General features: G+C 72.3%; 50 protein-coding genes (1 of these 50 cut by a window edge). 16 read left to right on the forward strand and 34 right to left on the reverse strand.

Features of this window, described 5'->3' with window-relative positions; all coding sequences use genetic code 11:
• On the forward strand, window positions 1–211 hold the 3' portion of the coding sequence (locus VF289_RS14490; RefSeq protein WP_330884614.1) for an ornithine cyclodeaminase. 818 nt of this gene lie to the left of the window's left edge; 211 of the gene's 1,029 nt are visible here — the last part of the coding sequence; its start codon lies off the left edge, out of view; its stop codon occupies window positions 209–211.
• Between the two features lie 27 nt (window positions 212–238).
• Here the strand turns inward: VF289_RS14490 and VF289_RS14495 are convergent, their stop codons facing one another.
• The 10 genes from VF289_RS14495 to VF289_RS14540 all read right to left on the reverse strand — a co-directional run bounded on the left by VF289_RS14495 (window position 239) and on the right by VF289_RS14540 (window position 12,067).
• Entirely contained in the window at window positions 239–2,329 is a 2,091-nt protein-coding gene (locus tag VF289_RS14495; RefSeq protein WP_330884615.1) for an iron ABC transporter permease, read from the reverse strand.
• A complete protein-coding gene (locus VF289_RS14500) occupies window positions 2,326–3,369 on the reverse strand; it encodes an iron-siderophore ABC transporter substrate-binding protein (RefSeq protein WP_330884616.1) in 1,044 nt (347 codons plus the stop codon). Before VF289_RS14500 ends, VF289_RS14495 begins: the two co-directional genes overlap by 4 nt.
• A 120-nt stretch (window positions 3,370–3,489) precedes the next feature.
• The gene (locus tag VF289_RS14505) at window positions 3,490–4,332 is read right to left on the reverse strand and encodes an ABC transporter ATP-binding protein (protein WP_330884617.1); all 843 of its coding nucleotides are present in this window, start codon (window positions 4,330–4,332) and stop codon (window positions 3,490–3,492) included.
• 108 nt (window positions 4,333–4,440) lie between these two features.
• Window positions 4,441–5,781: a uracil-xanthine permease family protein gene (locus VF289_RS14510; RefSeq protein WP_330884618.1), complete on the reverse strand. Its 1,341-nt coding sequence runs from the start codon at window positions 5,779–5,781 to the stop codon at window positions 4,441–4,443.
• 55 nt (window positions 5,782–5,836) lie between these two features.
• Window positions 5,837–7,648, reverse strand: coding sequence for a hypothetical protein (locus VF289_RS14515; protein WP_330884619.1), 1,812 nt, complete (start codon window positions 7,646–7,648; stop codon window positions 5,837–5,839).
• Window positions 7,649–7,883: 235 nt separating this feature from the next.
• Window positions 7,884–8,600: a DUF6320 domain-containing protein gene (locus VF289_RS14520; RefSeq protein ID WP_330884620.1), complete on the reverse strand. Its 717-nt coding sequence runs from the start codon at window positions 8,598–8,600 to the stop codon at window positions 7,884–7,886.
• A gap of 8 nt (window positions 8,601–8,608) precedes the next feature.
• Complete coding sequence (locus VF289_RS14525; RefSeq protein ID WP_330884621.1) at window positions 8,609–10,075, reverse strand: alcohol acetyltransferase; 1,467 nt, start codon at window positions 10,073–10,075, stop codon at window positions 8,609–8,611.
• On the reverse strand, window positions 10,072–11,022 hold the full coding sequence (locus tag VF289_RS14530) for an alpha/beta hydrolase (RefSeq protein ID WP_330884622.1): 951 nt from the start codon (window positions 11,020–11,022) through the stop codon (window positions 10,072–10,074). The genes VF289_RS14525 and VF289_RS14530 overlap by 4 nt, the downstream gene beginning before the upstream one ends.
• 73 nt (window positions 11,023–11,095) lie before the next feature.
• Window positions 11,096–11,644 carry a flavin reductase family protein gene (locus tag VF289_RS14535; RefSeq protein WP_330884623.1) on the reverse strand — a complete coding sequence of 183 codons (549 nt, stop codon included), beginning with the start codon at window positions 11,642–11,644 and terminating at the stop codon, window positions 11,096–11,098.
• A gap of 3 nt (window positions 11,645–11,647) precedes the next feature.
• Complete coding sequence (locus VF289_RS14540; RefSeq protein ID WP_330884624.1) at window positions 11,648–12,067, reverse strand: YccF domain-containing protein; 420 nt, start codon at window positions 12,065–12,067, stop codon at window positions 11,648–11,650.
• Between the two features lie 141 nt (window positions 12,068–12,208).
• Here VF289_RS14540 and argS point away from each other — a divergent pair, with 141 nt between their 5' ends.
• Window positions 12,209–13,984, forward strand: coding sequence for an arginine--tRNA ligase (gene argS, locus VF289_RS14545; protein WP_330884625.1), 1,776 nt, complete (start codon window positions 12,209–12,211; stop codon window positions 13,982–13,984).
• Between the two features lie 143 nt (window positions 13,985–14,127).
• Window positions 14,128–14,835, forward strand: a complete 708-nt coding sequence (locus VF289_RS14550; RefSeq protein ID WP_330884626.1) for a lysoplasmalogenase family protein — start codon at window positions 14,128–14,130, stop codon at window positions 14,833–14,835.
• Between the two features lie 53 nt (window positions 14,836–14,888).
• On the opposite strand, the gene VF289_RS14555 is transcribed toward VF289_RS14550, so the two are convergent.
• Window positions 14,889–15,791, reverse strand: coding sequence for an alpha/beta hydrolase fold domain-containing protein (locus tag VF289_RS14555; protein ID WP_330884627.1), 903 nt, complete (start codon window positions 15,789–15,791; stop codon window positions 14,889–14,891).
• A 116-nt stretch (window positions 15,792–15,907) separates the two neighbouring features.
• Here VF289_RS14555 and mtnN point away from each other — a divergent pair, with 116 nt between their 5' ends.
• Window positions 15,908–16,702: a 5'-methylthioadenosine/S-adenosylhomocysteine nucleosidase gene (gene mtnN / locus VF289_RS14560; protein WP_330884628.1), complete on the forward strand. Its 795-nt coding sequence runs from the start codon at window positions 15,908–15,910 to the stop codon at window positions 16,700–16,702.
• A 213-nt stretch (window positions 16,703–16,915) separates the two neighbouring features.
• A complete protein-coding gene (locus VF289_RS14565) occupies window positions 16,916–18,769 on the forward strand; it encodes a BCCT family transporter (RefSeq protein WP_330884629.1) in 1,854 nt (617 codons plus the stop codon).
• 118 nt (window positions 18,770–18,887) lie between these two features.
• Here VF289_RS14565 and VF289_RS14570 read toward each other — a convergent pair whose 3' ends face one another.
• Window positions 18,888–19,829, reverse strand: coding sequence for an NAD(P)-dependent oxidoreductase (locus VF289_RS14570; protein ID WP_330884630.1), 942 nt, complete (start codon window positions 19,827–19,829; stop codon window positions 18,888–18,890).
• A gap of 63 nt (window positions 19,830–19,892) precedes the next feature.
• On the opposite strand from VF289_RS14570, the gene VF289_RS14575 reads away from it, so the two are divergent.
• Complete coding sequence (locus VF289_RS14575) at window positions 19,893–21,686, forward strand: alpha/beta hydrolase (protein ID WP_330884631.1); 1,794 nt, start codon at window positions 19,893–19,895, stop codon at window positions 21,684–21,686.
• Window positions 21,687–21,716: 30 nt separating this feature from the next.
• Here VF289_RS14575 and VF289_RS14580 read toward each other — a convergent pair whose 3' ends face one another.
• Both VF289_RS14580 and VF289_RS14585 read right to left on the reverse strand, forming a co-directional pair.
• Window positions 21,717–22,565 carry a sulfurtransferase gene (locus VF289_RS14580; protein WP_330884632.1) on the reverse strand — a complete coding sequence of 283 codons (849 nt, stop codon included), beginning with the start codon at window positions 22,563–22,565 and terminating at the stop codon, window positions 21,717–21,719.
• A gap of 52 nt (window positions 22,566–22,617) precedes the next feature.
• Window positions 22,618–23,838: an endonuclease/exonuclease/phosphatase family protein gene (locus VF289_RS14585; RefSeq protein WP_330884633.1), complete on the reverse strand. Its 1,221-nt coding sequence runs from the start codon at window positions 23,836–23,838 to the stop codon at window positions 22,618–22,620.
• 190 nt (window positions 23,839–24,028) lie between these two features.
• Here VF289_RS14585 and VF289_RS14590 point away from each other — a divergent pair, with 190 nt between their 5' ends.
• Complete coding sequence (locus VF289_RS14590; RefSeq protein WP_330884634.1) at window positions 24,029–24,895, forward strand: NAD(P)-dependent oxidoreductase; 867 nt, start codon at window positions 24,029–24,031, stop codon at window positions 24,893–24,895.
• Window positions 24,896–24,906: 11 nt separating this feature from the next.
• On the opposite strand, the gene VF289_RS14595 is transcribed toward VF289_RS14590, so the two are convergent.
• From VF289_RS14595 to VF289_RS14615, 5 genes are all read right to left on the reverse strand, one after another.
• Window positions 24,907–25,773 (reverse strand): AAA family ATPase, encoded by an 867-nt coding sequence (locus VF289_RS14595; protein ID WP_330884635.1) that lies wholly within the window; start codon window positions 25,771–25,773, stop codon window positions 24,907–24,909.
• Entirely contained in the window at window positions 25,770–27,467 is a 1,698-nt protein-coding gene (locus VF289_RS14600; protein WP_330884636.1) for an FAD-binding dehydrogenase, read from the reverse strand. Before VF289_RS14600 ends, VF289_RS14595 begins: the two co-directional genes overlap by 4 nt.
• Window position 27,468: 1 nt before the next feature.
• Window positions 27,469–27,789 carry a hypothetical protein gene (locus VF289_RS14605; RefSeq protein WP_330884637.1) on the reverse strand — a complete coding sequence of 107 codons (321 nt, stop codon included), beginning with the start codon at window positions 27,787–27,789 and terminating at the stop codon, window positions 27,469–27,471.
• 66 nt (window positions 27,790–27,855) lie between these two features.
• Window positions 27,856–29,346, reverse strand: coding sequence for a proline-rich domain-containing protein (locus tag VF289_RS14610; protein WP_330884638.1), 1,491 nt, complete (start codon window positions 29,344–29,346; stop codon window positions 27,856–27,858).
• A 19-nt stretch (window positions 29,347–29,365) separates the two neighbouring features.
• Window positions 29,366–30,571 (reverse strand): SPFH domain-containing protein, encoded by a 1,206-nt coding sequence (locus tag VF289_RS14615; RefSeq protein ID WP_330884639.1) that lies wholly within the window; start codon window positions 30,569–30,571, stop codon window positions 29,366–29,368.
• A 149-nt stretch (window positions 30,572–30,720) separates the two neighbouring features.
• On the opposite strand from VF289_RS14615, the gene VF289_RS14620 reads away from it, so the two are divergent.
• Entirely contained in the window at window positions 30,721–31,680 is a 960-nt protein-coding gene (locus tag VF289_RS14620) for an arsenic resistance protein (protein ID WP_330884640.1), read from the forward strand.
• Window positions 31,681–31,714: 34 nt separating this feature from the next.
• Here the strand turns inward: VF289_RS14620 and VF289_RS14625 are convergent, their stop codons facing one another.
• Window positions 31,715–32,287 (reverse strand): helix-turn-helix domain-containing protein, encoded by a 573-nt coding sequence (locus tag VF289_RS14625; RefSeq protein WP_330884641.1) that lies wholly within the window; start codon window positions 32,285–32,287, stop codon window positions 31,715–31,717.
• A 50-nt stretch (window positions 32,288–32,337) separates the two neighbouring features.
• Here VF289_RS14625 and VF289_RS14630 point away from each other — a divergent pair, with 50 nt between their 5' ends.
• From VF289_RS14630 to VF289_RS14640, 3 genes are read left to right on the forward strand one after another with little or no spacing between them, the layout of a single operon-like run.
• Window positions 32,338–32,697, forward strand: a complete 360-nt coding sequence (locus VF289_RS14630; RefSeq protein ID WP_330884642.1) for a hypothetical protein — start codon at window positions 32,338–32,340, stop codon at window positions 32,695–32,697.
• Window positions 32,694–33,413, forward strand: coding sequence for an ABC transporter ATP-binding protein (locus VF289_RS14635; RefSeq protein WP_330884643.1), 720 nt, complete (start codon window positions 32,694–32,696; stop codon window positions 33,411–33,413). Before VF289_RS14630 ends, VF289_RS14635 begins: the two co-directional genes overlap by 4 nt.
• Window positions 33,410–34,201, forward strand: a complete 792-nt coding sequence (locus VF289_RS14640; protein WP_330884644.1) for an ABC transporter permease — start codon at window positions 33,410–33,412, stop codon at window positions 34,199–34,201. Before VF289_RS14635 ends, VF289_RS14640 begins: the two co-directional genes overlap by 4 nt.
• Window positions 34,202–34,204: 3 nt before the next feature.
• Here VF289_RS14640 and VF289_RS14645 read toward each other — a convergent pair whose 3' ends face one another.
• From VF289_RS14645 to VF289_RS14670, 6 genes are all read right to left on the reverse strand, one after another.
• Entirely contained in the window at window positions 34,205–36,136 is a 1,932-nt protein-coding gene (locus tag VF289_RS14645; protein WP_330884645.1) for an ABC transporter ATP-binding protein, read from the reverse strand.
• 166 nt (window positions 36,137–36,302) lie between these two features.
• Window positions 36,303–37,238: a Na+-dependent transporter gene (locus VF289_RS14650; RefSeq protein ID WP_330884646.1), complete on the reverse strand. Its 936-nt coding sequence runs from the start codon at window positions 37,236–37,238 to the stop codon at window positions 36,303–36,305.
• A 47-nt stretch (window positions 37,239–37,285) separates the two neighbouring features.
• Window positions 37,286–37,921, reverse strand: a complete 636-nt coding sequence (locus VF289_RS14655; protein WP_330884647.1) for a response regulator transcription factor — start codon at window positions 37,919–37,921, stop codon at window positions 37,286–37,288.
• Window positions 37,918–39,069, reverse strand: a complete 1,152-nt coding sequence (locus VF289_RS14660) for a sensor histidine kinase (protein WP_330884648.1) — start codon at window positions 39,067–39,069, stop codon at window positions 37,918–37,920. Before VF289_RS14660 ends, VF289_RS14655 begins: the two co-directional genes overlap by 4 nt.
• Window positions 39,070–39,082: 13 nt before the next feature.
• Window positions 39,083–39,949, reverse strand: a complete 867-nt coding sequence (locus VF289_RS14665; RefSeq protein ID WP_330884649.1) for an ABC transporter permease — start codon at window positions 39,947–39,949, stop codon at window positions 39,083–39,085.
• Entirely contained in the window at window positions 39,946–40,890 is a 945-nt protein-coding gene (locus VF289_RS14670) for an ABC transporter ATP-binding protein (protein WP_330884650.1), read from the reverse strand. Before VF289_RS14670 ends, VF289_RS14665 begins: the two co-directional genes overlap by 4 nt.
• Window positions 40,891–40,992: 102 nt before the next feature.
• Here VF289_RS14670 and VF289_RS14675 point away from each other — a divergent pair, with 102 nt between their 5' ends.
• Window positions 40,993–42,504, forward strand: a complete 1,512-nt coding sequence (locus tag VF289_RS14675; RefSeq protein ID WP_330884651.1) for an amidohydrolase — start codon at window positions 40,993–40,995, stop codon at window positions 42,502–42,504.
• A gap of 10 nt (window positions 42,505–42,514) precedes the next feature.
• Here the strand turns inward: VF289_RS14675 and VF289_RS14680 are convergent, their stop codons facing one another.
• Genes VF289_RS14680 through VF289_RS14690 form a run of 3 tightly spaced genes read right to left on the reverse strand, consistent with a single transcriptional unit; the run spans window position 42,515 to window position 44,852 of the window.
• Window positions 42,515–43,765 (reverse strand): MFS transporter, encoded by a 1,251-nt coding sequence (locus VF289_RS14680; protein WP_330884652.1) that lies wholly within the window; start codon window positions 43,763–43,765, stop codon window positions 42,515–42,517.
• Window positions 43,762–44,124 carry a DoxX family protein gene (locus VF289_RS14685; RefSeq protein WP_330884653.1) on the reverse strand — a complete coding sequence of 121 codons (363 nt, stop codon included), beginning with the start codon at window positions 44,122–44,124 and terminating at the stop codon, window positions 43,762–43,764. Before VF289_RS14685 ends, VF289_RS14680 begins: the two co-directional genes overlap by 4 nt.
• On the reverse strand, window positions 44,121–44,852 hold the full coding sequence (locus VF289_RS14690; RefSeq protein ID WP_330884654.1) for a VOC family protein: 732 nt from the start codon (window positions 44,850–44,852) through the stop codon (window positions 44,121–44,123). The genes VF289_RS14685 and VF289_RS14690 overlap by 4 nt, the downstream gene beginning before the upstream one ends.
• Before the next feature lie 267 nt (window positions 44,853–45,119).
• On the opposite strand from VF289_RS14690, the gene VF289_RS14695 reads away from it, so the two are divergent.
• Window positions 45,120–46,019 (forward strand): serine protein kinase RIO, encoded by a 900-nt coding sequence (locus VF289_RS14695; RefSeq protein WP_330884655.1) that lies wholly within the window; start codon window positions 45,120–45,122, stop codon window positions 46,017–46,019.
• Between the two features lie 23 nt (window positions 46,020–46,042).
• Here the strand turns inward: VF289_RS14695 and VF289_RS14700 are convergent, their stop codons facing one another.
• The 4 genes from VF289_RS14700 to VF289_RS14715 all read right to left on the reverse strand — a co-directional run bounded on the left by VF289_RS14700 (window position 46,043) and on the right by VF289_RS14715 (window position 49,396).
• Window positions 46,043–46,528 carry a DUF1992 domain-containing protein gene (locus tag VF289_RS14700; protein WP_330884656.1) on the reverse strand — a complete coding sequence of 162 codons (486 nt, stop codon included), beginning with the start codon at window positions 46,526–46,528 and terminating at the stop codon, window positions 46,043–46,045.
• Between the two features lie 47 nt (window positions 46,529–46,575).
• Entirely contained in the window at window positions 46,576–47,049 is a 474-nt protein-coding gene (locus VF289_RS14705) for an SRPBCC family protein (protein ID WP_330884657.1), read from the reverse strand.
• A gap of 16 nt (window positions 47,050–47,065) precedes the next feature.
• Window positions 47,066–48,208 carry a YncE family protein gene (locus VF289_RS14710; RefSeq protein ID WP_330884658.1) on the reverse strand — a complete coding sequence of 381 codons (1,143 nt, stop codon included), beginning with the start codon at window positions 48,206–48,208 and terminating at the stop codon, window positions 47,066–47,068.
• A 147-nt stretch (window positions 48,209–48,355) separates the two neighbouring features.
• Window positions 48,356–49,396, reverse strand: a complete 1,041-nt coding sequence (locus VF289_RS14715) for a GNAT family N-acetyltransferase (protein WP_330884659.1) — start codon at window positions 49,394–49,396, stop codon at window positions 48,356–48,358.
• Window positions 49,397–49,543: 147 nt separating this feature from the next.
• On the opposite strand from VF289_RS14715, the gene VF289_RS14720 reads away from it, so the two are divergent.
• Window positions 49,544–50,617 carry a MerR family transcriptional regulator gene (locus VF289_RS14720; protein ID WP_330884660.1) on the forward strand — a complete coding sequence of 358 codons (1,074 nt, stop codon included), beginning with the start codon at window positions 49,544–49,546 and terminating at the stop codon, window positions 50,615–50,617.
• Between the two features lie 37 nt (window positions 50,618–50,654).
• On the opposite strand, the gene VF289_RS14725 is transcribed toward VF289_RS14720, so the two are convergent.
• Window positions 50,655–51,854: an ATP-binding protein gene (locus VF289_RS14725; RefSeq protein ID WP_330884661.1), complete on the reverse strand. Its 1,200-nt coding sequence runs from the start codon at window positions 51,852–51,854 to the stop codon at window positions 50,655–50,657.
• Window positions 51,855–52,373: 519 nt separating this feature from the next.
• On the opposite strand from VF289_RS14725, the gene VF289_RS14730 reads away from it, so the two are divergent.
• Window positions 52,374–54,032: an HNH endonuclease signature motif containing protein gene (locus VF289_RS14730; RefSeq protein ID WP_330884662.1), complete on the forward strand. Its 1,659-nt coding sequence runs from the start codon at window positions 52,374–52,376 to the stop codon at window positions 54,030–54,032.
• Between the two features lie 68 nt (window positions 54,033–54,100).
• The gene (locus VF289_RS14735; RefSeq protein WP_330884663.1) at window positions 54,101–56,164 is read left to right on the forward strand and encodes an NADPH-dependent 2,4-dienoyl-CoA reductase; all 2,064 of its coding nucleotides are present in this window, start codon (window positions 54,101–54,103) and stop codon (window positions 56,162–56,164) included.
• Window positions 56,165–56,197 lie beyond the last annotated feature (33 nt).

The following is a 56,197-nucleotide window of genomic DNA, read 5'->3' on the forward strand; positions in this document are numbered from 1 at the left end:
GGTCGCGGGCGAGGCCGCGGGACGCACGGATGACGAGGAGATCACCGTGTTCGACTCCGTCGGCTTCGCGCTCGCGGACTTCTCCGCCCTGCGCTTCGCACAGCAGGCGACCCGGGGCTCCGATCTGCTGAGCTGGATAGACCTGATCGCCGACCCGGATGACCCCAAAGACCTGTTCTCCCTGATCACGGCGCGCACCCCGACCGGGTGAGTCCGCGGCAGGTCCGCGGTCGCCGTCTCACACCCGCGACCTCCACAGCAGCCACACGAAGTACGGCGCGCCCAGCAGGGCGACCATCAGCCCGGCGGGGATCTGGGCGGGGGCGATGAGCGAACGACCCAGTGCATCGGCGAGACCCACGAGGGTGCCGCCCAGCAGCATCGCCACCGGGATCGCGCGCAGGTGCCGGCCACCGACGAGGGCGCGGGCCAGGTGCGGGGCGACCAGCCCTACGAAGCCGACCACCCCGACCGCCACGACGCTGATCGCGGCGAGCACCGCCGCCACGCCCATCACCGCGAACCGGGTGCGGTCCAGCCTCACCCCGAGGATCCTGGGGGTGTCCTCGTCGATCGAGAGCAGGTCCAGCTCGCGGTGCATAGCCAGCAGCAGCGGGACGGCGATCACGAGGGCGAGGAGCACGGGGACGACGTCGGGGAGGCTGCGCCCGTACGTGGTGCCCGAGAGCCAGGTGAGGATCTTCGGGGTGTCCCAGGGGTTCGCGCTCAGCAGCGTGAAGGCCGTCAGGGCGCTCATCCCGTAGCCGGCACCGATGCCGATCAGCACGAAGCGCTCCGGCAGGATGCCGCCTCTCCAGGTCAGCGCCGCGATCAGCGCGAAAGTGGCGACTCCGGCGAGGACGGCGACCAGGACCATCAGCGAGCGGCCGCCGCCGAGCACGGTCACCACGCTCGCCGCCCCGAGGCCCGCGCCGGCGGTGATGCCCAGCAGGCCCGGCTCGGCGAGCGGATTGCGGACCGTGGACTGGACCACGCAGCCGGCCAGAGCCAGGGCGGCGCCCGCGAGCACGGCGGCCGCGACCCGGGGGATCCGCTCGGAGAACGCCCGGGACACCAGCTCGGGCGCCCCGCCCTGGATCCACAGCCCGATATCGCCCAGGCGCAGCCACAGGCTGCCGGCCAGCAGCCCCAGCACGACCGCTCCGAGGCACAGCAGGCTCAGCACCGTCAGCACCAGGAGGACGCGGCGCCGGGAGCGGATCCCGGTCCGGACCAGCGGGGGCTGGGCCGCCGGGCCGGAGTCGCGCAGCCTGCGGGCCAGCAGCACGAAGACGATCGCGCCGAGCAGGGCGGTGGGGATGCCGGTGGGGATCGAGGCGGCGCCCTGAGGGGTCAGCAGCGCGCGCAGACCCGCGTCGGCCAGGAGCACCACCAGTGCTCCCAGCAGCCCGGAGGCAGGGATCAGCAGGAGGTGGCGGTGGAGGGCGGGGACGAGGTTCCCGAGCAGTCGCGCGAGCACGGGCGCGCCCAGGCCCACGAAGGCGATGGGCCCGGCGACGGTGACGGCGATGCTGGAGAGCAGCACGGCGCAGAGCACGGCGGCCACCCGGGTGGAGACGACGGGCACCCCCAGGGAGCTCGCGGCATCGTCCCCGAGGCCCAGCACGTCCAGGCGACGCGCGAGGAGCAGACCCACCAGCAGCATCGCGGCGATCACGGGCAGCGCCCGCAGCGAGGCGTCGAGGTTCAGCTGCGAGAGGGAGCCGCTCCCCCAGGCGTACAGTCCGGTGGTCTCGGACTCGAAGAGGATCAGCAGCATCGAGGTCCCGGACTGCAGCGCCATCGCGACCGCGGAGCCGGCGAGGATCAGGCGCGTGGTGGAGGATCCGGCTCCTCCTGCCAGCCCCAGCACCAGCCCCGCGGCGAGCAGGCCGCCGACGAAGGCGACCGCGCCCGACGCCCACAGCGGCACGGCCAGCCCGAAGGCCGCCACGGCGCTGAGCGCGAAATAGGACCCGGCCGTGACCGCGAGGGTGTCCGGGGAGGCCAGGGCGTTGCGGGAGATCGACTGCAGCAGGGCGCCGGCCGCGCCGAGGGCGACGCCGACGGCGACCCCCGCGGCCAGGCGCGGCAGGCGGGAGGCGGTGAGCACGTCCTGCACGGCGACCGTGCCGATGCTCTCCCGCGCCCCGAGCGCATAGCGCAGCAGATCTCCCGCGCCGATCCCGGAGGTGCCCTGGGTGAGATGCCACGTCCCCGTGGCGAGCACCGCGATCGCGAGCGCCACCAGGGTCGCGACGCCGGCGACGATCCCGCCGGTGCGCAGCGCCTGAGGAGCGGAGGCCTGCCGCGCGGGCGCCGCGGTCACGGGGCGGTGAGGATCTCGACGTAGGCGTCGATCGCCTGCTCGGAGGAGCGGGGCCCGCCGAAGGTCCAGATCCCGCCCGGGAAGGCGTGGGCCCTGTCCTCCTGGACGGCGGGCAGCGAGGTCCAGATGTCGTTCTTCTCGAGCTCGGTGACGTAGTCGCCCGAGGGATCCGAGGTGCCGGTGTAGAACAGGTGCGCGTCACCCACGGCCGTGAGCCCCTCGATATCGGTCTGACCGAGGCCGTAGGCGGGATCGACCTCTCCGGTCCATGCGGGCGTGAGCCCCATCTCTTCGCCGAGCGCCGTGAACAGGGCCCCGTCGCCGAAGGGACGGATCGAGACGTTGCCGCCATCGATCCAGCCGTCGAAGTAGAGGAAGTCCGTGGTGGTGAGGTCGGCGTCCTCGACCGCCGTCGTCGCCTCGGCCACGTGCTCGTCGAACTCGGCGAGCACCGCCTCGGCCCGCTCAGTGCGTCCGGTGGCCTCGGCGATCAGGGAGAAGAGGTCCTTCATGTGGCCGACGGGGTCCGCGGCGTCGGCACCCCGGGTGGCCAGGACCGGCACACCGCGCTCCTCGAGCTGGGCGATGATCTCGTCGTCCGCGCCGTTCGCCTCGACGATGATCAGGTCGGGATCGGCGGCGTAGAGCGCATCGAGGTTCGGCTCCTGGCGGGTGCCGACGTCGGCCGTGCCCTCGGGCAGGGTCTCCGCGGTGACCCAGGTGCCGAAGCCCTCGACGTCCGCGACGGCCACGGGGGCGACGCACAGCGTCAACAGGTCCTCCGTCTGCTGCCACTCCAGGACGGCGACCTTCGTCGCGGGCTCCTCGAGCTCGACGGCGCGGCCGAAGTGATCGGTGAGGACGACCGGTCCGGTCGCCGTCGCCGTGGCGTCCTGTGCGCAGGACTCGCTGATCGCGGCGGCGTCCCCGCCGCCGGCGGCGGTGGGATCGGGGACCTCGGTGGTGCCGCAGGCGGAGAGGGCGAGCAGTGCGGCTGCAGCGGTGAGGGCGGCGAGGGCACGGCGAGCGGGACGGCTCATGGGAGGGCTCCAGGGGATCGGGACGGCAGGGCGAATGGCAGAGCAGGTCGAAGGGCACTGCTGTACGGCAGGGCGGGGCGGCGCTTCGGCCGCACGGCGGCCGGGGCGGCACGGGAGCGGTCAGGCGGGGGCGGCGATCCGGACGGCGCGTCGGCCCAGCGCCTCGATGCGCAGCCGACCGCTGAAGGGGTCCCGGACCACGTCGATGGGGATGTCGTAGACGTCGCTGAGGTGCTCGGAGGTGAGCACCTCGGCGACCTCTCCTGCCGCGTGCACCTCGCCCCCGCTCAGCAGGACGACCTGGTCGGCGATGCGCGCGGCGTGGTCGAGGTCGTGCAGCACGATGCCGATCGCGACGCCGTGCTCCTCGGCGAGGTCGCGCACGAGGTCGAGGGTCTCGATCTGGTAGCGCAGGTCGAGGTGGTTGGTGGGCTCGTCCAGCAGCACGATCCCGGTGTCCTGGGCGAGGCAGGAGGCGAGCCAGACGCGCTGCATCTCCCCGCCGGAGAGCTCGTGGACGCCGCGGCCGGCGAAATCGGTGATGCCGGTGAGCGCCATGGCGTGGGCGATCGCGGCCCGATCGGCGTCGTCGAGGCCGGCGAAGCGGCGGCGGTGGGGGTGCCGGCCGAAGGCGACCACGTCCCGGACGGAGAGTCCCTGCGGGCTGGTGCGGGACTGGGTGAACAGCGTCAGCGCGCGGGCCAGGTCCTTGGCGTGCAGCAGATCGGTGCTGCGCCTGCCCTCAGGGCCCTCGAGCTGGACGTCGCCGCCGCTGAGCGGATGCAGGTGGGCCAGAGCCCGCAGCACGGTGGACTTGCCGCTGCCGTTGGGACCGAGCAGGGCGGTGACCGTTCCCGGCCTCAGGGCGATCGAGACCCCGTGGACGACGGGCACCCGACCGTAGCGCAGGTGGAGGTCGTGGCCCGTCAGGGCGGGGGCGGGGGCGGGCGAGGCGAGCGGCACGACGGGAAGCCTAGCCTTACCTGATTATGCACGTCCACTGTTGCTCAATACTGGACGCGCCCGGCGGGAGGCGATGCGCTCGCTCCCGCTCACTGCGTGCCCCCGGACTCAGTGCCCGGCCGGGGCTCGGCGCTCGCCACCCTCCGTCGCCGGCTCGGTCCCGGTCACCCGGCCCAGCAGGTTCATCAGGTGGTAGATGACCAGCGCGGCCAGGGTGCCCAGCGCGATGCCCGTGAGCTGGATGCCGCCGAGCCAGGGGGCCAGGGAGGCGAGCAGCGGCATGTCGGTGCCCTGGAAGGTCCAGGTGACGTTCGCGATGCCGACCACCAGAGCGACGCCCGCGGTGAACTGGTTCTTCGGACGGGAGAAGTCGACCCGGCCATCCACCCACATGCGCACGCCGACGATGCCGATCAGTCCGTACAGCACGAAGGTCACGCCGCCCAGCACGCCCGGCGGGATGGTGAAGATGGCGGCGCCGACCTTCGGGGAGAGGGAGAGCAGCAGCGCGGCGACGCCCGCGACCCAGTAGGCGGCGGTGGAGTAGACGCGGGTGGCGCTCATGACGCCGATGTTCTCGCCGTAGGTGGTGGTCGGCGAGCCGCCGAAGCCTGCCGAGAGGGCGGTGGCCAGACCGTCGGAGGCGAGGGTGCGCCCCACCATGTGGTCGAGGTTGCGGCCGGTCATCAGGCCCACACTGGTCACATGGCCCACGTTCTCGGCCAGCAGCACCACCACCACGGGCAGGAACATCGGCAGCAGTCCGAGGTGGAACTCGGGGTGGTGGAACTCGGGCAGGCCGATCCAGGCGGCCTCGGCCACGGGCGAGAAGTCGACCTCGCCGCGCATCATGGCCACCAGATAGCCGATCAGCACGCCCAGCAGCACCGAGACCCGACCCAGCAGGCCCTTGAACAGGGCGGTGCACAGCACCACGGCGAACAGCGTGACAGTCGCGGTGACGGCCGACTTCTGGAAGTTCTCGTACGCCGTGGGGGCGAGGTTGAAGCCGATCAGCGCGACGATGGAGCCCATCACCACCGGCGGCATCAGCATCCCGATCCAGCGGGTGCCGATCGCGGAGACCAGCAGGCCCAGCAGTGCCAGCAGCACGCCGGTGATCATCACGCCGCCCAGCGCCGCCCCCATCGACTCCGCCTGCGTGGACGCCATGATCGGCGCGATGAAGGCGAAGGAGGAGCCGAGGTAGCTGGGCACCTTGTTCCGCGTGATGAGCAGGAACAGGATCGTGCCGATGCCCGAGAACATCAGGGTGGTCGAGGGCGGGAAGCCCGTCAGCAGCGGCACCAGGAAGGTGGCGCCGAACATGGCCACCACGTGCTGGGCGCCGATGCCGATGGTGAGCGGCCAGGCCAGCCGCTCCTCGGGCAGCACGATCGCGTCGGCGGCGATGGTGCGGCCGTTTCCGTGCAGGGTCCAGCGGAACATGGTTCTCCAGAGGGGTGAGGAGGAAGAGCGGTCAGGCCGTCGGCGGCGTGCCCGCTCAGCGGCCGGGGAAGACCTTGCGCTCGGCGGTCTGCGCGGTGACGTCCGGGACCTGGTCCAGCAGGGACTGCTTGCCGCCGTCGCGGACCCGGAAGTCGGCGAACATCCGGGTGACGTCCGGGGAGCCGAACTCGTCGCGCACGGGGGCGGGCACGGTGAGCATCAGCGCCACGGCGAGCCCGAGGGCGAGGGCCGTGCCGCCGGTGACCAGACCGGCACCGGCCGCCATCGCGATCGAGTTCACGATGACGTCGAGGAAGCCGACCACCACCAGCACCAGGGCCGCGACCACGCCGCTGGCCCGGGCGCTCACCGCAGGGCGGGAGAGCAGCGAGGTCCGGCCGAACAGGGAGACGACGGCGAAGCACACGCACACGACCGCATCGATCAGGTGCAGCGCGGGGCTGCCGGGGGCCTGCCCGGCCAGTGCCGCGATCGTGGCCAGCAGATGCCACAGCACGGCGGCGGTGTGCATGATCGCGCTGAACTCGAAGGCTCGCACGCTGAAGACCAGCCAGTCGGTGCGGCGGAAGGACAGCGGCATGCTGCGCACGAAGGAGCGGGAGATCATCAGTCCGAACGCGGCGACCAGGAAGGGCAGGTAGACGAATCCGGTGGCGAAGCTCAGCGGGGCGGCGAACTGCAGCCCGAGGGTGTTGTCGGCGAGGGCCGCGACCACGAGGGAGGCCACCACCGCCGTGGAGAACACGTACCAGGAGCGTTCGCGGCGCAGCGCGGAGGCGAGCACGATCCCCAGCAGCAGGGTGGAGATGACGGCATTGGCGAAGGTCATCAGCGAATACGGCCAGCCGGTGGTGAACACGCGGCCGATGATCATGACCAGGGCGATGAGCAGGGCCGCCGCGCTCGCCGCCCCCACCGCGACCAGACCCGTGCGCGCCATCCGACGGGCCTGTGCCTGCGGGAGGTAGCCCTCGTGGGCGCGCGGCTCGATGCCCAGGATCGCGCCGAGCAGCAGCAGGGAGACGCCGATGCCGATGCCGACGGGCGGACCCTCCGGCAGGGACGCGAAGAGCACGGGCAGGGAGAGCGCCAGATCCCCGAGGACGGCGACGATCGGGGTGATCAGCGCGGGCAGCATGCCCACGACGCGCAGCACCCGGACCGCCGTGAGAGGCGGCTTCTCGGGCACCCAGCGCAGCAGATGCACCGCGACCAGGGTCACCAGTCCGGTGCCGATCCCGATCTTTCCGACGAGCTCGAGCGTCGGGCTGTGCGCGACGGTGAAGACGGTGGTCAGTGCTGCGGCGAGGCAGATCAGCGCGGCGATGTCCCGCAGTGCGTCGAAGACCCCGAGCTCCTTGAAGCGCTCCGGGAGCACGAACCCGTTCAACGGGATCTCGTCCTCCTCCGCGTTCGGGGTGGTGCCGGAGCGGGCGTAGGAGGTGGCGCGCGGTCGGGGCAGCGAAGCGACCAGCGCCTCCTCGGCGGCGGCGGTGTCCTCGTCCGAGACGTCCGCCGGCTCTCCGTCGGGGCCGAGCATCGGGATCGCACCGGTCGCGGCATCGGGCTCGGCGCCGCTCTCGCGGTCCGTCGGCCGTCCGCTGTCCGTCGGGCGCTCCCCCGCGGCGGGGTCAGCCGTGGCGAGGTCCAGAGCGCTGAGGTCGACCGTCTCGTTCTCCCCGGGGGGCAGTGCCGGCCCGTGCCCGCGCCGGGCGAGGAGCGGAGTGGCATAGCGGTCGAACTCGGCGCGATCGGGCAGGCGGTCCGTCGGGAGGCTGTGCGGGTCGTCGATGGCGAAGATCCAGTCGGCGTCCGGGGTCCCGTCGTCATGGCGATCCCTGTCCATCGACCTTCTCTCCTGCTGGTGAGTGCCCGCGGGCCGTTCGGGTCCACACTGCGAGCTCGACGACGAGGTGCCTGACGATGAGCATGGACGTGCGTCTCGCATCTTAGGGAGGCCGCGCTCCCCGCCGCCGTCGGCGCGCCGGGGCACGGCCGGGGGATGCGTCACGCGGCGCAGAGACACGGCGGGGAGACACAGGGCGAGGCGACGGCTGCGTCGCGCGGCACGGAGACGCGGTTCAGAGGTGCAGCCTGGTGGCGAGCTCATGACGGACCGCGCCGCCGCGGAGGGTGAGCAGCAGCACCACGGTCAGCAGGCTGAGCGTCCCGCAGATCGCCGACGGGATCCAGGTGCCCACCCATCCCAGCGCCAGGAACACGATCGGGGTCAGGCCCAGCAGCACCGTGAGGCCGCTGTAGACGACGTAGTCCGCCAGGGCCATCCGGATCACCCGCACGGTGATCAGCAGTCCCACGATCGAGGCCGCGCAGAGGATCGGCACCACGTAGGTCAGCGACCAGGCATCCCACTGCGTCAGGTAGTCCCAGTACACGCTCACCGCTCCCGCGGCCACCACCAGATAGACGATGAACTTGGCGAGGTTGCGGCGCTTTCTCACCGCCATCAGCACCACCAGCCAGGTCGCGACGATGCCGAGCCACACGCTGCGCAGCGCCCCGATCCCGTGCTCATCGGGCCGGAACAGCAGCTGGGCGAGGAAGGACAGCGCGATCACGCCCAGCGAGGTGAGGGTCAGCACGCGCAGCACCCGGCGGCGGGAGAAGCGCAGCGGCACGACCGGGAACGGGCTCGCCGCCCCCGCGTCCGCGCCGCGCAGCGCGTGCTCCGGCTGCGCCGGCCCCTGCTGTGCCGCTCCCTGCAGAACCGTCCCGCACAACGGGCAGGCCTCCCACTCCCCCTCGACGTGGACGTCGCAGGCGGGGCATTCCCTCATGCTTCCCCTCATGCCTCCACCCCCGCGAGCTCCTCCTCGGTGGTGCGAGCGGCGGCGAGGGAGACGTCGATGCCGGCCCCGGCGAGCAGGCGGGCGTACTCCCGCACATGCGCCGTCTCCACGAACGGGGAGGTGAAGCTGATCGTCAGCTGCCCGTCGTGGGAGATCGCGCAGAACTGCGGGCGCACCGCCGAGACGTGGAAGAGCATCCGCCCCACGTGGGACTGCGCGGGCTCGGGCAGGGTGACCCGGCCGAGGTTCGAGATCGCGACCGTGAGCTGGCGATTGTTGACGTGGTTGACCAGTCGCAGCACGAGGTCCTTGAGCGGTCGCGGCACGATCCGCGCCGGCGCCAGCCGCTCCCAGCGGATCAGGGTGTGCAGTCGGTGCTCGAGCGCCTCCGGGGTGGCGTCGGCGCTGAATCTCTCCTGCAGCGCGCGGGCGATCGCTCCCGGAGAGTCGTCGCCCTCCCCGAAGGTGTGCTGGACCCGGATGGTCGCGAAGAAGTTCCGCGCGGAGGTCGAGGGGAAGAACTGGCGCAGGTTCACCGGCACCGAGGCGGCCATCGTCGCGTCGGAGAGCGCCCGCGGATCGGTGCGCCGGACGGACTCGAAGAACAGCGCGGTGAGGTACATGGTCAGCGCCACCCCCTCGGCCTTCGCGAGGGCCAGCACGTCCGCCGCCGGCATCGTCAGCTCGAGCACGCGGGTGCGATGGTCCGGGGTGCGGGTGCCGCGCACACGGTGGATCCGTCGGCGGGCCGCCGGTGCCGGGTGCGGTGCGTCCTCGTGCTCCTCGTGGGGATGCTCGGCCTCCTCGACGGTGAGCACGGCGGGGGCGGCCTCGCGGCTGAACTCCTCCTCGTGGGAGGAGGGAGCACGGCGGCGCCTGCGGCCCCGGAAGTAGTGGGCGAAGGAGTCGGTGGTCAGCTCGTGCACCTCCTCGGCGGCCTGCGCACCCGGGTGGGTGCCGATCTCCGACGGCGGCGGGTCGGGCCACTCGTCCGATCCGGGGCGGGCCTCCTGGGCATCGGTGTCGCCGGGCAGCACCTCCTGCGGGTACCGCCGACGGGTGTAGGCGGTGAGCAGGTCGGTGAGGAACCACAGCGCGCCGGTGCCGTCGGAGAGCGCGTGGAACACCTCGAGGCTGATCCGGCGGCGATGGTGGACCACCCGGAACAGCAGGGTGCGGTGGTCGACGTGGTAGAGCGGCGCGCAGCTGGGCTCGCTCTCGGGACGGACCACGGGCTCGAGGTCGCTGTCCTGGAGGTAGTGCCAGAACACGCCGCGCCGCAGCACCGCGTGATAGAGCGGGAAGCGGTCGTAGGTCTCCTCGAGGGCCGCCTGCAGGAGTCCGGCATCGATCTCGTCGTCGAGCTCCGCGCCCATCCGGAACACCTTGGGATCCGCGTCGCTGCGGGCGGCGAGGAAGATGTTCGAGGCGTTGTCCAGTCGGACCCAGTGGCGGCGCTTCACGGGGCCGAGCTCCCTGTCGGGCCTCCATCGAGGAACTCGTCGATCACCTCGTAGGCGTCCCTCAGCGGCCTCGCGAAGCGGGGCAGGGAGATAAACCCGTGCAGCGCGTCGTCGACCCGGTGCAGGCGCACCCGGTTGCCGGCCTCGGCGAGCGCGTGACCGTAGGCCTCCCCCTCGTCGCACAGCAGGTCCAGCTCGGCGGTGATCAGCAGGGTCTCGGGCTGGCCGCTGAGGTCCTCCGCCATCAGCGGGGAGACCAGGCGGCTGCGCCGCAGCTGCGGATCGGGCACGTACAGGCCGAAGTAGTCGTCGATCTCGGTGTTGGTGAGGCGGTAGTCCTCGCCGTGGCGGCGCACCGACTCGAAGGGCGAGGTCGAGGGGTCATGGTCCCAGTGGGTGACCGGGTAGAGCAGGATCTGGCGGCTCGGGACGCGATGGCCCTGCTCGCGCAGCAGAAGGGAGACGGCCGCGGCGAGGTTGCCGCCGGCCGAGTCCCCCACCAGCACGATCCGGTCCGCGTCGCCGAGACCCGCCTGACCGGGATCCTCGAGCAGTCGCCGCGCCGTGCCGTAGCAGTCCTCGAGCCCGGCCGGGAACGGGTGCTCCGGCGCCAGGCGGTAGTCCACCGAGGCCACCCGGCAGCCGGTGAGGTCCGCCATGGTGGCGCAGGCCGGGGTGTAGCTCTCGATATCCCCGGTGACCCAGCCGCCGCCGTGGAAGAACAGCAGCAGATCGTCGCGGCGACGCTCCCGCGGGGTGAACACCCGCACCGGAACGCGTCGGCCGTCGCCGCTGTCGGAGAAGGTGTCCCAGGTGGGGGTGCGGTAGCGCGCCGGCGGCAGAGCGGCCAGCTGTCGCTGCAGTCGGCGCACCCGCGCGTAGTCCTCCCGCACGTCGAAGCGGGCGGCGGGGAGCAGGCGCAGCGCCAGGCGCAGCAGCGGGTTCACGGGCGCTGGTCCACGGCGGCGGGGAGCGGATCCATGTCTCTGAGGATAGACGCCGCGCCCGGTGGTCCCGGGATCAGGCGAGGCCGCGCTTCTCGCCGGCGAAGCGCACCGCGGGGCCGATGTCGAGCCGCCCCTCCCCCATCTCCACGACCTGGCCGATCAGCAGCCGGTGGGTGGCGGCGTCCACTGCCTGGTCCACCCGGAGCGCGAAGTGGGCCAGTCCCCCGGGCAGGATCGCGTCGCCCGCCGCGGTGCGGCTCACCTCGAGACCGTTCAGCATCCCCTGCAGCGGTGCGCCGGGCGTGCCGAAGCGATCGGCGAGCTCCTGCTGATCGGCGGTCAGCAGTGTGAGGCAGCAGTGGCCGGCCTCCTCCACCGCCTCGGCCGCGCGGGACATGCCGTACAGCGCCACCAGCATCGTGGGCGGGTCGTAGGACAGATCGAGATAGGAATCGACGGTCACCGCGAGGTCGTGCGGGCCCTGCCGGGTGGTGACCACGGCCAGGCCCACGGCGAGCAGATCGCTCAGGCGGCGGTACTCGTCCTGATCGACGGGCTCGGGAGGGCCGACGGGCTCGGGAGGGCCGACGGGCTCGGGAGGGAGCGATGCGGGCGCCGCCACGGGTCAGCGGGCCGTCGGGAACATCCGCGCCCGGGCGGAGTCCGAGTCCATGATCTCCTTGCCGAAGGGGAAGCAGGTGACCGGGATGAGCTTGAGGTTCGCCCAGGCGAGCGGGATCCCGATGATGGTGATGGCCTGGGCGATCGCGGTGCCCACATGGCCCAGCGCGAGCCACCAGCCGGCGATCACGAACCAGATCACGTTGCCGAGCGTGCCGGCCGCACCGCCGCGGCCGGTGTCCACCACCTCACGGCCGAAGGGCCACAGCACGAAGCCCGCGATCCGGAAGGAGGCGACGCCGAAGGGGATGGTGACGATGAAGATGCAGGCGAGGATGCCCGCCAGCACATAGCCCAGGAAGAGGGCCCAGCCGGCGGTGAGCAGCCAGATGATGTTCAGGATCAGCGAGACGAGGGAGCGCATGTCCCCACCCTAGGCATCCCGGCCGGGACGCGGCAGGGGGATGTCCCCCGCCGCGGGCTTCCTGCGTGCCATCGGTCGCACTGTGCCCGCCGGCACGGAATCCGGAGGCATACGGGCGGGGCCGACGATTACCCTGGGCGCATGCCTGCTCCCGAGATCGCGCTGACCCAGCGCTTCCAGACCGCCTTCGCCGCCGCCTTCGGCCCCGAGTACTCCGACGCGGATCCGATCATCCGCCCCTCGCAGTTCGCGGACTTCCAGTGCAATGCCGCGATGGGCCTGGCCAAGCGCCTGGGCAGGAAGCCGCGCGACATCGCCGCGGAGATCGTCACGGCCGTGGATCTCAGCGACATCGCCGAGGAGCCGGAGATCGCCGGTCCCGGATTCCTGAACATCCGCCTGCGCACCGAGTGGATCGCGGCCCAGGCCGCGGAGCTGGTGGACCCGTCGGCCGCCCTCGGCGTGCCCGCGCCCGAGCGGGCCGAGACCGTGGTGCTGGACTACTCGGCGCCGAACGTCGCCAAGGAGATGCACGTCGGCCACCTGCGCACCACCGTGGTGGGCGATTCGATCGCCCGCACCCTGGAGAAGCTCGGCCGCACCGTGGTGCGGCAGAACCACATCGGCGACTGGGGCACGCCCTTCGGCATGCTCATCGAGCACCTGCTGGAGGTGGGCGAGGACGGTGCCGAGGCAGAGCTGCTGAAGACCGATCCGAATGCCTTCTACCAGGCGGCGCGGGCGAAGTTCGATGCGGCGGAGCAGGCCGATCCGTCGGGCTCCGAGCTGGCGGGCGGCGACTTCGCCTCCCGCTCCCGGAGGCGGGTGGCGACCCTGCAGTCCGGCGACGCCGAGTCGCTGAGGATCTGGACGAACCTGGTGGAGCTGTCCACGCTCTACTTCCACCGCATATACGACATGCTCGGCGTGACCCTCACCGATGATCACCTCGCCGGGGAGTCCACCTACAACGATCTGCTCGAGGCCGTGTGCGACGACCTCGAGGCCGCCGGCATCGCGAGGATCTCCGACGGGGCGCTGTGCGTGTTCCCGGAGGGCTTCATCGGCCGGGACGAGCAGCCGCTGCCGCTGATCATCCGCAAGTCCGACGGCGGCTACGGCTACGCCACCACGGATCTCGCCGCGATCCGGCACCGGGTGGGCACCTTGGACGCCGACCGCATCGGCTATGTGGTCGGCTCCGCCCAGGGCCTGCACTTCCAGATGGTGTTCGCCGCGGCCCGCGAGGCCGGCTGGCTGCCGGCGGAGGTCGAGGCGACGCACGTGAAGATCGGCTCGGTGCTCGGCGAGGACGGCAAGATCCTGCGCACCCGCTCCGGCTCCTCCCTGCGGCTGATGGCGCTGCTCGAGGAGGCCGTGGCCGCCGCCCGCACGGTCATCGACGAGCTGCGTCCGGACCTGCCCGAGACGGAGCGGGCGCAGATCGCGCACGACATCGGCATCGGCGGTGTGAAGTACGCCGATCTCTCCACCGCGCACGACTCCGACTACACCTTCGACCTCGAGCGGATGCTGGCGCTGACCGGCAACACCGCCCCGTACCTGCAGTACGCGGTGGCGCGGATCCGCTCGATCAGCCGCAAGGCCGAGGCGCAGGGGCTCACCGCGGCCGCCGCGCCGCGCGTGGAGAACGAGGCGGAGCGCGCGCTCGCGCTCGCGCTGCTGGAGTTCGGTCCGACGCTCGTGAGCGTGGGCGCCGAGTACGAGCCGCACCGGCTGTGCGCCTACCTGTTCTCGCTCGCGCAGGCGTTCACCTCCTTCTACGAGGCCTCACCGATCCTCAAGGAGGTCGATGAGGAGGTGCGCTCCGGTCGCCTGGCGCTCGCCCAGCTCACGGAGCGGGTGCTCGTCGAGGGTCTGGACGCGCTCGGGGTGAACGCGCCGCAGCAGATGTGAGGCGCGGGAGAAGCGGACGATCACGACATAGCGCCCGCGCTCGAGCGGCCGTGACCCAAACGTGCCCGGGTGTTACCCAAACGTGCCCGTGCACGGTGGTCGGTTCCCTGGTCCGGGCGGGATGCGCTTCCTACTCTTGAGCAGTGCCGCCGATACGCCCCCTCCATCTCGCGCTGTGGGGCGCGTACGCCCTGACCGTGCTGGTGCATGTCGGGGCCGTGATGACCGGGTCGGAGCTGACCCAGCGCGTCACCCAGCCTCTGTTCGTCCCGCTGCTGATGGCGGTTCTGCTCACCGCGGTGCCGCTGCGCTCACGAACCACCTCCCTGCTGGTCGCGGGCCTGCTGTGCGCGTGGGCGGGCGACTCCCTGGGCCAGTTCGTCCCCGGGGTCATGCAGGAAGTCACGGTGGCCGGCTTCCTCGGCGCGCTGATCCTGTACTCCGCCGCGCTGGCGCCGCTGTGGGCCCGCAGCCGCGACGCGATGCGCATCGCCCTGGCCATCCCGTACGGCGGCGTGGTGATCGGGCTGTTCGTGGCCTGCGCGGATGGCGCCGGTCCGCTGCTGGCCGTGGTCGGCGCCTATGCGGTGGCGCTGGCCACGATGGCGTTCCTCGCCGCGGGCGGCAACGGCCTGACCTGGTCCGGGGGCACGCTCTTCCTGCTCTCCAGCTCGCTGCTGGCGATGGACTGGTTCCTGCCGGGGGCGTCGATCGCCTTCAGCACCGAGCTGGTGATGCTCACCTACACGGTCGGGCACGCCCTGCTGATCGCCGGGATGGTGCGCCTGCTCCCGCGGCGCCCCCGCACCGCCTGCGCACCCGGCGCCGCCCTGGTGATCATCGAGAGCTGAGCGACGTGCTGCGAGCGGCAGGAGCCCAGCGGATCAAGCGGAGCTGAGCGCTCTCAGCCCTTCGGCTCCAGCACACGGGCCAGCAGGTCCGCCTGTTCCCGGTGCAGCCGCTCGATGTCCTCGCCCCGGCGAGGGATCAGCTGCAGACCGAGCCGTCCGCTGATCTCGCGGTAGTGCAGGTCCGCACCGTTCTCCTCGAGCTGCAGCCTGGCCACCCGCACCTCGGAGAGGAACAGGTCGCGCATGCCGACGCTCAGGTGGACCGGCGGCAGCCCTTCCAGGCTGGCGTTGATGGGCGAGAGACCCGGATCATCCAAGGCGGTGCGTCCGGCGTAGCGCCGGGCGGCGTCCCGCAGCAGGCGACGTTCGTGGACCGGGTCGACCTGGTCGGTCTCGGTGATCCCGGCGTTGGAGAGCTCGAGGTCCAGCCAGGGTGACATCGCGATCAGTGCCGACGGCGCGGGGATCTCCGGCCGCTCGCGCAGGCGCCGCGCGATGACGAAGGCCAGACCGCCACCGGAGTGCTGACCGGCCAGCACCCACGGACGGTCGGCGAGCCTGCCGTCGGCCGCGAGGGCGTCGAGCACCGCTTCGACGTCGTCCCGGCCCACCGGGTGCTGGTGGTCGGGGGCGTTGCGGTAGTCGATCATCAGCCCCGCGCAGCCCAGGGCGTCCACCTGCCGGGAGAGCCATGCCCAGTCGCTCGTGAACGGTCCGGAGACGTAGGCGCCGCCGTGGAGGTAGACGATCAGGCCTCGCGAGGCCCGGTGCTCGTCGAGCCAGACGGTGCGGGTGCGGCCGATCATCTCGGGCTCGATCGCGTGCGACTTCAGCACGTGACCGGGAGGCTGCGGGCTGCGGGCCTCCCGCAGCGCCTGATGGGTCAGGGTCGAGGGGATCGGGATGCGGCGCACCGCCCGCGCCCCCGTCACCACGGCGTCTCGGATGCGGCCCATCGGTGCCTCCTGTCCGCGACCGTGCCCGGTCGCCTCGCTGGCGTGTGGGATCAGCGTAACGAATCCTCCTGGGACCCCGCTCCGCACCAGGCCCTCCTCCCCGGTACGCTCCGGGCATGCCCTCCTCGCCTGTGCCCTCTTCGTCTGTGCCCTCCCCCGCTGCGGCCGCCGATGTCCCCGCGGTCCCGTCGGGGCCGCTGCTGGTCCTGGTCGCGATGCCCGAGGAGGCGGCTCCGCTGCTCGAGCGACTCAGCGGGCGCCGTGCGCTCGAGACCCCCTTCACCGAGGGCGTCACGGCCGAGCGCGGCATGCTCGCCGGCACCGAGACGCTGGTGGTGACCACCGGCATCGGCATCGCCGCCGCGACCGCCGCGGCCACCTGGGCGATCCTCAGCTCCTCCCCCTCGTTGGTCGTGGCCGCCGGCTCCTGCGGCGGGCTCGGGGCCGACGTCGAGGTGGGCACCCTGATCGTCGGCGAGACCTTCACCTACTCGATCGCCGACGCCACCGCCTTCGGCTACGCCCCCGGTCAGGTGCCGGGCGGCCCCGAGCGCTTCTCGGCGCAGCCCACCTGGGTCAAGGCGGCCGAGCAGGCCGCGCGCCGGACCGCCGCGCAGTCACCGGACGGCCCCGGCACGCGCCGCGGCCTGATGCTCTCCGGGGACGCATTCGTCACCGCCGAGATCGCCGCGCCGATGCGGGAGCGGTTCCCCTCCGCGCTGAGCGCGGACATGGAGACCACCGCGAGCGCCCGCACCGCGGAGGCGCTGGGAGTCCCCTTCGCCGCACTGCGTGCGGTCTCGGACCTGTGCGGTCCGGCTGCGGGCCAGCAGTTCCATCTCGAGCTCGACGTGGTCGCGGAGATCTCCGCCCGGGCGGTCGAGGAGCTCGCCGGGAGCCTCACCGACTGAGGAGGAGCTGGGGCGCGAAGACGCCGCCAGGGGAGGTGGACCGGTCGCGGCGACTGGTGTCGGCACTGCGCGCAGACGCACGTGAAGGTTGTGGGGAGTCGCACCCGGGAGGGCCGACTCGAGCTCTCTGACGCCCCTTCGCAGACATGACAGGCGCCCGGGGGTTACGGTAATGAGGCCTCATTTCCCTTGTCCCCCTCCGAAAGAGAGCCCGTGACCTCCTCGAAGGCCAGCAGCACGCCTCACTCGTCGCCGCCCGCCGGTGGCCGTAGGACCGACGATCCCCCGACGCCGCCCTCCCCGGCATACGCCCTCTCGAAGCCCGTCTTCTTCGTCTCGGCAGGGATCATCCTGCTCGCCGTGGGGTTCGCGCTGATCCTCCCCGACGCGTTCAACGCCGCGATCTCGACGCTGAACTCCACGGTCGTGAGCTCGATCGGCTGGTACTACGTCCTGATCGTCACCGCTTTCGTGGCCTTCGGCATCGTGGTCGCCGCGAGCCGCATGGGCAACATCAAGCTCGGCAAGGACGACGACGAGCCAGAGTTCAGCATGTTCTCCTGGTTCGCCATGCTCTTCGCCGCCGGCATGGGCATCGGCCTGGTCTTCTGGGGCGCCGCCGAGCCGCTGACCTTCTACAGCGAGAACGGGGCCCCGCCGAACGCCGCGGGCCTGGCCGATCCGGATCGCGCCGAGCGCGCCCTGGGCCAGACCTTCCTCCACTGGGGCCTGCACGCCTGGGGCATCTACGTGGTCGTCGGCCTCGCCGTCGCCTACGCCGTGCACCGCAAGGGCCGCCCGGTCTCCATCCGGTGGGCGCTCGAGCCGGTCCTCGGCAAGCGCACCGACACCTGGATCGGCGACGTCATCGACATCATCGCCCTGGTGGGCACCCTGTTCGGCATCGCCACCTCGCTCGGCTTCGGCGTGAACCAGATCGCCGCGGGCCTGGACCACCTGGGCGTGCTGCCCAACTCGACGCTGGTGCAGGTCATCATCATCCTCGTGGTCACCGCGCTGGCCACGCTGAGCGCAGCGAGCGGCGTCGACAAGGGCATCAAGATCCTGTCGAACCTGAACATGGGCCTGGCGGCGTTGCTGCTGATCACCGTGCTGATCCTGGGCCCGACCCTGTTCCTGCTGCGCGACGTGGTCTCGAACGTCGGCTACTACCTGCAGAACTTCCTGCAGCTGTCCTTCCAGACCCTGCCGTTCCGCGGCGAGGAGGGTGCCACCTGGATCAACGGGTGGACCACCTTCTACTGGGGCTGGTGGATCTCCTGGTCGCCCTTCGTCGGCGTCTTCATCGCCCGCATCTCCAAGGGACGCACGATCCGCGAGTTCGTCACCGGCGTGCTGCTGGTGCCGACCGCGCTGACGTTCCTGTGGTTCACCATCATGGGCGGCACCGCGCTGTACGAGTCCGTCATCGAGGGCGTCGACTTCACCGGCGGCACCGGGGACATCGATCCCAACACCGCGCTGTTCGACACCTTCTCCCAGCTGCCCGCCGGGGCGCTGCTGTCCGGCGTCGCCGTCATCCTGGTCTCGATCTTCTTCATCACCAGCGCCGACTCCGGCGCCTTCGTGATGGACATGATCGCGCACAAGGGCAATCCGAACCCGCCGCGGATCACGCGCATCTTCTGGGCCTCCACCTCCGGCATCATCGCCGCAGCCCTCATCTGGGTCAGCTCGCTGTCCAGCGATGGGGCCTCGGGCATGGAGGGGCTGCAGGCGCTCGCCCTGCTCTCGGCACTGCCCTTCTCCGTCGTGATGATCGGCATGACCTTCTCGCTGTGGCGCTCGCTGAGCCGAGAGGTCAAGGTCATCGAGAGGCTCGAGCTCCGGATCCGCCAGCGCGAATTCATGGAGCGCTACTCGGAGGAGCTCACCGACGAGATCAGCGACCGCGTCGAGGACCGGTTCGCGGAGCAGGTCGAGGCCCAGGTGGCCGAGCATCTGTCGACCTACACCGGTGAGGTCCCGGTCGTGCCTGCTGCGGAGGATGGCGCCGCCCGCAGTCGTCGCCGCGGCCCGCGGAACCCGTTCGGCAAGGGCTCGTGACCGTCGCGGCATCCTCGATGCCGCAGACGACGTCCTGAGCGCAGGGGCCCGGTGGCAGCTGTCACCGGGCCCCTGCTTCTCTCGAGCGCCCTGCGGGGCGCGCAGCCCGGCAGGCTCCTCAGCGCGCGGCGACGTGGAGCCGCTCGGTGCCGTCCACCAGGGCGCGGAGGTTCATCGAGATTCGCTCGTCGGCTCCCACCGGGCGGCCGCCCGCCGCGTGCGGGGTGATCAGCAGCCGCGGCGCGTGCCACAGCGGGTCCTCGGCTGGCAGCGGTTCGGGGGTGGTCACGTCGAGTCCGGCACTGCCGAGCGTGCCCGCCTCGAGCGCCTGGCGCAGCGCGTCCTGGTCCACCGTCGCGCCGCGGCCCACGTTGATCAGGATCGCGTGGTCGGGCAGCGCGGCGAGCACCTCGCGGCCCACCGCCCCGGTGGTCTGCTCCGTCGCGGGCAGGATGTCGATCAGCACGTCGACCTCGGGCAACGCGGCCAGCACATCCTCCTCGGCGATGACCTCGATGCCGTTGCGGGTCCCGGCGCTGCGCGCCGCACCGCGCACCTCGGCGCCGAGCGCCTGGAGGGTCGGGGCGAGGTTCTGACCGATCTGGCCGAAGCCCCAGATCAGCACGCGGGCGCCGATCAGGGTGGTCAGCCGTCCTTCGGGGTGCAACGGCTGCAGCCCGCCGAGCTCGGCGGACCATTCGTGACGCTGCTGCGCTTCGCGGCTCTCCGGCAGGCGGCGCAGCAGGCTCAGCAGCAGGGCCAGGGCGTGCTCGGAGACGGTGAGGGAGTGCAGGCCGGCGCCGGCGGCGATCTCCACCCCGGGGCCGAACCCGGCGGCGAGGATGCCATCGATCCCGGCGGAGAGCGACTGCACCAGCCGCAGCTCCCCCAGGTGCTCGGCCGCGGAGGCGAGGTGGCGGCGGGAGGCGCCCCACACCACGAGCACCGCGGCGTCATGATGCTCGGCCGGGATCGCCTCACGGGCGTCGATCACCACGGCCTCCCATCCGTCGGGGAGCTCGGGCGTCAGCGGAATGGTGTCGGGAATCAGGATCTTCATGGGCACAGACTACGGAGCGGAAGTCCCTCGCGGGGCAGCAGGCGGGTCCGATAGCCTGCCCCCATGCGTTTCGGCCCCGCACCGTCCCGTCCCGGCCCGACCAGCTGGATGGGGGGTGCCGTCGCCGCGGTGCGCGCCGTGACCCGGAGCACGGGGCATCGCGCCCGACGCCTCGCGATCGCCGCTCCGCTGGACACCGCCGGATTCCTCGGAGCGTCGGCGACCGCGTGGATCTCCACCTCCCCGAGCCTGCTGCCGCGCACCTGGTGGATGTGGGCGGCGAACATCGGCGTGTCCGAGGTGTACGGCTACTCCCTCGGCGTGGCCTCGGGCCGGGTGGTGCGCCGCCTGAGCGGGGCGATCGGCCTGCAGGTGAGGATCGCGCCGGAGCACCGCCGTCGCGCACGCTGGGTCGGGGCCGCCGCGCTCGTGGGCATCTCGACCTACTCGTGGGTGCGCGGTGTGCTGCGGCAGCGGGAGATCAGCCATCTGGTGCAGCAGGAGCCGAAGAACCTCGCCACCCATGTGGTGGGCTCCGCGGCCGGAATCGGCGCCTCCGTCGGCGCGCTGGTGCTGGTGCGGTCCGTGATCGCCACCGCCGGACTGTACCGGGCGCTGCTGCGCCCCTACCTCCCTCCGCGCCTGGTGGGGGCGCTGTCCCTGCTGCTGACGGCCGCGACCCTTGCCGTCCTCACCGATCGGCTGGTCCGTGGCCGCCTGCTCGAGCGGGTGATCGAGAAGGCGGAGGCCGCGAACCGGCTGATCGCCCCGGACGTCCCGCGCCCCACCTCGACGCTGCGCTCGGGGGGCCCGGAGTCGCTGGAGACCTGGCAGTCCCTCGGCGCCCCCGGCCGCAAGATCGTCTCCGGCGGGGCGGATCGCGCCCTGATCGCCAGGACCGTCGGCCGCGAGGCGATGGATCCGATCCGTGTCTACGCCGCGGCCTCGAGCAGCCGGTCGCTCGAGGACACCGTGCAGGCGGTGGTCGCGGAGCTGGACCGCACCGGGGCCTGGGACCGGGAGGTGCTGGTGCTGTTCACCGGTACCGGGACCGGCTGGCTGCAGGAGTGGTCGCTCTCCGCGATCGAGTTCCTCACCGCCGGGAACTGCGCGACCGCCTCCATCCAGTACTCGTACTTTCCCAGCCCCCTCGCCTACCTGGCGGATCGTCGCTCCCCCCAGCGGGCCGGCCGGCTGCTGCTCCAGGCGGTGCGTCGGCGCCTGGCCGAGCTCCCCGCCGAGGTCCGCCCGGCCCTGTACGTGGCCGGGGAGTCGCTGGGCTCCTTCGGCGGGCAGGCCGCCTTCCGCGACGTCCCGGAGATGCTCTCCACGGTCGACGGCGCGGTGTGGACCGGCACGCCGAGCTTCACCCCGCTGTGGCAGCAGCTGACGACTCAGGCCCGTCCCGGCTCCCCCGCGGTGGCACCGATCTTCGACGGCGGCCGACACATCCGGGTGGTCACCCGCCCCCGCGAGCTGCACCGCAACTACTGGGGCGGCCTCTACGAGCAGTGGCAGCATCCCCGGGTAGTCTACGCCCAGCACCCCTCGGATCCGGTGGTCTGGCTCGATCCGTCGCTGCTGTGGCGCGAACCCGCCTGGCTGCAGGAACGGGTGGGGCATGACGTCACCCCGGCGATGCGCTGGTTCCCGTGGATCACCTTCTGGCAGATCGCGGCGGACATGCCGCTGTCCATCGCCGTCGCCGGCGGGCACGGCCACTCCTATCACGAGGAGATGGTGCCGATCTGGGCCGCGGTGCTGGGACAGGACGTGCCGGAGCAGGAGCGACGAGCGCAGGCCGGGCAGCACCGTGCCATCGTCGCCGCGATCCGGGCGAACACTCCCCAGAAGTGACGTGGCCCGGGGTCAGGGCGGGATCGCGGCTCAGGGATTCGGGCCGACGGTCACCGGGCGCGCGGCGTCCGCGCTCCACTGCGACCAGGAGCCCGGGAACAGGCGCAGCCGCGTGAAACCGGCGCTCTCCAGCGCGAGCAGGCCATGGGTGGCGGTGACGCCGGAGCCGCAGTACACGATCGTCTCGCGGTCCTCGCTCACACCCGCCGCCTCGAAGCGACGCCGCAGCTCCTCGGGCGCCATGAATCGCCCGGAGGCGTCCAGATTCCCGGCGAAGGGCAGGTTCACCGCTCCCGGGACGTGTCCGGCACGGGGGTCGATCGGTTCGACCTCGCCCCGGTAGCGCTCCGGGGCGCGGGCGTCGACCACGAGCGCCTCGCCGGCGGCGACCTCGTCCGCGCTCGCGATGCGGCTGCTCGGCCAGGGGCGGGCGGCGACGTCTCCGGGCGCGGGGCGGACCTCTCCGGTCTCGAGCTCGCCGTCCCAGGCGTCGAGCCCTCCGCTGAGCACCGCGGCATCGTGCCCGAGGGCGCGCAGCATCCACACCAGGCGGCCGGCCGGGGCGCCGTTGGTGTCGTCATAGGCGACGACGGCGGAGCCCTCGATGAGTCCGGCACGGCGCAGCGAGGCCGCGAAGTCCTCGGGCTCGGGCAGGGGGTGGCGGCCCGCCTCGGGACGTGCGGGGGCGGCGAGCTCGGTGTCGAGGTCGACGTAGACGGCGCCGGGCAGATGGCCCTGGAGATACGTGCCGCGGCCCCTGCTGCCGTCGAGCGCCCAGCGCACATCGAGCAGGCTCACGGGACGGTCGCCGGCGGCGGCCCCCTCCAGCAGGGCGTGCAGGGAGTCGGTGTCGATCAGCGGCGGCAGTGCGGGGCTCATGGGAGAACCCTATGCCCGCACGGCGCGGCACGGTGTTCCCGTGCCGCTGGCCTCAGGCCTTGACCTGGAGGTCCACCCGCACCAGGCGGTGGTCCGAGGTGGGGAACGGGTAGGTGCCGGTCAGCTCGCTGCCGGGGTGGCCCGACGGCGGCCAGTACACGGCGGAGGAGACCACCTGGAGGGTCCTGGCGGGCAGAACGTAGTCCACCCGCAGGTTGCCGGGTCCGGGATCGTCGGTGAAGTCGGCGGTGTCGAGCCGAGCGGCACCGGTGTGCTGGAGGTTGGCGCCGCCCTGCGCCTTCGCCGCCTCGATGCCACCCTCGCTGGTGGGCTTCGTGTCCTGGATGCGGGGATGCTTCAGCAGCTGGTCGATCGCTCCGGGCCAGGAGTCGCCGTCGAGGGGATCGGCGTTGAGGTCGCCCAGGATCACGAACTGCTCCTGGGGGTCGAGTCCGCCGCGCTGACCGGCATCGTCCTGGATCCAGCGCGAGCGTCGGCCGGGGCTGAGGTAGTCCGCCCACAGGCGGATCTCGTCGCTGTTGCGGCGCTGGTTGCGCTTCTCCGGGCCGTCGAAGCTGGGCGGGGTGGGGTGCGAGGCGAGCACGTGCACGGTGCTCGCACCGACCCGCACCGGCACGTCCCAGTGCGACTTCGAGCTCAGCCGCAGCTGTGCGGCGATCTCGGTGCCGTAGTACTCGACCGGCAGCAGATTGCTGGGCATGGCCGACCAGCGCAGATTCTGGAAGGTGCGCACCTGATCGGTGAGGATCCGGTGCCGGGAGAGGACCACCATCCCGTACTGGCCGGGGAACTCCCCGAAGCCCCAGGCGTCATCCGGACCGCCGACGGTGCCGTCGCGGTTCAGGTCCAGCCCGCTGGGCTCCCCGGTGTTGACCGGGGCGGTGAAGGCGTAGGGGTAGAAGACCGGGCTCTTCCCGTTCTGGGAGACCTCGAGGTACTTCTCACGGAAGAGGTCGATGCCCGTGCCGTGCTCGTCGTGATCGAACTCGTTCAGCAGCACGATGTCGGGGTTGTTGAGCTGGATGACCTCGGCGACGGCGCGGATCTGCGCGTCCTCGCCGGTGGCGAGGTCCTCGAGCAGCCGACCCTCCTGGGAGCGGTTCAGGGACACGTTGTAGGTGGCCACGCGCAGGCTCTGGACGTTCCCGCGGTGGCGGGACGGCTGCGGCGCGGCCTCGGCCGCGGCGGGCAGACCGAGTCCTGCGGCGGCGGCCGCGGCGAACGCTCGACGACGGGTCACACGAGGAGTCATGCCTCCATTGTGCACGGTCGACGGCGAGCTCCACACCGCGGTGCGGACTGCTGAGACCGCCGGGGGCCGCAGACTGCTCCGAGATCCTCCCCAGGGTCCCCGAGCGAGCCCCCGGGAATCATGCGCGATACCGAGAACCCTCGAGAACCCTGCGCGCCCCCGAGCAGGGCGTCGGTGACAGACTGGCGCCATGAGAATCGCGTTCCTCGGCACCGGCCGCATGGGCACCGAGCTTGCCCTCCACCTGCTCCCCGACCACGAGCTGACGGTCTGGAACCGCACAGCGGAGCGCACCGCTCGACTCGCCGAGGCGGGCGCCGCCGTCGCGGGCACGGCCGCCGAGGCGGTCGACGGGGCGGCGCTGGTCATCACCTCCCTGTTCGGACCCGACGCCGTGCGCGAGACGGTGATCGCCCCCGGCCTCATCCCGCCGGGCACCCCCTGGGTGGACACCACCACCGTCTCCCCCGCCGACGCCGAGGAGTTCGCCGCCGCGGTCGCCGGCTACGTGGGCGTTCCCGTGGTGGGCTCCCTGGGCCCGGCCCGCAACGGGGCCCTCGGCGTGTACGTCGGCACGCCCGACGCGGCGCTGCGTGCACAGGTGGTGGAGCTGGTCTCCCCCTGGGCGGATCCGGAGCGGCTGCGCGGCGTCGGCTCGAGCCGGGAGGCCGCCGTCGGCAAGCTGCTGGCGAACCTCGCCCTCGCGGTCAGCGCGCAGGGCCTGCGGGAGGCGCTCGCGCTCGGCGAGGCGACCGGCACCTCCCCCGAGGCGACCCTCGACATGCTCGGCGGGACCGGGCTCGCGTTCATCGCCACCATGAAGGGCCCGTTCGTGCGCGGCGAGCGCACCACCGAGGGCGGCGACTTCACGGCCGACGCGATCGCGAAGGACGCGCGGCTGATGCTCGACACCGTCGACGGCGCCGCCCGCCCCGGCAGCGACCTCCCGGCCCTGCGCGGCGCTCTCGCCTCGCTCGACGCCGAGATCGCCGCCGGACACGGCGAGCACGACTTCTCGACGATCCTGCTGCCGGGCGCGGAGCCCACCGCGGAATAGGTCCGGCGGGGTCAGTTCGTCGGTCGATGCTGCACGATGAGCACGATCATGTCGGTCTCCGCCCAGGAGGTGTGTTCCTCACCGTGCCTCCAGTGCACCGAATCGCCGGGGCCGACGGACACCGGCACGTCGTCGCTGGTCGCGACGCTCCCGTGGCCGGACACGACGTGGAAGAGCTGATCGGGACCTGCAGGATGCCGGGGCAGGGACGATCCCGCCGAGAGTCGGGCGAGATGCACATGCGCGCGCTCCGTCCTGCCGAGCTCGAGCAGATGCGCCATGGCCACGCCCGGTGCTCCATCGAGGTCGCTCGGCTGACTGCTCGTGATCTCCATGCTCAGCCCCCTCTCGCCCGGCAGCGCGGCGGCGAGCACGGCGCGGGCCGTGGCGCGGGGGTCCTCGGCGATCGGGACCGTCACGTCCTCGACCGCGGCGGCGTCGAGGATCGCGGTGAGCTCGTCGAAGCGGTCCAGGTGCCAGGTCATCATCCCCGGGTCGAGCTCATGGCGGCGGTGCAGGCGCGAGCGGACCAGCTCGCGCGGCGCGGTGAGCCGCACGACGGTCATCGGGGAGTCCATCGCCTCCTCGTACCGGCCGCGGTGCCGACGCTCCTCGATCACCCCCGCCGCGACCAGCACGCGCGCACCCGCCACTCGGTAGTTCCGAGCCACGGCACGCAGGTTCGCCAGTTCGATCGAGGTGTTGAAGCGGTCCCCGGGCGGAGCGGGCCAGCCGCGCCGGATCGCGTCGAGGTCGATCACGGCGCCGGGGATGCCGCGCGCCTCGAGCAGGGCGCCGACGGCGTCGGCGACCGTGGTCTTGCCGACGCCCACCGCGCCGATGAGCAGCAGCGCCGAGGGCACCTCCTCCGCGCTCATCGCAGGTCCTCGAGCACGCCGCGGGCGGCCTGCCGGCCGGAGAACAGGCAGCCGCCGAGGAAGGTGCCCTCCAGCGCGTTGTGACCGTGCACCCCGCCGCCGCCGAAGCCGCTCGCCTCGCCGGCGGCGTAGAGGCCCGGCAGCGGGGCCCCTCCCTCAGAGCCCGCCCCGGCTCGCTCCGCGTCGGCGCGCAGCACTCGGCCGCCGAGATCCGTCTCCAACCCTCCGAGGGTCTTGCGCAGCAGCACGTGCAGCCGGACCGCGATCAGCGGGCCGGCCTGCGGGTCGAGCAGGCGGTGCGGGGAGGCGGTGCGGATCAGGCGATCCCCGAGGTACTTCCGCGCGCCGTGCAGCGCGGTGATCTGGGCGTCCTTCGAGAAGCGGTTGCCCAGCTCCGCGTCCCGGGCGCGGATCGTGCGCTCGAGGGCACGGGCATCGATCAGGACCTCCCCCGCGAGCGCGTTCATCTGCCGGACCAGGTCGGGCACGGACCCCGCCTGCCGGAAGTCCTCGCCGTGATCGAGGAAGGCCTGCACGGAACCGGGGGCGCCGGGCTTCACCCGGGAGAGGACCTGCTTCCAGTCCTTGCCGGTGAGGTCCGGGTTCTGCTCGCTGCCGGAGAGCGCGAACTCCTTCTCGATGATCTTCCGGGTGAGCACGAACCAGGAGTGGTCGTGCCCGGTGGTGCGCAAGTGCCGCAGCGTCGAGGTGGTGTCGAAGCCGGGATAGGCGGGGGCCGGGAGCCGGTTCCCCTCGGCGTCGATCCAGAGCGAGGACGGGCCGGGCAGGATGCGGATGCCGTGCCCTCGCCACACCGGATCCCAGTTGCGGATCCCCTCGGTGTAGTGCCACATCCGGTCCCGGTGGATCCAGCGCGCCCCGGCGCGCTCGGCGGCGAGCATCCCGGCACCGTCCACGCTCGCCGGGACGCCGTGCACGACACTGCGGGGCATGCTGCCCAGATCGGCCGGCCACAGCGACCTCACCAGCTCCTCGTTCCCGCCGATCCCGCCGGTGGCGACCAGCACCGCGGCCGCGCGCTCCTCGAACTCCCCGGTGACCTCGCGCGTCGAGCCGACGCCGCGCGGGGTCGTGTCGGCCGTGAGAACACTTCCCCGCACCCCGGTGACCCGGCCGTCCTCGACCAGGAGCTCCTCCACTCCGTGACGGGTGCGCAGCGCGATGCGGCCCGCCGCCCGGTGGGCGGCGAGCTTCCTGGCGAAGGGGTCGACGATCCCTGGCCCCGTCCCCCAGGTGATGTGGAAGCGGGGCACCGAGTTGCCGTGCCCCTCCGCGCGGCCGTCACCGCGCTCGGCCCAGCCCACCACGGGGAAGAGCCGGTGCCCGAGCCCTCGCAGCCAGTCCCGCTTCTCCCCCGCCGCGAACTGCAGGTACGCCTCCGCCCAGCGGCGCGGCCAGTGATCCTCCGGGGTGTCGAACGCGGCGGAGCCCTGCCAGTCCTGCCGTGCGAGATCCAGGCTGTCGCGGATCCCCAGGCGGCGCTGCTCCGGGGAGTCGACGAGGAACAGCCCGCCGAAGCTCCACCAGGCCTGCCCGCCCAGGTCCTGCTCGCCCTCGCGCTCGAGCAGCAGCACCCGTCGGCCGCCATCGGCGATCTCGGTGGCGGCCACCAGGCCCGCCAGCCCTGCGCCGACGACGATCACGTCGGCACGGAACCCCGCAGCGGGGCCCATCTCAGTCCACCGAGATCCGGCGCACCCGCGTGAGGTGGTCGGTGCTGTTGCGCCCGGACATGGAGCGGCTCTTCTGGCGGTTGTTCGTGCCGACCTTGCGGTCCCCGCTGCGGAGGTTCCCGACGGCGACCTCCGTCTCCTTCTCGAAGTGGTGGCGCTTGTCGGTGTTGCGGTAGTAGCGGTAGATGCCGCCGTAGACCGCGGCGAACACCGCCGGACCGGCGATGAAGGGGAAGGCGATGCCTGCCGCGCCGGAATCGGAATCCGCCAGCAGCATCGTGGTCGCCGGATCGGCGGAGAGCTCAGCGAGCAGCGGCAGCATGGCGTCCTCCTGACGGGTGCGGGTGGTGGGTGGTCATCTCTGGTCCCCTCGTCGGGATCCTGGCGCTCACATCAGGAACCAGCCGAAGCCGACGACCGCACCGATGACGGCCGCCACGGAGCCGGCGGCGCAGGCCAGCGCGAAGATCTTCGGATGCGAGACGGGGACGGAGCCCATGGTGTTGCCGTTGCGGGCGTTGACCGCGATGTAGTGGGTCAGCGAATCCCCGGTGGCGGAGTCCGCATAGCTGTACAGCCACACCGGCACGTACACCGCCACCCAGCGGGTGCCGCGCACGGCCACGCCCTCCGCCTCCCAGCGCACCCCGCGGTCGTAGCGACCGAGGGTCGGGGTGGCCTTGGCCCGGGCGATCGCCAGGAACCGGTTCTCCACCTCGCTGTCCACATCGCGCACGTTCAGATCACGCCGCTCAGAGGTGAAGTTCTTGAGGTAGTTGGAGTTGTAGGCGACGGCGTTCTCGGTGTCGTACGGCTGGACGGCGTTGAGGATGTTGTTCGTGGCCTGCTGGTTCTCCCGGGCGTCGAAGCGCTCCGCGGATTCGACCGTGAGGTCGTCCACGAGCAGGTCGAAGGCGCGCTGGACGGAGTAGACATCGGCGTCGTAGTAGGTGGTGCTGCGCTTGTTGTCCCCGCTGCCGGTGGTCACGGTGTACTTGCGCGTGGTGACCTCGCCGGTGCCCTGCAGGACCGCGTGCATGTTGCCGTCCACCACGAGGTAGGGGATGTACACGCCCATCACGTTGTCGGGGACGTACTCCTGCTTGAAGCGGCTGTGCGCGAAGGTCTTCCGCTTGGCGACGAAGGCATCGATCCGCTCGATCGCCTCCTCGCGCGTGAGCTGGAAGGGCAGCACCGCGTCGGGGATCGCGCCGTTGGGGATCTGCGAGTTGATCGAGAGGGTCTGCCGGCACCAGTGGCACCGGGCCTGCACCTGCTGTTCGACGTTGATGACCACCTCGGCGCCGCAGCCCTGGCACTTCAGGGTCACGGTGGTGAGATCCTCCCGGACATCCGAGGTGCCCGAGGCCATGGTGTGGCCGCGCAGCTCCGAGATCGCGGAGTCCAGGCCGAAGGCCTGCTCCGCGTTCCGCTCGTTCCAGGTATGGCGGCAGTAGGAGCAGAACAGCGCCTTGGCGCTGAGCGAGTAGTGGATCTCCGTGCTGCCGCAGCGGGGGCACTTGTTCAGCCCGTCGTCCTTGCCGGAGCTCGTGTCGATGATCCGGTGCGAGGAGTGCTTGCGCACGGCCTCGGCGGCGCTCGCGACGGCATCATCCCCGAGCATCTGCTGCTGCTCGGGGTGCGGCGGCTGCCGCTCGGGGTGCCCACCCTGCCCGCCGGGCCACTGCGGCGCCTGCTGCGGGCCGGTGCTCGGGGCCCCGGAGGGTGTGAAGCGAGGATCTCCGCTCGGAGCGGGCCCCTGGCCGGGGCGGAGCGGCTGCCCGGTCGACGGCGCAGGCGGGACCGGCCCGCCGTCCCTGGAGGGCTCGGCGGGCTGGTCCGGTCGCGCCCAGGGTGGGCGCTCGGCAGGAGTGGTCATCGTTGTGCGGAGATCGGTCTCAGAGGCCGAGCGCGGCCTTCTTCGCCGCCTCGTAGTCCTCGTCCGAGATCAGGCCCTGGTCCAGCATCTGCTTGTACTGGGCGAGCTTGGCCACCGGATCCTCCTGCGCCGGGGCGGCCTGCTGCTGCGGGGCATCCTGCTGCTGCGGCTGACCCTGCTGCTGACCCGGAGGAGCCCAGGGCTGGACCGGGTTGACCATGCCGCCGGCCGCACCCGCACCCGCACCGAACATGGCCAGGCCCGCACCGCCGCCGGTCTCCCCGGCGGCCTGCACACCGCGTGCGGCGGCCTGGTTCATGAAGGACTGCGAGCGGGCACCGGAGAGGGCATCGGCCTTCTGGACATCCTTGAGCAGCTCACGGGTGTGCTGGTCGTACTCGATCGAGACGATCGCGGTCTTCACGATCGCGAGCCCACGGTCGCTGGACCAGCGGTAGCCCTCCTCGACCGCGGCCGAGAGCGACTGCGCGAAGCCCACCGAGTCCCCCTGGATGCGGGAGATGCGGTTGCCCTTGTCGGGATCGTTCGTGTAGCGGGAGAACGCCTGCGCGAGGGAGCCGACGACTTCCTGGAACAGCTGGTTCCCGGCCTTGTTGTCGGGATCGGCGAAGTCGAACACCGGGGCGTTCGCGGAGATGAAGCTCGCGGGCACGAAGTTGTGCACGAACAGCAGCGGGTCGATGATCCGCAGCGTGTACGAGCCGCGGCACACGGCGCCGACCTGCGAGTTGAGGTAGGCGTCGTCCCAGTAGATCTCCGACTGGGTGCCGAAGCGGTTGTCCGGGAGCTCCTTGAGGCTCACGTAGAACGCGAGCTGCTGCGAGGAGGGACGGCCGCCGAACTTGAAGCGCTCCCACGAGGTGCCGACGGTCGAGGCGAGGAGGTCGTCGCCGGCGAAGACGGAGCGGGCATCCGGGGACTGGTCGTTGAACTCGTAGCCGCCGGCCTCGGTGATCAGGCCCGTCGCACGGCCGTCGACCACGGTGATCAGGCCGTAGCCCTGGGGCACGAGGATCTTCGACCCGTTGGAGATGACGTTCTCGCTGCCGCGGGTGTTCGCGCCGCGACCGGCGTTGGTGCCCTGCGGAACCGCCGGGAACAGCGCCGCCGTCTGCGGCAGCCCGTTCGGGACGGTGAGGAAGTCCTTCCACTGATCGGCGAGCATCCCGCCGACAGCGCCCTTGAATGCCTGGATGAATCCCATGTCAGCTCCTTCGTTCCCCCGAGACCGTGTGATCGGGGCCATGCTATCGCCCGGGCCTGGACGTCCGCTCATACCTGGGTCGATGGTTCCGGTGCTCGTCGGCCGAGCGGGCGAGCCACCGTCAGGACATGCTCGGCTATCGTCCCGGCATGGACATCCGGCGCCTCGGCGACACCCTCGAGCGCCGCCAGGTTCCGCTCTACCTGCTGGCCCTCGCCGCCGGCCTCGCCCTCGGCGCACTGCGGCCCCGGACGGCGTCGGCGGTCGAGCCCGCCGTCGAGCCCGCGATCGCGGCGCTGCTGCTGGTGACCTTCCTCGGGGTGCCGCTGACCCGGCTGGGCGCGGCACTGCGGGACGGACGGTTCCTGCTGGCCCTGCTGGCGATCAACGTCCTGGCCGTCCCCCTGATCGTCTGGGCGCTGACCCGGCCGCTCACCGGCTCTCCCGAACTGCTGATCGGTGCCCTGCTGGTGCTGCTGGCCCCCTGCATCGACTACGTCATCGTGTTCACCGCGCTCGCGGGCGGAGCGCACGAGCGACTGCTCGCGGCGACCCCGCTGCTCATGCTCGCCCAGCTGCTGGCCCTGCCCGTGCTGGTGCCTCTGCTCAGCGGAGGCACCGCGGCCGGGCTCCTCGAGCCGGCCCCCTTCCTGCGCGCGCTGGTGCTGCTGGTGCTGCTGCCGCTGCTGGTCGCGGCGCTGCTGCAGCGCGTCGCTCCGCGCCTGGACCTCTCGCCCGCGATGGTGCCGTTGATGATGCTGGTGCTGCTGATCGTCGTCGCCTCCCAGACCCCGCGGGTGCTCGGCGGGGGCACGGCGCTGCTGATGCTCGTGCCGGTCTACGCCGGCTTCCTGGTGCTCGCGACGGCGGCCGGCATCGTGGTGAGCCGGCTGGCCCGTCTCGAGCCCGCCCCGGCCCGCGCCCTGGCCTTCTCCGGTGCGACCCGCAACTCCCTCGTCGTCCTCCCGCTCGCCCTCGCGATGCCCTCACCCCTGGTGCCCGCCGCGGTGGTCACCCAGACCCTGGTCGAGCTGGTCGGGATGGTGGTGCTCGTGCGGGTGCTGCCGCGGATGGTCAGGGCCGGGAGGCGACCATCAGCACCGCGGTGACGGGGAGCGCCGCCAGCCGCACCGTCGACGGCGCTCACGGGGCAACCTCCGGCAGCAGCACCGTCGTGAGGGTGAGCCGCGGCGTCCCCTCTCCCCGATCTTGCTGGTAGGGCGCGAGAAGCTCGGCGAGGCCCTGCTGGATGCGCGCGAGGTCCTCGACATCGGCGTAGAGCACCCCCCGACCGAAGCCGAGCAGGTCGCGCTGGGCCGGATCGCCGCGGTCGACGGCACGGTCGAAGTCTGCCGCGAGCTCGCCGAGGAAGACCACGAAGGCCTCGCGCAGCCGGGCGTCGTCCATCGCGCTCAGCCCGTCGTGGTCGACGTGGGCCATCCTCGACCCGAGTGCGAGGGTGCGCTCGACGGCGCCTCGCACCCGGCGCTCCTCGACCACGGCGAGCAGATCGGCATCCAGCAGCGCCTTGATGTGCCGGTAGAGCGTGGCCTGCGTGACCTCCGGCAGCGCCTCACGCAGCTGCGATGTGGTGAGGCTGCGCCCGCCGAGCTGCTGGATGATCCGCAGCCGGACGGGGTGCGTGACCGCCTCGGCGATCGTCGAGCGCGCGGGATCCACGGGATCGGGCATCTGCTCTTCCCCTATCGTTCTCATGCTGATAATGTTCTCGCTACGAGATCATTCTACGAGCGACGGGGCCCGACATGGCGCACATCAGCATCGACGACCATCAGATTCTCCTCACCTTTCCCGGCTGGGAGTCGCTGATGACGCGACGCGGGACGATCACGATCCCCCGCGCGTCCGTCCGCAGCGTCCAGGTCCAGCCCGGCTGGAGCTCCGAAGTCCTTGGCGCCCGCTACGGCCTGGTCATCTCCGGATACCGCAAGGTGGGCACCTTCCGGCAGCCCTCGGGGTGCTGCCGGCTGGTCTCGATGAAGCGGGGCCTCCCCCTGCTGCGGCTTGGACTGGACCGCGCGGGGACCGGCTTCGACGAGATCCTGCTGAGCACACTCGAGGCGGAGGCCGTCGCCGACGCCCTCTGCACCCCCGCCCGATCATGAGCGCCCTCCCGATCGAGGTCACGGGGCTCGGCAAGCGATTCGGCGACGTCACGGCCGTGGACGAGGTGAGCTTCGCAGTGCACCGCGGCAGGATCACGGGATTCCTCGGGCCCAACGGGGCAGGGAAGTCGACGACCCTGAGGATCCTGCTGGGGCTCGTGCGCGCCGACCGCGGGCGCGCTCTCCTCGGAGGTCGACCCTTTCGCGAGCTCGCGGCGCCGAGCCGCACCGTCGGCGCCGTGCTCGACCTCGCCTCCGCGCACCCGGCGACCACCGCCCGCGACCACCTGCGCACCTACGCCGCCCTCGGAGGGCTACCGGCCACCCGGGTCCAGCAGGTCCTCGAGCAGGTCGACGCCCACGAGTTCGCCGACCGACGCAGCGGCACCTACTCCACCGGCATGCACCGGAGGCTCGCCCTCGCGACGGCCCTGCTCGGGGACCCCGAGGTGCTGGTGCTGGACGAGCCGACCAACGGCCTGGACCCGGCCGGCATCGCCTGGCTGCGCTCCTTCCTGGGCTCGTTCACCGATCGCGGCGGCACCGTGCTGCTCTCGAGCCATGTGCTCAGCGAGATGCAGCAGGCGATCGACGACGTGGTGCTCATCGACCGCGGCCGGATCGCCTGGTCCGGACCTCTGGCTGAGCTGCTCGGTGAGGAGGGCTCCCTCGAGTCCGCCTTCCTGTCGATCACCGGGACGGGGGCCCCGGCATGAACCTCCTGCGCGGCGAGGCCCTCCGCCTGCTCTCCACCCGGCTGCCTCGGTGGACCCTGCTCGCCGCGGTGCTCTGTGGCGCCGGACTCACCGCACTGCTCGCTCTGATCGGCCCCGAGAACGCGACCCCGCCGATGCCGGGGCTCGAGAACCCCGAGGGCGCCGGCATCGTGCTGGGGCTCGGCGGAATGCTGCTGGTCGTGCCCGCCCTGATCGGCACCACCTCGATCACGGGCGAGTACCGCCACCGCACCATCGGCACCACCTTCCTGGCGACCCCTCGGCGCGGCCGGGTGCTGTGCGCGAAGCTCGCGGTGTTCGCCCTGCTGGGCCTCGCCTACGGCCTCGTGGCCTCCCTCGGCTCCGGTCTCGCGCTGCTGGCGGCGACGACGCTGCACGGGCAGGAGCTCGGGATCGCGGCCGGTCCGCTGGTGGTCATGCTCGCCCAGCTCGCCGTCGCCGCCGCCGTGCACATGGTGCTGGGCGTCGCGATCGGGGCCCTCGCCCGTCACCAGCTGCTCGCCACCGGGATCGTGCTGGGGTGCTTCTACCTCCTGGACCCCCTGCTCATGGTGGTCCCAGGACTGAACCAGCTGCACCCGCTGCTACCCGGAGGCGCCACCGCCGCACTGACCCGCTTCAACTATCTCGGCGACGCGATCGCGGAGCAGACCGGGACCGTCGCGGCCACCGCTTCCCCCGCGCTCGGTGCGACCGTCCTGCTGGGCTGGGCACTGCTGGCCGCCGTGGTCGCAGTGCTCGTCCCGCTGCGCCGGGACCTGAGGTGAGACTCAGCCGGTGATGTCGAACCTCGCGAGCTTCCGACTGTCCCCGGAGCTCTGCAGGGCCAGCAGTTCGGCGTAGATGCCGCCGGAGGCCGCGAGCTCGGTCGGGGAGCCGATCTCGTCGATGTTCCCGTCGCGCAGGGTGATGATCCGGTCCACCTCGGCGATCGTCGAGAGACGGTGGGCGATGATCAGCGAGGTGCGACCGGCCATCAGCTCGTCCAGGCCCTTCTGCACCTGGATCTCGGCCTTGGTGTCCAGGGCGGAGGTGGCCTCGTCGAGCACCAGCACGGGGGCGTCCTTGAGCATCGCGCGGGCCACCGCGATCCGCTGACGCTGCCCACCGGAGAGCTTGAGCCCGCGCTCCCCGATCACCTGCTCGTAGCCGGCCGGGAAGCGGCGGATGAAGGCATCGGCGTTCGCGCGCCGGGCCGCGTCGACCACCTCCTCCTCACTCGCCTCGGGGCGGCCGTAGGCGATGTTCTCGCGGATGCTGCCGGAGAACAGCGAGGCGTCCTGGAAGACCACGCCGATGCGGGCGCGCAGCTGGTCCAGCGGCAGGTCCGCGCTCGGATGCCCCACCACCTCGACGCTGCCGCGGCGCGGCTCGTAGAGCCCCAGCAGCAGGTTCACGATCGTGGACTTGCCACCGCCGGACTCCCCCACCAGCGCGATCTTCTCGCCCCGCTCCACCGCGAAATCGATCCCGTGCAGGACGTCCTCGCCGTCCTCGTAGGCGAAGGAGACGTCCCGGAAGGCGACCACAGGGGCGCCCGGAACGGGGTCGACGGTCTCGGGAGCGTGTGCGGTCAGCACGGCGGTCGCGGGAGCGCCGTCGGCCGGGGCGCCGTCGACCGCATCGTCGGCGGCACCGTCGGCCGGCTCCCCCGCGGTGCCGCTCGCGTGCCCGGCGTCCCGGGCGTCCGTCGGCCGCGCGGCCATCACGGCGGCGGTGCGCGGATCCACGGGGGTCTCCATCACCCGGAAGTAGTCCTTGGAGCCGGCGATCGCGCGCTGCGCGGAGTCGATCACCCAGCTCATCGACTCCACCGGGGCCTTGGCCATGCTCATCAGCTGCACCAGCAGCACCATCTCGCCGAGGCTGAACTGCCCCTGGACGGTGCGCACGAAGATGATCACGTAGATGCCGAAGAAGATGAGGTTCAGGAACGCCCGTCGGATCACGTCCATGCGGTGCCAGTGCGTGGACTGCGCCCGGGTGGTCGCGTCGGTCGAGCGGAAGCGGCGGGAGAAGTCCGCGAGCTCCCCACGCTCACGCACGAAGGACTTCACCACGCGGATCTGTCCCACCACCTCGGCGAAGCGACCCGAGGCGATGTCGATCTGCTCGTTCTTCTCCCCCTCCAGGCGCTGCCACTTCACCGAGGTGAGCGAGGTCAGCCACACGTAGACGGGGAACACGATCAGCAGCAGCACCGTGAGCGGCCAGGCGTAGTAGGCGCTGATGGCGAGCACCGCGACGGTGGTGATGAGCATCGACGCGAAGGAGTTCGACATCATCTTGGTGAAGTTCGTGATCTCGGTGATCGAACGGTTCAGCCGCGCCACGATCGTGCCGGTGATCTCCCCGTCGAACCAGCGCTGGGGCAGATGCAGCAGCTTGTCGTAGTAGCGCACCGAGAGGATCGTGCGCATCCGGTTGCTCATCACGTCGCCGAACCAGCCGCCGATGTTCGAGATCACGGTGACGGCCAGCTCCGCGGCCAGCACCGCGGCGGCGATCAGCACCACGGTGCGCACCGCGGTGCCGGTGGCCGTGTCCCCGCCCACCGCGCCCGCGACGGTGTCTGTCGCGTGACCGATCAGGAACGGGACCGCGAGGCCTGCCGCCGCGGTGAGCACGGAGCAGGCGATGATCGCGGTGTACAGCGGGGCGAGGGCACGGGTGAAGCGGATGATGCGCAGCAGTGAGGACACCGCTCAAGCGTAGGTGCTCGCACACGGCCTGCGCCGCCCCGTGCGCCCCGAGCACGGCCACCCTCACGAACGTTGCGCAGTGGGCGCTCTCAGCCCTCAGAACGCCCACTGCGCAACGGTCGACGCGGGGAGTCACGGTCCACGCGGGGAGTCAGGGCCTCCCGGCTCAGTCCGACTTCGGGCCGACGACGCCGAGCAGCACCCCGAGCGAGATCCTCTCTCCCGCACGACGTCGCCGCAGCAGGCCGCTGATCAGCGCGTAGGGCACGAGCATCACGAAGCCGACGGCGCTGAGCAGCAGGATCGCGACCACGATCGAGCCGTCGTCGTCCGGGCCGGTGCCGGTGCGGGCCACCAGCAGGGCTGCGGCGATGTTGCGCTGGCTGGTGAGGATGGCGGGACCGTCGGGGACGGTGAGGGTGTCCCCGGCGAGGTCACCGGCGACGCGGCCGGTGACGAAGGCGAGCGCGACCAGGCCTGCCGCGACCAGCATCACCGGGGAGAGTAGCAGGTCCATCACCAGGCCGGAGTTCGCGCCGAAGCCGGAGAGGAACATCAGCACCGCGGAGACCGCGGCGACGCTGCCCGCGATCCGGGCGAACCTGTCCGCCTGCCCGGGCCACACCGCGGCGATCACGATGCCGGCGATCATCGGCGAGAGCATGGTGCCCAGCAGCAGCTGCGCGACCGCCCAGCCGTGGACGGTCACGTCCTGCAGCAGGAACGGGACCACCAGCGGCATGAACAGGATCGAGCCGAGCAGCAGCACGGCCATCGGACCGGCGGTCTCGGAGTAGGGGATGCGGGCCATCGCGCCGAGCTGCAGCACGAAGGGAGCGCCCGCGGCGCACAGAGCGATCACGAACCCCTCCCCCGTCTGGTGCGTGAGCAGGCCGTTCAGCAGCCAGATCAGCACAGTGCCCACCGCCGGGACCACCACGAAGTTCGCGCCGAGCACCGCGAAGACGGTGCGGCGGTCACGCAGCTGGTTGCGGAAGGCGCGCAGCGGGGTGCGCAGGCCCATCGAGAGCATGGACGCGATCGCGAACGTCGGCACGCTGATGGTGATCAGCATGCCGAGCAGGGATTCGAACGTGTGCACCACGGCAGGCTACGCGCCGGTGCTGAACCTGAGGCCCCGGGAGGAGCTCAGATCCAGCCGTTCTCCGCGGCGGTCCTCACGGCCTCGGCCCGGTGGGTGACCCCGAGCTTCCCGATCACGGCGGAGAGATGGTTGCGCACCGTGCCCTCGGAGAGGAACAGCGCCTTCGCGATCGAGGCGGTGGTGCCGCCGTCCGCGGCGGCCTGCAGCACCTCCGTCTCCTTGGCGGTCAGCGGGCTCGGGCCGACGGCGAGCGACTGGGCCGCGAGCTCGGGATCGACCACCTTCAGCCCCTGGTGGACGCGACGGATCGCGTCGACCAGCCGCTCGACGGGGGTGTCCTTGACCATGAAGCCGTGGGCGCCGGCCTCCATGGTGCGCCGCAGGTAACCGGCGCGCCCGAAGGTGGTCAGCACGATGATCCGAGGGGCGTCCCGGCTCCCCTGCAGCGCCTCGGCCACCTCGATCCCATCGGACGGCCCCGCTGCTCCCTCCCGCGTGGTGCCCGCGGGCATCTGCACGTCCAGCAGCAGCACGTCGGGGCGATGCTCCGCGACGGCCGCGAGGGTGCCGGCCCCGTCGGCCGCCTCCCCCACCACTTCGACGTCGCCCTCCATGCCGAGCAGCGCCACCAGGCCCGAGCGCAGGATCGCCTGGTCGTCGGCGACCACCAGGCGGATCATCGCGCACCGCCCATCTGGGCCTCGAGCCGGGTGCCGGTCTCGCTCGAGACCACCTCGAGCCGGCCGCCGGCAAGCGCGACCCGGGCCTCGAGCCCGCGCAGTCCGGAGCGGCCCGCTCCCTGGGGGATGCCGATGCCGTCGTCCTCGACGCTCACGGAATCCTCGTCGACGCTGATCTCGGCGCGGGTGGCGCGGGAGTGGCGCACGATGTTGGTGACTCCTTCGCGGATGACGTAGCCGAACAGCTCGGCGAGGTCGTCGTGCAGCGGGGGCAGGGCGGTGGGGACCTTTGCCTGGATGCCGACGGTGGCCAGGATGGTGCGGGCGGAGGCGATCTCGGTGGCGGCGCGCACGTGCTGCATGCCGGAGGCGGTGGCTCGGACATCGGCGAGGGCCTGGCGCACCGTGGCCTCGATGTGCTCGAGCTGGGCACGGGTCGCCTCGGGGTCGGTGTCGAGCAGCCGCCGCGCGAGCTGGGTGGAGATGGTGAGCGAGGTGAGGGAGTGCCCCACCAGGTCGTGCAGGTCCCGGCCGATCCGCTCCCGCTCCGCGGCGACGGCGAGCACGGCGTTGCGCTGCTGGGCGGCCTCGAGCTGCTCCTGAAGGATCTGCTGGCGCACGCCGTGACCGATCCCCCAGGACATCACCGCGCCCATCACCGCCAGACCGGCGGCGATCGGCACCTCGAGGACGACGGCGAGCACCATCACGGCGAGGCTCATCAGCAGCATGCTCGGCACCGCCCACCGCCAGGGCAGCAGCAGCACATGCGTCATCGCCTGGAACATCACCATGAACAGCAGGTTCGCCCCGAGCAGGGGGATCAGGGCCAGCAGCAGTCCGGTGCACAGCGCGAACCACACCAGCCGCACCCGCAGGGGGTAGAGGCCGATGCCGGTGGTGGCGACGAACAGCACCGCGTAGAGCGTCAGCATCACGGTGATGAGCAGCGCCCCGGGGCCTGGGGCCGCGATCCAGGCGAAGACGATCGGGATCAGGATGAACAGCGTCGGAGGGAAGGAGAACGCGAGCCCGCCGGAGTCCTTGGCCGCCCGGAGGATCCCGCGCGAGGTGAGGGGCCGGCTCGAGGACTCCGCCTCGGAGCCGTGCACCCAGGTCTCCCGGTCCCGCTCCTCGCGCGTCTGCATGGAGGTCATTGTGTCAGCGCCGGGTGAGGCCCACGGCGCGGCGCAGGCTGATCGCGCAGAGCACCCCGAGCACCAGGGTCCACGCCCCGATCACGACCAGCCCGGTCACCGGCAGCTCCCCGCCGTCCATCGACCACAGCCCCAGCTGGGAGATCCAGTAGGTCGGGATGGCCTGGCCGATGCTCTGCATCCAGGCCGGGAACATCTCCAGCGGCATCCACAGCCCGCCGAAGATCGCCATCGCCATCATGGTGATCACGCCTCCGGCCATGGCGGTGCCGCCTTTGAGCACCATGCCGAGCACGATGCCGATGAGGATCGTGGGCAGCAGCCCGAGCCAGAGCACCACCAGGGTCGCCAGGAACGGCACCGCACCCACCTCGACGCCGGTGAGCACTCCGATCAGTCCGACGGCCGCGAGCGCCGGGATGATGACGGCGCTGGCGGCCATCACGGAGCCGACCAGGAAGGAGCGCGGGGAGAGGCCGGCGACGATCAGCTGGCGCAGGAAGCCGTTGCGCTGGTCCTCCTGGATCTGGGTGCCGGCGGTGACGGCGGCGCCGAGCCCGCCGTAGGCGGCCATGTTCACCATGATCATGCCGCGGGCCTGGCCGTCGCCCTGCTCCCCGAACAGCATCCCGAACAGCAGGTACATCCCCACGGGCATGGCGATGGTGAAGGCCATGAACATGACGTTGGTGACGGTCATTCGCGTGGTGTGCAGCGCGTAGCGCACGGTGCGGGTCGCGGCCGACGGGGCGGCGGCGGTGCGGGGCGCGGGCGCGGCGGTCGACGCGGAGGTGAGGGTGGCGGAGTCGGCCGGGACGGTCATGGGGCTGCTCCTCGGCAGGGACGGGCGAGGGTCGGTCTCGGTGCTCATCGGTGCGTTCCTTCCGGGGCGGTCTGCTCGTCGTGTTCGGTGATGCGCAGGAAGGCCTCCTCGAGGCCGGGTGCGGAGACCAGGACCTCGTGCACGTCAGCGGCGAGGGGCCCGGTGAACAGCGCGGCGAGCGCGGCATCGGAGTCGGTGCAGACCGCGCGCACGCGGTGCGGATCCGACGTGTCGGCCTCCGCGCTCTCGACCCCGGGGAGCTCGGCGATCTGCGCCGCGTCCGCTCCGCGCAGGGTGAGCACGCGGCCGGCGACGACGGCGCTGATCTCGGTGCCCGTGCCGTCGGCGACCACGCGTCCGCGGTCCATGACGACCACGCGCGCGGCCTCGCGCTCCGCCTCCTCGAGGTGATGGGTGGCGAAGACGACGGTGCGGCCGGTCGAGGCGACGGACCGCATCTGGTCCCAGAAGGCGCGGCGGGCGCCGACGTCCATGCCGACGGTGGGCTCGTCCAGCAGCAGCACCTGGGGGTCGCCCAGCAGTGCGATCGCGAAGCGGACCCGCTGCGCCTGACCACCGGAGAGGGCGCCCATCTTCCGCCGCACGAGGTCCGCGATGTCGGCCTGGACGATCACCTCGGGCAGCGGCATGGGATGGGCCTGCAGGGCGTGGAGCATCCGCAGCATCGAGCGGACGCTCTGATCGGGCAGCAGGGCCCCGGCCTGGAGCATGGTGCCGATCAGTCCGGTGCGGGTGGCGGTCGCGGGGTCGGTGCCGAGGATGCTCACCTCGCCGGCGTCGGGCGTGGCCAGGCCCACCATCATCTCCATGGCGGTGGACTTGCCGGCACCGTTGGGTCCCAGCAGGGCGACGATCTCGCCGGGTCGGATCTCCAGGTCGAGGCCGTCGAGGGCGTGGACGGCGCCGTAGCTCCTGCGGACGCCGCGCAGGCTGATCGCAGTGGTGGCGGGGGCGGTCGTGGTGGTCATGCCTCCAGAGTTCCGTGGGCGCGGGGCGCGCCCCAGTCCCCTGGATCACGCCGGGCCCATGACAGCCGTCATGACTCCTGCGGCGCGGGCTACTCTGGATCAGTGCTGATCAGACAGGTGCGGCCCTTCGACGCCGCGACGGGCGAGTCCCCTGACGCGCCCGTGGACGTGCGGATCCGCGACGGCGTGATCGCCGAGATCGGCGCGGGGCTCCCCCGTGCCTCCGACGAGCAGGCCGTCGACGGCGGCGGCGCGCTCGCGATCCCGGGGCTGTGGGATCGGCACGTCCACTCCGGTCAGCTGGCCCAGGCCCATGCCCGGCTCGACACGGGCGGCGCGGGCAGCGTGGGCGTGATCCTCGAGCTGGTGCGCACCGAGCTCGCCGCCCGCCGCGATGCGGGCATGACGGATCAGGCGCTGATCGGCTTCGGGCATCGCCTGGTCGACTTCGCCGTGCAGCCCACGGTCCCCTCCCTCGACGAGGCGACCGGTGCGGTGCCGACGGTGCTGATCGGCGGCGACGCGCACCACGCCTGGCTGAATTCGGCGGCGCTGCGGCTGCTCGATCTGCCCCCGCGGGACGGGATCGTGGCCGAGGAGGAGTGGTTCACGGTGGTCCCCCGCCTTCCCGAGCTGCCCGGGGTGGCCGATGCGGTCGCGACCGGGGCGGCGATGATGCAGCGCCAGGCCCTGCAGCGCGGGGTGGTGGGCCTGGTGGACATGGAGTGGGGGCGGCCCTGGGAGACCTGGCCGCTGCGGGCGCCGCGGATGCGGATCCGCACCGCCGTCTATCCCGAGCAGCTCGCCGCCGCCCCCGGCCCGACGGGCACGGTGCTCGACGCCAGGGGCCTGGTGACGATGGGGCCGCTGAAGGTGATCGTCGACGGCGCCCTCGGCTCGCACTCGGCGTACACCCGCGACGCCTACACCGACGGCCACGGCTATGCCGGGCGCGGCGTGCTCAGCGTGGGACCGGAGGCGCTGCGCGAGGCGCTCCTGCGGGCGAAGGAGCAGAGCCTGACCGCCGCGGTGCATGCGATCGGCGACGCCGCGGCGCAGGTCGCACTCGAGGCGATCCGCGAGGTGGGGATCACGGCGAGCATCGAGCACGCGCAGATGCTCACCGATGACGACATCGACGCCATGGCCGGGCTCGGCGTGACCGCCTCCGTGCAGCCTGCGCACCTGCTCGATGACCGCGACGCCACCGAGGCCATCTGGCCCGGCCACGGCACCCAGGCGTTCCGGCTGCGGGATCTGCAGCAGGCCGGGGTGCCGCTCGCTCTCGGCTCCGACGCCCCGGTCGCGCCGCTGGATCCGTGGCTCGCGATGGCCGCGGCCGTGCACCGCAGCGCGGACGAGCGCCCGGGCTGGCATCCCGAGCAGCAGCTGCAGCCCCGCGAGGCCCTCGCCGCCTCGACCGACGGCATCACCTCCGTGCAGGTGGGCGGAGTCGGCGATGTGGTGCTGCTGGAGCAGTCCCCCTTCGCGGACGTCCCGCTCGGACCGGGCGGGGTGATGGTCGAGGCCGCGGCACGGGAGGCGGCGGAGCGGCTGCGGGAGTCCGCTGTGCTCGAGACCTTCGTGGCCGGGAGGCCGTCGATCGGGGGCTGAGCGCCCGGGATCAGAGCCCCCGGGCGCCCGCGACCTGGTTGATGACCACGACGGCGACGGGCATCAGCAGGCAGAGCGCCAGGCCGTCGAACCCGATGCCGGCGAGGATCAGTCCGGCGAGTGCGCCGCCCGTCGCACCGGCGAGGTTCATCAGCAGGTCCGAGGTGCCCTGGAGGGCGGGACGCTGCGCGGTGGGCACGGCACCGCTGAGCATCGTGGAGCCGGCGACGTTCGCGGCGGACCAGCCCAGCCCCAGCAACACGAGGGCCAGGGTGACCACCGCGTTGCTCTGGGCACCGAGCGCTGCGAGGAGCAGTGCCGCGACGAGCATCACCTGACCGCCCAGCACCACCGCCCTGCCGCCGATCCGGTCCGTGAGCAGCCCGAACACGGGGGAGAGCCCGAACATCCCGGCCACGTGGAGGCTGATCGTGATCCCTACGATCCTCAGATCGGCGCCGTGGCCCATCAGGTGGATGGGTGTCATCCCCATCAGCGCCACCATCACGGCATGGCTCAGGCCCACGGCCAGCACCGCACTGCGCGCGGCACGATTCCCGCGCAGGATCGTCAGGCCTCCGGCCGCCCGACGGCCCGGCCCGGCGGCGACCACCCGGTGCGGCCCCAGCGCCAGCAGCAGCGGGTCGGGGCGCAGCGCGATCGCGTAGAGCAGCGCACCCAGCAGCTGGGCGGCCGCGGCGATCACGAAGCCGCCGCTGAGCTCCGGCAGCCCGAGAGCGAGGCCCAGCGCCTCGCTGGGCTCGGCGAGGTTCGGGCCGATGACGGCGCCGATCGTCGTGGACCAGACCACCAGCGACAGGTCCCGGCCCCGGGTCGCGTCGGTCGCGAGATCCGTCGCGGCGAACCGCGCCTGGAAGGTCAGGGCGGAGCCGATGCCCATCACGGCCATGCTGACAAGGAGCAGGAACGAGCTGCCCACGACGGCGGAGGCGGTGATCGCGAGCGCGCCGAGCGCGGCGATCAGGGCACCGGTGGTCAGGGAGATCCGTCGGCCACGGCGGCGGGCCAGCAGGGCGAGCGGGATCGCGAAGACGGCGGCGCCGAGGGTGTTCATCGTCGCGGCCATTCCGGACCATGCCTCGCTGCCGGTCACCGCGGCGACGAGCAGCGCGCCCATGCTCACCGCCGCTCCGACCCCGAGACCGGAGACGATCTGGCCCGCGATCAGCACCGAGACGGTGCGCCGCTGGACCCGGAGGCGTTCGAGGTCGTCGACGGTGCTCGTCGTGGGGCCGGTCACCGCGCCACGTGCCGCGCCTGGGCGATGAGCACGGCCTGCAGGGGCAGGCGACTCAGCGCGATCGCCCGCTTCCGGGGCCGGGCACGGCGCCAGTCGTACGCCATCTGCAGGTTCGCGGGGAACACGGCGACGAACAGGGCGGTGGCGGCGTGTCCGCCGACGCGACGCGTGCGGGGGTGGGCGAGCAGCCCGGCGATCGCCAGCTCGGCCGCTCCGGAGGCGAGGGTGTAGGTCCGCGCCGGCCCGGGCAGGACCGGCGGGACGATGCTGTCGAAGGGCTCCGGCCGCACGAGGTGCATGACTCCCGCGCCGCCCAGCAGCACCGTGAGGAACGCGGCGGTGCGCCGCCCGCCGCTCACGGCGCGGCCGCCGGCGCCGGCAGCACGCAGAAGTCGTTGCCGGAGGGGTCCTGGAACACGCGCCAGGGCAGGATCCCCCAGTCCGGGTGCATCTCACGGCCGCCCCGGCGTGCGATCCCCGCCGCGATCTCATCGGCGTCGTCCCCTGCCTCGAGCCGCACGTCGAGGTGGATCGGGTTCTTCGCCTCTGCCCGCTTGGGCGCCGGCTCTCGGCACAGCTCGAGCAGCGGCCCTCGCAGCGAGGGGTGGCGCAGCGTGCGCGGGGCGACACCGGGAGCCTCCACCCATCCGCTCAGCCACCCCCAGAACTCCGCATCCCGCTCCGGCTCCGCAGAATCCAGCGGGAGTGCGGCGAGCGGTCCCGTGCCGGCATACGCCTCGCGCTCCTCCATCACGCAGAACGCTCCGCCCTCGACGTCCGCGAGCACGGTCCAGGGCACCGCCCCCTGACCGATGTCGAGGTCGTCTGCGCCGAGGCCTCGCAGGCGCTGGGCGATCTCGGCCTGCTCCGCCCCGCCGCGCAGGTCCAGGTGGAGCCGCTGCGGTGCCTCGTTCCGCTCGGGCACCCGCGCGAAGCACAGGTCGAGATACGCCTCGCCCGCGATCTGCAGCCGGGTCTCGAGGATGTCGGGCTCCGCGGTGAGCGTCGTGGTGCCCAGCGCCGCCTCCCAGAAGCGGCCGACGCGGAGCGGGTCGAGGGCATCGATGCCGAGGTTCTCCAAGAACATCAGGCCAGTGTGCCGTCCCCGCGCACGGCGGTCCACCCACCCTTCTGCTCGACCGCTGCGAGGAGCTCGTGCTCCGGCCTCCGGAGGGCGGGCCGCCGTGCCATCGGATATTCCCTCGCCCCGGCCGCCGCCTCGTCGTACGGTGTCCCCGGTTCCGGATGGAGCCCTGAGGGAAGGAGGAGCTGATGGTCGTCGCCGTGCTGACCCCTGCTGTCCTCCCCACCCCCGCGCCCTGCTGAGAGCAGGCGCCCTCCCTCAGGAGACCCCATGACCACGTCCTTCGATCGGGACGCCTTCTTCGCGAGATCCATGTACGCCCTCACCGTCGCCGAGCTCGACGAGGACCAGCGCTGGTCCACCTGGCCCGAGACCGCCCACGTCCTGGATCGCGGCCCGCAGCCCTTCCCCGACTGGGTCGTCCAGCACGACGGCGCGATCGACACCGAGCTCGGGATCCTCAAGACGGGCAAGGAGGCCGATGCCTTCCTGCTCGAGCGGGCCCTGCCCGAGGAGCTCCTCACCGGCGCCGCGGGCGAGGCGGTCCTGCTGGTCGCCAAGCGCTACCGCTCCCCCGAACACTCGACCTTCCACCGCTCCCACGCCTACACGGAGGGCCGGCGCACCAAGGACTCGCGCGAGGGCCGCGCGATCGCCAAGGGCTCCGCCTTCGGCAAGCAGGTCGCCGCCGGGCAGTGGGCGCGCACCGAGTTCGACGTGCTGAGCCGGTTGTGGAGCGCGGGCCTGCCGGTCCCCTATCCGGTGCAGATCCTCGGCACCGAGCTGCTGATGGAGTTCGTGGGCACCGATGACGAGCGCGGCGCGATCGCGGCCCCGCGCCTGCAGGAGACGACGCCCGATGCCGCGACGGTCGCGCGCTGGGCTGAGCTGCTGCGCGGCGCCGTCATCGACCTCGCCCAGCTGGGCCTGGTCCACGGCGACCTCTCCCCGTACAACATCCTCGCCGACTCCCGGCGGGCGGAGCCCGACCCGGTGATCATCGATGTCCCGCAGGTGATCGATCTGATCGCCAATCCGCACGGCACCGAGTTCCTGCGCCGTGACTGCGTGAACGTGTGCACCTGGCTGGGCGCGCAGGGCGCCCCGCCGTCGGCCGTGGACCCCGAGGAGTGGGTGGCCGCGGCGTGGCGGGGCTGGGAGGTGCGCTGAGAGGGCGCCTCGCCGGCAGGCGCTCAGCCCCGTCGGCCGAGCCTCCACCAGCGCCGACGGGGCCCGGGCTGTTCCTTCGCGGCCGGCGCGTTCGTCGGCGGCTCCTCCACCTCGCCCGCCGGCGCCGCATCCCGCAGCTCCCGCCACCGTCGGGCCGCGTCGTCGGCCGCCCACGCCGGGGCGAGCATCGTCTGGAAGGGGTTCGCGCGCCGGTCCTGATGGACCCGCTCGGAGAAGTCCTCGGCGTACTCGCGAGCGGCCCGCTCATGGGGCAGTGCCACGAGTGTCTCGTCCCGCCGCTCGTACTCCTTGCGCAGCAGCACCACGACGGGCAGCAGCGCCTGACGGTCGACCTCGCCGCTGGCGATGCGCTGGTTGATCCACCAGTCCGGATCGTGGGAGGCGGGCAGGTCCAGCGGCTTCCCGGCACCTGGCAGATCGTCGAAATCGCCGCGGCGCACCGCAGCCTCGATCGCGGATTCGACCCGGGCCACGTCCGGATCCATCATCGGCCCGAGGGTCCTCGGGTCGACGGGCTCCGGCTCCTCCGGCGGGTTCAGGAGTCCCCGCCCTTCTCGGCGAGAGCGGCCAGCCGGTCGATCGAGGCCATCAGCTTCTCGGGCGTCATCAGCCGGGCCTTGGCGAGGCGCTTCTCCTGCTCGGCGGGCAGCGCGGAGAAGTCGTAGACGTGGGTGACGAGGGTGGTCCCGTCCGCGAGAGGCTCGAGCTCCCAGCCCCACTGATGGCCGGCCGGCTGCTCGCCGTGCGGCGCGGGGCGCCAGGCGATCTCGCGCCCCTCCCGGAAGGCGACGATGTGGTTGTCCCGCACGCCGCCGTTCTGATTCGTCATCACGAAGACGTCGCCTCGGGCGCGGACCCGCTGGCCGGGGGCGGCCTCGGCGAGGTTGTCGTTGCCGTCCCAGCGCGGCTGCTGGGCAGGGTCGGCGATGAGCTCGAAGATCGTCTCCGCCGGGGCGGCGATCTCACGGGAGGCGGTGACGAGGCGGATGTCCTGGGAGTGCTGGCTCATGGCCCCATCCTGCCCCTCATGGCTCCACTGTGCCACTGGCGTCGTCGTCGAAGACGTCGATCGAGCCGCCGTAGTTCGCGACCCAGACCCGGCGCTGGGTGGGCTCGTAGGTGATGCCGATCGGGTTCGAGCCCACCTCGACCGTCTGGATCTCCTCGAGGGTCTCGGCGTCGAACTTGGAGACGGAGTTCGCGTAGTAGTTCACCACGTACAGGGCGAGGCCGTCCGGGGAGATCGCCATGGTGCGCGGCTCCCGGCCGGTCCCGACAGTGCGCAGCACCTCGCCGGTGGCGGCGTCCAGCTCGAGCAGCTGATCGCTCCCGGAGACGGTGAGGTACAGGCGGGTCGCATCCGGCGAGAGCACCAGGTGGCGGGGCTTGTCGCCGGTCTCGAGCACCAGCTCGCTCTCGCCCGTGACCAGGTCCACCCGGTACAGCTCGTCGGCGTACATCGCGGTGACGTAGGCGGTGCGGTTGTCGGGCATGATCACGCTGCCGCGCGGGGCGGCGTCCACCGGGATCTGCGCGGTCTCCTCGCCGGCGGCGAGATCGAGCACGGAGACCGTCTCATCGCACCAGTTCGAGACCAGTGCGGTGCTGCCGTCGGCGGAGAGCGAGATGAACTTCGGCACCCGGCCCACCTCGATGACCTGGTCCCACTGCCCGGAGGCCACGTCCAGGCGGAACACGGCAGAGGGGCCGACCAGCTCGCCGTTGCGGCAGTCGTCGTGCGCGACCTCGCCGGCGCCGGGGCCCTGCAGCCGGTACTGGGAGACGTAGGCGTGCTTCCCGTCCGGCGAGAACGCCGCCTCGACGGGCGCGCCCTCGGTCGCCCCGGCGCGGTCCGGGAACCCGAACTCGGAGAGGTCGACGGTGTCGGCGACGGTGCCGGTGAGCGCGAGCGACTCGGCGTCGTAGAGGGTCGAGGTGTGGCTGTACATCATGTTGTTCGCGATCACGGTGCCGGTGGGGCTCGCGACGATGGACTTCGGGGTGATGTCCCCGGTGATGCGGCCCGCGTGGGTGAGGCGGGTGGTGTTCGAGGGCTCGCCGGGGGCGCTCTCGGCGCCCGCCGCGGACTCCCCGCCGTCGGGCGTGATCACCGTGGTGACCAGCCCTGCGACCATGCCACCGGCCATCACCAGCGACAGGATCGCCATCGCGATCGTGAACTGCTCATGTGGTCGTGCCCGCCGCGTCCTGCGGCGGTGTTTCGCCTGCACGGTCATCGGCCACCCCTTCCCGTGCGGCCGAACCTAGCCCGGTCGGCGGCAGGGAGCGGGAGGCGGTGCGGCGTGTCGGGCGATTCAGAGCTGCGGGCGGCCCTGCAGCACCAGCTCCCGGTGCACGATCCGGTAGCCGAGCTTCTCGTTGATGCCGATCATCCAGGGGTTCACGTGCGAGTTCCAGGTGACCACGGAGCGCACCTGCGGGGCGCGCTCGCGCAGCTGCCGATGGGTCGCGACCTTCAGAGCGAGACCCAACCGGTGGCCGCGGTGGTCGGGCATCACCAGGGTGTTCTCCTGCCAGCCCAGCGTGCTCTCCGGGGCGGCGTGGACGTGGACCTCGGAGTTGCCGACGAAGCTGCCGTCGGGTGCGACGGCGACCGCGGTGATCCGCACCGTGCCCGCCTCGCGCATCCGCCGCTCGCTCTCCCGGATCCGCTCGGGCGTGTAGTCGGGGGCCTCGTGCTCGACGTCCTCATCGGGCTCGTCGAGCTCGAGCTGCCGCATCAGCAGGCCGTACGCCTCGAGATGCTCCTCGGGGATCTCCCCGTCCCACAGCTCGATCCGGTACCCGCCCTGCCTCTCCTCGGCCTCGGCCTGCAGCGACTCCAGCAGCGAGCCCTCGAGGGGCAGCGGCAGCGCACGGCAGACGGCGAGGTTCTTCCGGGTGATCCCGAGCCTGCTGGCCAGGCGCAGCACCGGCAGCTGCGGATCATCGGGGTCCTCGCCTGCCGGCACGTCGCCGTAGGCCTCGACCAGGGTGCGCCCGGATTCGCGGATCGCGGGGATCAGCGCCTCCTCCACCAGGGCGCTCGCGACCCCCTGCCCGCGGAACGCCGGATGCACGGCGACTCCGACGGAGAGGGTCTCGAGGTTCTCCTGCAGCGGCATGAACGCAGAGGCACGACCGACGAGGCTCTCACCGCCCTCGATCGTCTCGGCGATCGCGACCCAGCGCCGCACCGTCCAGTACGGGGAGTCGGTGAGCTGGGCACGCAGCTGCTCGCGGGTGAGGGCCTGGCTCCCGCCGAAGGCGTGGTCGTCCAGGGCGCGCTCGAGGGCGCCGTACTGGTCGAGCTCGAGGTCGGAGGTGGGGTCCAGGGGGCGGATGCTCACGTGCATGGCGTCAGTGGACCATGGCCGATCCTCGCCGGTCGACGGAATAATGGTGGCCCTGCTTGACTCTTCCCCCGGGACAATCCGGACCGTGGTCCTCGCCGGGACGGACCCGGTGCCCGGGAGACCGGGCGAGGTGTGACGGAGGATCGCATGGACGAGACGCTGCTGAGCATCGGGGAGCTGGCCGCCGCGAGCGGCCTGAGCCCGAAGGCGCTGCGCCTCTACGCCTCCTCGGGGCTGCTGGTGCCCCGTCGGGTCGACCCCTTCACCGGCTACCGCTCCTACGGCGGGGACCAGGTCGAGCGGGCGCGGCTGATCGCCGCCCTGCGGGGCCTGGGGATGGGTCTCGCCCGCATCGGCGTGCTGTGCGACCTGGAGCCCGACGCCGCTGCCGCGGAGCTGCGCTCCTGGTGGCGGCAGGAGGAGGCCGACGCCCTCTCCCGCTCCGCCGCCGTCCATGACCTCGCCCGCGACCTCGGGGAACTCCCATCGGAGGACGCCATGACCACTTCCACCACCACTCCCCGCACCACCTCGGCACTGCACATCGGCCACGTGCGCACGGCCCAGCAGGACGCCGTGCTGGTCCGCTCCCTGCCCGGCGATCGCACCCTGCTCGCCGTCGCCGACGGCTTCGGCAGCGCCGACGACCTCGCCCCACGGATCCTGTCGGCGGTGGCGACGGCGCTCGAGCGCGAGCTCGGGAGCGCCCCGTCGGCCGCCCCGCTCGCAGCGCTCGAGACCGCCTGGGCCGCCGCCGAAGCCCTGGTGCCTGCAGGCGGCGAGGCCGGCTCCACCCTCACCGCCGCGGTGGTCGACGGGGATCGCCTGCACATCGCGCACCTCGGGGACACCCGGGTGGTGCTGGTGCGCGGCGAGCAGATCGAGCACGTCACCCAGGACCACACGCTCCTGCGCTCCCTGGTCGAGGCGGGCCGCCTCTCCCCCGAGGAGGCCGCCGCGCATCCGGACCGCGCGGTGCTGAACCGGGCCCTCGCCGCGGGCGCCCCCACCGCCCCGGACCTGCTGGTGCGCCGTCTGGCACCGGGCGATCTGGTGCTGGTGGCGAGCGACGGGCTGCATGCCGTCGTGGACCCGGCTGAGCTCGCCGAGGCACTGCTGGGCGAGCCCGAGGATCTCGACGCCCTCGCCGGCTCGCTCGTGGAGCGGGCCCTCGCCGCCGGCGGGCCGGACAACATCGGCGTCGTGCTCGCGCGCGTCTGAGAGCGAGGGGGTGGGGCGCTGGGGCGCCTGCCAGCGCCTACGATCGATCGCCGCGCCGCGCCCGGTGGGAGCGGCGCACCCCGCGGTCGGGCTCGACGTCGGCCCCCACTCCCTCCCGCGCCTCGTGCCGCAGCGCCTCGCCGAGGTAGGGCAGCGCGAACTCGACGAAGCCGCGTCCGGCCGGGCGGATCAGCTCCTCCTCGAGAAGCCGCTCGCGGTAGGTGGACTGGTTGCGCGGGTCGATGCCCATCCGCCGCGCGATGTCGCCCACGGCCGACGGCCCCTCGTCCTCGAGCATCGCGTGGAGGTACTCGCGCTTGCGGGCGCTCAGCCCCCGCAGCGCCGGTCCGTGGACGTTCTTGATCATCGCCGCGATCACGGTGTCGCGAGCCCTTCGGACGTCCTCGATCTCGATCGTGTCGGCGTCGCCGCTGTTCTGCCAGGCCTTCGAGCCGATGAGCTGGATCAGATAGGGGTAGCCGCGGGAGATCTCCCCGGCCAGCACAGCGGCGTCAGGGGTGACCGACTTGGCGGTGTCGGCGATGGTCATGCGGATCGCCTCCGCCGCGGTGCCCACATCCACGCTGCCCACCTCGATCCGGTGGGCGCGGCGCAGGAAGGTGGTGCGCTCGTGGTCCAGCAGCGCATCGACCCCGGGCCGCACCCCGGCGGCGAGGAACGCGACCGCGTGACCGGAGCCGATGAGGTCCTGCACGTGCTGGGTGAGCGCGTGCAGCTGGTCCCGCTCGACCGACTGCAGCTCATCGAGGGTGATCAGCAGCCCGCCACCGTCCTCGTCGGCGAGCTGGGCGAGGCGGTCGAGCACCGTGGCGAGCACCTCCCCCTCCCCCTCGTAGCGCTGGACGATGTCGCGCGAGGCGCTGACGTTGAAGGCACGGGCGGAGGTGAGCCGCGATGTCTCGGCCTCCGGGTCCATCTCCCGCAGGCGGGCGATCGCCTGACTGCGCAGCTCCTCGGTGAGGGAGGTCGAGGAGGTGTGCAGCCGCAGGTCCGTCCATCCGGCGTCGAGGGCGAGCTCCCGGAACTCGGTGAGCAGCACCGTCTTGCCGGAGCCGCGGGCGCCGGAGATGAGGATCGCGCGCGCCTCGGGGACGTTGCCGGCCAGCGCCGCGGTGAACTCGTCGATCGCCACGTCACGACCGGCGAGCACCATCGGGGTGAGCCCGAAGCCAGGGGTGAAGGGATTGGCCGCGGAGGGGGTCGGGGAGGTTGCCATGGGCCCATGGTGGGTCGTGGGTCGGTGTATGTACAGCAGGGGTGGGTCGGGCGAGGGGACTGGCGACGTGGCCCGGGGGCTGGGGCTGGGGCGTGGACCGGGGACGATCCACCCCCGAGCACCTTTCCTCCACAGCGCACGGTTATCCACATTTCTCGATGGCTGATTGACATTCATCGGCACATCACTTTCGCACTTCATGGCGCGCATTCATGCAGCATTCTCTCCCCTCTGCCGCACCATCGGTGCAGACGGCGCCAAGCACTCCATTCTTGCGCCAACGCCACGCTCGACCTGCACGAACCCCCTCACTCCCTCTCTGAGACACCCCTGCCTGCATTGCCCCCTCACCGCCACCGCCCCCGTGCACACGCCACTATTCCTCCACACCGAGGAGTTATCCACAGATTTCTCCACAATCACTCCGAGGGCTTCCTTCTGTCGGGCTGTGCGAATATTCTTGAGGGATATCGCAGACGACGATCCGGTGGTTCTGATGCCGGGAAGGGGGTGGTGGTCATGGGCGAGCTCGACGAGGGCGAGTTCCTGATCGACGCTGAGCACGATCACGCAGAGCAGCCTGAACACGCCGCCCCGGAGCCGCAGCGCTGGCGGGTGCGCGCACGGAAGCCGCTGACGCCGGAGGCGGTGGCCGCGGAGTGCGAGCCCGGGAGCGTCGACGCGGCCCGCGTGCTGGACCTGCACGAGTCGATGAAGCAGCGCGCCCGCCTCTACGCGGCCCATCTCGAGAGGCTCGCGACCTTCTTCCGCGAGGACCCCGACGTCCAGGGCGTCATCGATGAGGCGGACATCATCGCGGCGAAGATCGCGACCGGCCTGCGGTGCACCTGCCGGCAGGCGCAGTCGCAGGTCCTCGATGCGCACCGAGCCGTGGAGTGGATGCCGCGAACCTTCGAGAACCTCCGCACCGGCGACCTTCCCGAGGCGTGGCACCAGCACCTCCTCCGCCAGATCCGTCGGCTGGAGGAGCACCAGGTCCGGAGCCTCGATGCCCACCTGGCCGGGGTGGAGCTGGCGTCGGTCTCCAAGACGACCTTCGAGAGGCAGCTGAAGTACGGGATCGCCCTCGCGACCGCCGGGACGCTCCCGACGCCGCCGTCGGAGTCCCGGAACGTGGAGATCGTGGACGTGAACACCGAGACGGGTGTCGCCTCGCTCTTCGTGAGCGGTCCGATCCCGGAGATCACCGCCCTCGCGCACCGGCTCGACGTCGCCGCACGGACCGTGCAGAAGGCTCAGCGCGCGGCGCTCGAGAGCGACGCCGAGGGACCGCTGCCCTTCGACATCGATGAGGACCTCGCCGCGCGCGGCCGCGCCCACTCCCTCGCGACGCTGCGCTACGCGATCCTGACGCACTCGCTGCTCGACCTCGATCCGGTCGAGGAGACGCGCAAGCCCTACAAGCTCCTGGTCACCGTCCCGGTGACGACGATGCTGGGCCTGGACGATGCTCCCGCGATGCTCGAGGGGATGACCCCGATCCCGGCGCAGCAGGCTCGCGAGCTGGCGGCGGGCGAGAGGACGTGGACGCGGATCCTCACCGACCCGATCACCGGCGCGCACCTCCCCGTCACGGCGGAGTCGTACTCCCCACCGCAGCAGATGCGGCTCCAGCTGCGGCTGAGACACCCCGTCTGCGCCGTGCCCGGCTGTGATCGCAGAACGGCGATCGCCGCCGAGGACGACCACCTCATCGAATACGACCACGACCATCCCGACCAGGGAGGGCAGACGTCGCTGTGGAACCTGCATCGACTGTGCTGGGCCCACCACGCGCAGAAGACCGCCGGACTCATCGACCCCTCCCGCGACCCCCGCGACGACCCCGCCCGCGGTGACGGCACCACCCCCGCCGGCCCGTGGGAGACGACCTGGGACCTCGGCGACTCCGTCCTGACCCGATCCCACGAGCACACCGATCTGGCGACCCCGCACATGGTCGAGGCGCTGCAGCGGGCATGGCGCACCTCCCAGCGCCACCACGAGGACGCGGTGCGGCTCCACGAGCAGGAGAAGGCCCGCCCCGTCGAGGAGCGGGTCGCGGAGGACCGCGCCCTCGCCACCCGGAAGGCCTACCCCGGACGGAGCGGCAGCAGGGATGCGCGACGGATCATCCCGCCCGGAGCCTCCCAGGAAGAGGTCGCCCCACCGTTCTGAGCCGGGTGCGGAGCCCTGCCCGGAGCGCCCTCGCGGTTCCGTCGGCCGATGCTGGCAGAATCGCCCGCATGTCAGTGCCGCTCCCCCACCCGACCGCGCCCCGCGACTTCCGCCACCTGCTCTCCCCGCTGGACCTGGGACGGTTCGAGGTGCGCAACCGGATCGTGATGGGCTCGATGCACGTGGGGCTCGAGGACAGGCCCGCCGACGCGAAGAAGCTCGCCGCCTATCTCGGCGAGCGCGCCCGCGGCGGCGCCGGGCTGATCGTCACCGGCGGCTTCTCCCCCGACCGGAGCGGCCGCCTCACCCCCGGCGGCGCCCAGGCCGATGCCCGTACCCTGCGCGGCCACCGGATGATCACGCGTGAGGTCCACGAGGCCGACGGCCGGATCATCCTGCAGCTGCTGCACGCGGGCCGCTACGCCTTCCACCCGCTCGCCGCCTCCTCCGCCGCGGGGAAGTCACCGCTCTCCCCGTTCCGGGCGCGCCGCATGACCCGGCGCGGCGTGGCCCGCACCGTCGAGCACTTCGCCGCGGCCGCACGGCGGGCGGTCGAGGTCGGGTACGACGGCGTCGAGATCATGGGCTCCGAGGGATACCTGCTGAACCAGTTCCTCGCGCCGGCCACCAACCGGCGCCGGGACCGCTGGGGGCGCGGCGCCGAGGGCCGGCGGGCCCTGCCGCTCGCGGTCGCCGCGGCCGTGCGCGAGGCGATCGGCGACGAGGCCCTGCTCAGCTACCGCCTCTCGCTGCTGGACCTGGTGCCGGGAGGCCAGACCTGGGAGGAGACCACCGCACTCGCGCAGGGCCTGGCCGAGCGCGGCGCGGACGTGCTCTCCTCCGGGATCGGCTGGCACGAGGCACGGGTCCCCACCATCGTCACCTCGGTGCCGCGTGCGGCGTTCGCCGAGAACACCGCGGCACTGCGGGAGCTGGTCGACGTCCCGGTGATCGCCTCGAACCGGATCCACGACCCGGCCGTCGCCGAGGACGTGCTCGCGACCGGTCAGGCGGATCTGATCTCCATGGCCCGCCCGCTGCTGGCCGATCCGCAGCTGCCCCACAAGCTCGCGGACGGTCGCGCCGCCCAGGTGGTCGCCTGCATCTCCTGCAACCAGGCCTGCCTGGACAAGGTGTTCGACGGCAAGCGCGCCTCCTGCCTGGTCAACCCCCGAGCCGGGCACGAGACGGAACTGGTGCTGACGCCGGTGATCGAGCGGCGCGCCCGCAAGGTGGCCGTCGTCGGCGCGGGGCCCGCCGGGCTCGAGGCGGCCCTCGCCGCCGCCGAGCGCGGCCACATCGTCACCCTCTACGAGGCGACCGGGGAGATCGGCGGACAGCTGCGACTCGCCTCCCGCATCCCCGGCAAGGAGGACTACGCGCAGGCCCTGCAGTCCTGGCGGATGCGGCTGGCGGCGGCGGGCGTCGGGATCCGCCTGGAGACCCGGCCGACGGGCCGGGACCTCGCCGGCTTCCACGACGTCATCGTCGCGACCGGTGTGGCGCCCCGCGAGATCGACCTGCCCGCGAGCGGCGGGCCGCAGGTGATCAGCTACGCCGACCTGCTCGAGGGGCGCGCGGAGGCCGGCGACCGGGTCGCGATCATCGGCGCGGGCGGGATCGGAGTGGATGTCGCGGAGTTCCTCAGCGCCCCGCGACCCTCGCCGACCCTCGACGTCACCGCGTGGAAGCAGCACTGGGGCGTGGTCGCGGCGGACGAGGAGCATCGGGGCGGGGTCACCACTCGGCCGGCTCACGAGGCGACGCGCGAGGTGCACCTGCTGCAGCGCAAGGAGACCCGGATCGGCGCGGGACTGGGCCGCACCACCGGCTGGGTGCACCGCGCCGAGCTGCGCCACGCCGGGGTGATCCAGCATCGCGGCGTCACCTACCGCCATGTCGACGACCAGGGCCTGCACCTCACCGAGAACGGCGAGGAGACGGTGCTGGAGGTGGACACCGTCGTGATCTGCGCGGGACAGGTGAGCGTGGACGGCCTGGCCGCCGAGGTCGTCGCCGCACGGAAGGGCCGCGCGCCGCGGGTGCACGTGGTCGGCGGGGCGGATGTCGCCGCGGAGCTCGATGCCGAGCGCGCGATCCGCCAGTCGGTCGAGGTGGTGGCGGCGCTCTGAGAGCCCCCGCCCCCTCGACAGGACGCCGCCGAG

Origin of the sequence: Brachybacterium sp., assembly GCF_036379615.1 — a bacterium.
Lineage (GTDB): Bacteria > Actinomycetota > Actinomycetes > Actinomycetales > Dermabacteraceae > Brachybacterium.

What these genes read in the sequence shown, in the direction of transcription:
- VF289_RS14705 (WP_330884657.1), bottom strand. Translation starts at nt 47,049, where the DNA reads ATGAGCCAGCACTCCCAGGACATCCGCCTCGTCACCGCCTCCCGTGAG.
- VF289_RS14655 (WP_330884647.1), bottom strand. Translation starts at nt 37,921, where the DNA reads ATGATCCGCCTGGTGGTCGCCGACGACCAGGCGATCCTGCGCTCGGGC.
- VF289_RS14600 (WP_330884636.1), bottom strand. Translation starts at nt 27,467, where the DNA reads ATGGGCCCCGCTGCGGGGTTCCGTGCCGACGTGATCGTCGTCGGCGCA.
- VF289_RS14735 (WP_330884663.1), top strand. Translation starts at nt 54,101, where the DNA reads ATGTCAGTGCCGCTCCCCCACCCGACCGCGCCCCGCGACTTCCGCCAC.
- VF289_RS14520 (WP_330884620.1), bottom strand. Translation starts at nt 8,600, where the DNA reads ATGAGGGAATGCCCCGCCTGCGACGTCCACGTCGAGGGGGAGTGGGAG.
- VF289_RS14630 (WP_330884642.1), top strand. Translation starts at nt 32,338, where the DNA reads ATGGCGCACATCAGCATCGACGACCATCAGATTCTCCTCACCTTTCCC.
- VF289_RS14640 (WP_330884644.1), top strand. Translation starts at nt 33,410, where the DNA reads ATGAACCTCCTGCGCGGCGAGGCCCTCCGCCTGCTCTCCACCCGGCTG.
- VF289_RS14660 (WP_330884648.1), bottom strand. Translation starts at nt 39,069, where the DNA reads ATGCAGACGCGCGAGGAGCGGGACCGGGAGACCTGGGTGCACGGCTCC.
- VF289_RS14710 (WP_330884658.1), bottom strand. Translation starts at nt 48,208, where the DNA reads ATGGCGATCCTGTCGCTGGTGATGGCCGGTGGCATGGTCGCAGGGCTG.
- VF289_RS14510 (WP_330884618.1), bottom strand. Translation starts at nt 5,781, where the DNA reads ATGTTCCGCTGGACCCTGCACGGAAACGGCCGCACCATCGCCGCCGAC.
- VF289_RS14595 (WP_330884635.1), bottom strand. Translation starts at nt 25,773, where the DNA reads ATGAGCGCGGAGGAGGTGCCCTCGGCGCTGCTGCTCATCGGCGCGGTG.
- VF289_RS14670 (WP_330884650.1), bottom strand. Translation starts at nt 40,890, where the DNA reads ATGACCACCACGACCGCCCCCGCCACCACTGCGATCAGCCTGCGCGGC.
- VF289_RS14665 (WP_330884649.1), bottom strand. Translation starts at nt 39,949, where the DNA reads ATGAGCACCGAGACCGACCCTCGCCCGTCCCTGCCGAGGAGCAGCCCC.
- argS (WP_330884625.1), top strand. Translation starts at nt 12,209, where the DNA reads ATGCCTGCTCCCGAGATCGCGCTGACCCAGCGCTTCCAGACCGCCTTC.
- VF289_RS14615 (WP_330884639.1), bottom strand. Translation starts at nt 30,571, where the DNA reads ATGGGATTCATCCAGGCATTCAAGGGCGCTGTCGGCGGGATGCTCGCC.
- VF289_RS14590 (WP_330884634.1), top strand. Translation starts at nt 24,029, where the DNA reads ATGAGAATCGCGTTCCTCGGCACCGGCCGCATGGGCACCGAGCTTGCC.
- VF289_RS14580 (WP_330884632.1), bottom strand. Translation starts at nt 22,565, where the DNA reads ATGAGCCCCGCACTGCCGCCGCTGATCGACACCGACTCCCTGCACGCC.
- VF289_RS14625 (WP_330884641.1), bottom strand. Translation starts at nt 32,287, where the DNA reads ATGAGAACGATAGGGGAAGAGCAGATGCCCGATCCCGTGGATCCCGCG.
- VF289_RS14690 (WP_330884654.1), bottom strand. Translation starts at nt 44,852, where the DNA reads ATGTTCTTGGAGAACCTCGGCATCGATGCCCTCGACCCGCTCCGCGTC.
- VF289_RS14515 (WP_330884619.1), bottom strand. Translation starts at nt 7,648, where the DNA reads ATGGACAGGGATCGCCATGACGACGGGACCCCGGACGCCGACTGGATC.
- VF289_RS14605 (WP_330884637.1), bottom strand. Translation starts at nt 27,789, where the DNA reads ATGCTGCCGCTGCTCGCTGAGCTCTCCGCCGATCCGGCGACCACGATG.
- VF289_RS14570 (WP_330884630.1), bottom strand. Translation starts at nt 19,829, where the DNA reads ATGAAGATCCTGATTCCCGACACCATTCCGCTGACGCCCGAGCTCCCC.
- VF289_RS14720 (WP_330884660.1), top strand. Translation starts at nt 49,544, where the DNA reads ATGGACGAGACGCTGCTGAGCATCGGGGAGCTGGCCGCCGCGAGCGGC.
- VF289_RS14575 (WP_330884631.1), top strand. Translation starts at nt 19,893, where the DNA reads ATGCGTTTCGGCCCCGCACCGTCCCGTCCCGGCCCGACCAGCTGGATG.
- VF289_RS14700 (WP_330884656.1), bottom strand. Translation starts at nt 46,528, where the DNA reads ATGATGGATCCGGACGTGGCCCGGGTCGAATCCGCGATCGAGGCTGCG.
- VF289_RS14725 (WP_330884661.1), bottom strand. Translation starts at nt 51,854, where the DNA reads ATGGCAACCTCCCCGACCCCCTCCGCGGCCAATCCCTTCACCCCTGGC.
- VF289_RS14585 (WP_330884633.1), bottom strand. Translation starts at nt 23,838, where the DNA reads ATGACTCCTCGTGTGACCCGTCGTCGAGCGTTCGCCGCGGCCGCCGCC.
- mtnN (WP_330884628.1), top strand. Translation starts at nt 15,908, where the DNA reads ATGCCCTCCTCGCCTGTGCCCTCTTCGTCTGTGCCCTCCCCCGCTGCG.
- VF289_RS14620 (WP_330884640.1), top strand. Translation starts at nt 30,721, where the DNA reads ATGGACATCCGGCGCCTCGGCGACACCCTCGAGCGCCGCCAGGTTCCG.
- VF289_RS14500 (WP_330884616.1), bottom strand. Translation starts at nt 3,369, where the DNA reads ATGAGCCGTCCCGCTCGCCGTGCCCTCGCCGCCCTCACCGCTGCAGCC.
- VF289_RS14555 (WP_330884627.1), bottom strand. Translation starts at nt 15,791, where the DNA reads ATGGGCCGCATCCGAGACGCCGTGGTGACGGGGGCGCGGGCGGTGCGC.
- VF289_RS14635 (WP_330884643.1), top strand. Translation starts at nt 32,694, where the DNA reads ATGAGCGCCCTCCCGATCGAGGTCACGGGGCTCGGCAAGCGATTCGGC.
- VF289_RS14610 (WP_330884638.1), bottom strand. Translation starts at nt 29,346, where the DNA reads ATGACCACTCCTGCCGAGCGCCCACCCTGGGCGCGACCGGACCAGCCC.
- VF289_RS14715 (WP_330884659.1), bottom strand. Translation starts at nt 49,396, where the DNA reads ATGCACGTGAGCATCCGCCCCCTGGACCCCACCTCCGACCTCGAGCTC.
- VF289_RS14540 (WP_330884624.1), bottom strand. Translation starts at nt 12,067, where the DNA reads ATGCGCTCCCTCGTCTCGCTGATCCTGAACATCATCTGGCTGCTCACC.
- VF289_RS14730 (WP_330884662.1), top strand. Translation starts at nt 52,374, where the DNA reads ATGGGCGAGCTCGACGAGGGCGAGTTCCTGATCGACGCTGAGCACGAT.
- VF289_RS14695 (WP_330884655.1), top strand. Translation starts at nt 45,120, where the DNA reads ATGACCACGTCCTTCGATCGGGACGCCTTCTTCGCGAGATCCATGTAC.